The sequence below is a fragment of the Sphingomonas sp. 77B genome, assembly GCF_056497825.1.
Genome location: NZ_JBWMBY010000004.1, coordinates 1 through 56,461, shown reverse-complemented (window position 1 = coordinate 56,461; position 56,461 = coordinate 1). Strand labels below are relative to the sequence as shown.

Here is a 56,461-nt window from a genome sequence, read left to right as displayed (position 1 = left end):
TGCCCGGCACGATGATCCGGCGCCGGCGCAATTCATCGAGCAGCAGTCTCGACAATGCCACGCCGTTGGTCGTCGTCAGCGCAGGCGGCAGGAGCCACGCCTGAAGCTCCACCCGAACGGGCCGGGAGAAGGGCTGAAAGCCAAACACATCGCGCAGCGTGTCGAGCTGCTCGTAGCGGGTCGGACCACGCGCCGCGTAGTCGGCCAGTGCTTCCGGCGCGATTCCGAGTTGCTCGCCGACGAAGGCGAGCGGGGCGTGGCGGATGACCTCGCCCGGCCGGAGTAGCCGCCCCGGATATCGCAATCCACATAGCTGGATCGCGAAGCCGAGCCGGTTGTGCGGGCGCCTGCGGCTGACGATCACGCGTAGATCCTCGGCGCTTAGCGTCCAGTGCCGGACCAGCGTGGCTTCGTCCTCCGGCAAGGCGAGGAGGTCGGCGCGCTGCGCCTCGGTCAGGACGGAACGGCGTGGCAATTGGGATCAGGCCCTGGCGGGGGCGGTCCACCCGATCCTTGCCAGCGTATCGATCAGCGTCGAGCGGGCGACGCCGAAGTTGCGGCACACCGCCGCCTTGCTCGCGCCTCCGTCGAGCGCGGCGGTGATCGCCTCGATCTTCTCCGCGTCGATCATCGGCGGCCTGCCGCCCTGCCGCCCCCGGCGTTTCGCCGCGGCGAGTCCGGCCATCACCCGCTCGCGGGTCAGCGCACGCTCATACTGCGCCAGCGCGCCGAACATCGAGAACAGCAGCTCGCCGTGCGGCGTGGTCGTGTCCATCGCCTCTGTCAGCGAGCGGAAGGCGATGCCGCGCGTACGGAAGTCGGTGATGATCGACAGGAGGTGCGGCAGCGAGCGCCCGAGCCGGTCGAGCTTCCACACCACCAGTGTGTCGCCTTCCTTCAGCCAGGCGAGGCAGGCCTTGAGGCCTGGACGGTCGTCGCGCGCGCCGGACGCCTTGTCGGCATGGATGTGACGCTCATCCACCCCGGCCGCGATCAGCGCGTCACGCTGAAGGTCGACCGATTGCCGGTCGTCGGCCGACGACACCCGCATGTACCCCACCAGCATGTACGACAAACCCTCCCAGCCCGGTTTCCGCATAGTAGAACAAGACGACAGGGTTTGTCGTGCAAATTTGGCGTACTTTGGCTTCCGGTTATCATCAGCTCGGTCCGCCCAGCGGAAATCACCTGTTTGGCGACAGGTCATGGCGGTCGCCCGACCTGTCAGAAGACCTTCCGCAGATTGAAGCTGAACACGCGTCCGAGCGGGTCGAGATAGGCGGGCTGGTAGCTGAGCGGTGTCGCGCCGGCGCGGTCGCGCACCTGCGGGCGGGTATTAAACAGGTTGGTGACGCCGATGGTCGCGCGCGTGCCCTTCAGCCATGCGGGTGCAGCGGAACCGCCGAAGCGTTCGGCAAGGTTGGCGAACAGGCTGAGGTTCACTGTCGCGAAATCGCCGAAGCGCAGGTCGTCCGCGGCGTTGGCCAATCCACCGATCCCGGTTCCGCTCCGCCAGGTGGCCGTGACGCGGGCGCCGAGACCCCGCTTGAAGGCGCCGGCCTGGAACTCGACCTCGTGACGACGCCGGCCACCGCCGAAGTCGACTGCACCGCCGTCGAGCAGGTCGAGTGCGGGAAGACCACCGCGCAGGGTAATCGCGTCCTCCAGGTACCAGTTGTGGTACAGGCTGACGAACACCCGGCTCGTCAGGTTGGCGGCATTTCTGGACATCGCGCTCCCCGGCTCGGCGCGGGTGAAGACGGCATTCGGCAGCGCCCGCCGGGCTTCCGCCTCGCTCGCAAACACCCGCGTCCGGGCGTTCTGAATGCCTGGGGGAACCGGTCCCAACGGCCGGGTGAAGTTGATGCCCCAACGTACCTGCCCCTGACGAGACTCGGCGAAGTTGAGTGGACGTCCGTCGATCCGCTGAAGCCGCCCTTCGCCATCGCGCGTGAAGCGATCAGGGAAGGCGGCCTCGATCCGCGGCGTCACAATCGGAAAGGCGGCGATCGGATCGTCGATCCGCGTGGCGACATAATCGAGGCTGAGGGTCAGGTCGGTGCGGGCGAGGGGGCGGACGTTCAGCCCGATCCTGACGACGTGACGATCGTCGGGACGAAGGGCCGCATTGCCGCCCGATACTCGCGTGACGTCGACCACCTCGCCCCGGCCGATATCGAACGTCCGGACATTGGGGGTGACCAGCAACGGTCCGCCGAGCTGCTCCAGCGTCGGCGCGCCTTCCTCATTGGTGACGGAAGCGATGAAGCCGACCGCATCCACCGGTGACCAGGCAAAACCGTAGCCGAAGGTTCGCAAGGTTCCGGCATCGGACAATCGCTCGACCGCGAGGTTCACGTTGGCGGAAAGGTTGCCGATCGGGGACGCTATCCTGCCGGCACGGCTGAGAAGTGGAAGGTCGAGACTGACCTGCGCCGACGCCCGGTCGCGGGAAAGGTCGGATCGGCCATCAGGGCCGCCACGTGACGATCGGCCCTCGAAGTCGCGAACATCGACACCGCCGCGCACGCTCGCCGACACCGGTCCTGCGGGCAGTTCCAGAACCGGGCCGGTCAGGAGAAGGTCGGCATTGGCAAGCGTGTCGATCGACCGTGCCTCGTCGCGCATGACGATCGTATCGGAGACATCCGTGAGCACCTTGGTGCTGGTACGGTCGTAGTTGCCGGTGAACGTCCACAGCCACCGCCCGGTCCTGCCGCCCAGCGTGGTGCCGAGGTGCCCGACGCGACGGTCGCTGTCACGCCGCAGCGGGCCATCCACGCCGAGCCCGAACAGGCTCGCGCTGCTGTTCGCCTCGAAACGGGCGTTCAACGTCGCCGACACGTCGCCCAGGACATGACCGCCGACCAGCACGTTGACGGAACCCTGCTCGCTTGACGGCAAGAGCGTTCGGAACCGGCCGAGCTCCGGCGATCCGGAAAACTGCTGCACATCCCGGTCGCTCTCCAGCAGCGACGCGGCGCGGTTGTACGTCGCGCCCAGGCCGATGCGGGTATCCCCGCGGAGCCTGAGATAGTCGACATTGCCGACGCCGTTGTCGCGCCCTCCGTCGGTCGGCGCAATATAGCTGACTTGGCCGACGCGAGAGATGAAGCGCTCGTACGTCACCACGTTCACGACCTTCTGATCGGCTCGATAGCCGTATCTAAGCGCCAGTTCTTCGGGAAACACCTCCATCCGCTCGATCGCTTCGGTGGGTATCCGGGCGATCTCGGAAAAGTCCGACACGCGCCGGCCGTTGAGCAACGTGACGGGGCCGCCGTCCCCGCGCCCTCGGTTGCTCGCCACCTGCGGACCGATCGCCTCCAGCAGCGCGCCGATATTGTCGGCACCGAACGCCCTGATGTCGAGCTGGTTGAACGTGCGTTCGGCCGGAAGGTCGCCGACCACCGCACCACGTGGCCGCTGTCCGGTCACGACGATGTCGCTTCCGTTCGCGCCTGCACCGGGCTCACCCGTCACCCTCGTAAGCGCTGACGGATCCTTGCGGAACCGCTCTTCCAGCTGACGCTGAATCTCGGGGGGCAGAGGCTTCCCATCGGCACCGCGAAACTCCATCCGGGGTACGGTGCCTTCGGCAGGGATCGGCGTGTCGGCGGGCACATCCGCCCGGCCCGGCGATGTCGGAACCTGGATCGGCGGAGTGGAAGCGGCAGTCCCTGACGTCTGCTGTGCGTGAAGCCCGCTCGACGCCACCCCCGCCAGCAACCCCGCCACGAATTTGTGTCTCACCTTCATGCCATTTTCCCCTGACCGTTCGTCCGGGTGGCGTTCAAGCGGAGCAGGGTAGCGTGGTGATGGCCGTTCGGTAGCGAGCCATGATACGCAAATGCTACATGACCTTGGTAGAACCACGTCATGAAAGCCGAGATTATCGCAGCGAGCACGATCCTCATCGTCGACGACGATGCCAGCATCCGCGATGCGCTCGCAGACTTCCTCGGCGGGCACGGCTATGCGGTCCGTACCGCCGGCAACGCCGCGACGTGCGAACGCGAACTGGCCGAGGCATCCGTCGATCTGATCGTGCTCGACGTGATGATGCCGGGAGAGGACGGGCTGTCGCTGTGCCGCCGGCTCGCCCCCGCCGGTACGCCGATCCTGATGCTCAGCGCGCTGGACGCCGTGACAGACCGGATCGTCGGGCTGGAAGTCGGCGCATGGGACTATCTGACCAAGCCGTTCGAGCCGCGCGAGTTGCTGGCGCGGGTGCGGGCGCTGCTGCGAAGGCCGGGGGCGGAGCGTCCCGCTGCCGGCCGCGCATCCGGCGGAGTGGTGTTCGCCAGTTGGTGGCTCGATATGGCCGAGCGACGTCTGCGCGATCCCAACGGACGCGTGCTATCGTTGAGCGAGGGCGAACACGCATTGCTCGCAGCCTTCGTCAGCCGCCCGGGCCGTATCCTCACGCGCGACGCGCTGCTCGATCTCGCGCGCGGGCTGGACGCAGTGTCCTATGACCGGGCGATCGACATCGCCGTCAGCCGCCTGCGTCGCAAGCTGGCCGAGGCGCATCCGGACCCCCTGATCGAGACGGTGCGCGGTGTCGGTTACCGCTTCCTGCCAACGGTCCATCCGGCATGAGGCGCGCACCCAGCGCGCTCGTGGCGATCGGCGGCTTCGGCGTCGCCGTCGCCACACTGAGCGTCGCGACCACCGCCGCGATCGTCATCCTCGCGCCTCAGCCGCCCGTGCTGCGCGTCAGCGCAGGCGAAGCCATCGCGGCGTTGCACAGGCCGGTTCCCGGATTCGAACGCCATCTCGTTGCCGAGCCGCCCCAAGGTGCGCGCCTGAAGATGCTGGAAGGACTGATCGCCGCTGAGTTGGGCCGGTCTGCGCGCGACGTGCGGGTGACATGGCCGGACGGTACGGCGCGGATGGGCATGCATGTCCAGAAGGCGACGATCAAGATGGCGCGCAGCCCCGGTGCCGCTGCGCTGCCGCCGGCGTTCGTCCTCGTGCAGCGGGCGCAGGGCCGGTTCGATATGGTCGCGCCAGGTGCCGCAGGCGGCGTGGCCCGCGCCGCACTGATCAGCCTGCCGATGACCGCCTTCACGACGAGCGTACGACAGCCGGACGGTCGCTGGCTCAGCGTGGAGCCTGCGCGGCCGTTCCTCGGCGGATGGCAACGCAACATTCTGATCGCCTTGGCCATCAGCCTCCTGCTGCTTGCTCCCATCGCATGGATTTTCGCGCGGCGGCTGACCCGCCCTTTTCGTGCCCTCGCCGGGGCGCTCGACGACGATCGCGCATCTCCGCTTCCGCACGAAGGACCGCGTGAACTGCGCGAAGCGGCCGCGGCGATCGCCGCGATGCGGGACCGGCTCGCCATCGAGGCGGCAGAGCGCGCGCGGATGCTGACGGCGATCGCCCACGACCTGCGCACGCCGCTGACCGGCCTTCGCCTGCGGATCGAGGCCGCGCCCGAGCCGCAGCGTGCCCGCATGGTCGCCGATGTCGAACGAATGCAGGCGATGATCGGCGAGGTTCTGGCCTTCGCCCGCGACGCCGCCGCGCCGGCCGAAGTGGTGGATGTCCGGCCTCTGCTCACTGCAATCGTTGAGGATATGGGTCAGCGCAGCGCGATCGTCCGGCTCCTGCCCGGTGACGAAGCGCGCGTTTCAGTGCCCGAACTCACCTTCCGGCGCGCAGTCGAGAATCTCCTGCGTAACGCGATCGATTATGCAGGGGGCGGCAGGCTTACCCTGCGACAAGCCGACACCAATGTGTGTATATCGATAATCGACGACGGCCCCGGTATTCCGGCCGGCGATCGGGAGCGCGTGCTGCGTCCGTTCGAACGCGGCGACGCCTCTCGCAATCGCGACACGGGCGGCGCAGGCCTTGGCCTCAGCATCGTCCGCGACTTCGCGGCCGGACACGGCGGTGACTTCACCTTGGCCGATGCCCCGAACGGCGGAACCATCGCGACGCTTAAGTTGCCTTCTGCGTAACGGCCCGCACCGTCCGTCGGCCTTGCCCAGGCGCTAGCGTATATCTGTGCCCGTTCTATGTGACGCCCCCGGACCCGACATGGTCAGGGCTGCTGCTAACACCCAAACGACTCCGTTCACCACTTCTCTCCTGCCGCTGCCGAGGCGATCTGACCCTCCCGGCGGAATCAGATCAAGTGAACAATGGCCTCAAGAAGTTACGCGGAGATGTCCGCAATGGGCGGGAGTGGACATTCCGACCCATTCCGAAAACGAACATATTACGGCAAGCCTAGCGGCTAGTAAGGACCAGATAGGCGTCGGTATTGTCAGCGAAGGTCACCCGGAGACCTCCATGCTCAAGTGACCAGGTTTTTGCCGTATTCATAAGCTGCCAGAAGCGATCGGCCGTTCGGACCGCCGATGTGTTTCCACACTTTGCTGTCGTGATTATGCCGGCTCCTGCTCCACCCGTATCGATTGTTCCGTGCGATCCAGGCGGCAGACGGGTCCACCGAAGTTTGCTCGGACCAAGCGTGTTACACGCCAATGTTCCGGTGACCGCACCGTCATAATCGAGCCGTAGCGTCGCGATCCGCTGGCCTGATAGCCGCTCGCCTTGTAGCGTCCGCAAGGTCCAAACCCGATTCACAACTTCGGAGCGGGACAAGCCGGTTGCCCCGGGGACAGACGCGCAACCGGCCAATGCGGCCGTCACTAGCATCAACAGGCGCATCGTGCTTCGTTCCTATCCATTTGCTCTGAAGCACCATGAGGGGCCAAAGTGACCGGGTGTTGACGGATGTGAAGTGCGGACCTTCCAAAAACGAACGGTCTTCAAGACAGCCAAAGCCGTCTCGTTTGGGATGGTATTCCGGGATAGGAGCGTTCTCCCAGGTACCCCTCGCCTGCGGAAATCAGGAACTAAGCCGATCAATCTCTGACAGCACGTATCGAGGGTCAAAAGGTTTGGCGACGAAGAAAGAGTGTTCCGGCAGGTCAGCTTGTGAAGGACGGACGTTACCGGAAACAACCGCGATCAGCACTGGCGGGTACCTATCACGAACGTAGCGTGCAAGTCGCAGACCATCCATCGATCCCTTCATCTGGATGTCTGTCAGGACAATTCCAATCTCGGGATGATCGGCTATGATCTTGATCGCTTCGTCGCCGTCCTCAGCTTCAAACGCGATAAAACCACGGTCGCTGAAAAAATCCATCAGATCGTGACGTATAAACACCTCATCTTCAACGATGAGGATTGCCCGTGGCGGAATTGCCTGACCCATTACGCGGTTACCAATTCGCCTGCACCGACTAACGGCGCTTTGATCCGAAATTCGACACCTTCAGGCGGGTAGCTCAACACCGTCTCGCCCCTGAAGTACGATCGCAGCGAACGTTCGATTAGCCGCGTTCCAAAGCCCCTGCGTGTGGGGGGCGAGACGGTCGGACCGTCGCGCTCCTGCCATAGCAAGGTGAACTCTGGGTTTGCGTCATATCCACTCACCTCCCACGTCAACGTCACGGTGCCGGTATGGTTGCTCAGGGCACCGTATTTCAGCGCGTTGGTGACCAGCTCGTGGATTGCGAGCGTGAGGGCGAGTGCCGACTGCGGATTGAGACGCACCGCGGGGCCATTGATCGCGATCCGGTCCCGCTTATCGGCAACGGCCGCCAAGCCGGCTTCCAAGACCGTATCAAGGTCCGACGCTTCCCACGATGTCGCGGTCAGCACATCCGTCGCCCGGCCCAAGGATGCCAGACGTGATGAGAAGGCAGCAGAGGCATCCTCCAGTGTCACCGCATCACGCAGCGTCTGGTTGGCAATCGACTGGATGATGGACAAGACGTTTTTCAATCGATGGCTCAATTCGCCATTGAGCAGGAGCTGCTGCTCACGCGCCTCCTGCAAAGTCGTGTGATCACGCGATACGGACAGGATGCGCACCACCTCGCCGTTCTCGCCGAAGATGGGCGAAACCGACACCGACCAGAATTTCGGGGTGCCCAGGAATGTGTCAGCTGCGATCTCGAAATGGGCCGATCGACCCGCTCTTGCCGCTGCAAGCGCCTCTTTGCCCAGACCAACGCCGTCATTCTTCAGAAAACTCGGCCAGAAGCAGCCTTTGACCGCGTTGAAGTCGCTGATCTCCATCACCTTCATGCCGCCATCGCTCATGAAGGTGAGATCGCCGTTAAGGTCGAGCACCTTGATACAATCGGTCGAGGCAGCAAGAACGCTGCGCATAAAGCTTTCGCTTTCGCGCAGGTCCTGTTCTGCCCGGCGGCGCTCAATCGCAACCCGGATACGACTGGCCGCCTCTGCGACGAATGCCACCTGCTGCGTCGTCCATTGGCGCGGAACGTTATCGTTCACGAAGAAGATCGCGACGGTTCGACCATTCCCCACCACCGGAAGATTGATCATCGTTCGAACGGCGAGGCTTTCGAAAATGTCCGCTCGAGGCGATGTTCGTGGATCATACCGCACATCGGGAATGACGACGGGACGACCAGCCCGGAGGTCGATAGCGTAGTCACCATAATCATCGACGCGGTACTGACCGACAAGCCGGGGACAGCCATCCGCCGTCCAGTGCTCCGGCACGGTAATCATTTCCCCGTCTGCATCCAGCGTACCGTACCCAGCCCGAACCACGCCGAGCGTCTTGGCCACGATCTCCGTCGCCTGATCGATCGCATGTTCCATATCGGATGACTCCGACAGAACGTGCCCGATGTCGGTGAGCGCCTCGCGCTTTTTCTCGGCGCGGATGCGATCCGTCACTTCGAGGAAAATGACGGTGAACCGATCCTCCCCAATGGGTTGGCACACCCCGTCATACCAACGATCCAGCCCTCCGAACTGACGGGTAAAGCGCTTGGCTTCGCCGGTATCGACAACCTCGGCGAACTCGTTGACCCATACGTCCTCAATTCCCGGGAAGAGGTCGCGTATCGTCTTTCCGATCGCCGTGCCCCGCTCGATACCGACCAGGCTATACCAGGCGTCGTTCACTTCCTCATACCGCCAGTCAGAGATCCTGCCGCCTGCATCGCGCACGACTTTGGCGAGGATGAAACCCTCTTCGAGCGTCCTGAACAGGGTGCACCATTTCTCCTCATTGGCCTGCAACCTGTCGGTGGCGCGGGCTTCCACCTCCCGCAGCGCTTCACCCGCGGCATGTGCTTCAGTGCGATCACGCAGCACCTTCACATAGCCGACATGTTGGCCGTGCTGGTCCAGCAATGGGGACGTCACATCGACGGCCAATATGCGTCGCCCGTCTTTGCGAACCATCCAATGCTCAAGAGACGCGCGGCCTTCGCGGTGGGCTTGCGCTAGATCCAATGCCAGCCTGCCGGCGCTGATATCTACGTCAGTGAACAGGACCGACGCACTTTTGCCGATCATTTCGCCCCTCGACCAGCCAAGCACATTTTTAGCGCCGGAAGTCCACTCGACGATATGGCCATCGAGATCGGTCGTGACGATCGCGAAATCCTGAGCGCTGTCCATGATGGCGCGCTGCCGCGCCTCGGATGCGGCGACCTGCCGTGCCGCAAGACGTTGTTCGAGTTGCGCCATGACCTGTCGAGCCAGGACGCGGATCGAGCGTATCTGTACGTCCGACAATTGCCTCGGCTGGTAGTCGAGCACACACAGCGTCCCGATTGGAAGTCCGTCGTCCGTCTTTAGCAGTGCACCGGCATAGAAGCGGATGTGAGGCTCGCCGGTAACCAGGGGGTTGCACGCAAACCGCGGATCGGCCGTCGCGTCGGGAACAAGGAGGAAATCCTGCTCCAAAAGCGCGTGCGCGCAGAACGACGTATCCAGCGGCGTTTCGCGAACCCCCAGACCCACCTCTGCCTTAAAGAACTGGCGGCACTCCCCGATCAGATTCACGACCCCGATCGGCGCCTCGCAAATCGCGGCGACCAGCTCGGCCAGCTCGTCGAAAGCCGACTCTCGCGGGGTGTCCATTACCTCGAATTTTGCGAGCGCCGTCAAACGCCGCTGCTCACGCGCTCCAAGATCAGTCATTGTTTACCACGATTGGCCCTTCCGCGGCACGCTAGCATCCAGATCGGCGCCTCGCCACTATCGAGAACATCATAGAAACACCCTCCAGTTCTGTAGATTGAAATGCTGGCGCGAGGAGCCAGCGAAACGGCACCGTCTCGTTTGGGAAGGTCAGCTTACACGACGGCGGGCCGATCAGCGCGCGACAGTCTCACAGGGAGCCATTTTCCCGAAATATGTTCCCGATTGCCTTTTCCCGAAATGCGGCATCGGAGACGGAGTTTCGGGAAAGCTCGAGCGTTCAAAAAATGGCGTGACCGAGCCCGCTGCTGGCGCAGCGGGTCCGGGGTCAGGAGCCGAAAGGTGATCGCATCAGCGGGGGCAGCGCTGCGCTGTTTTGATGGCTCCACGCTGCCCCCGCTGCTACCAGATGGTGTCATTTCTATCTGGCGACGATTATGTCTTCTCTAAATCGCAGGAACAGAGGAACCGCGTTGCCGATACAGCTTTGCGGGCGCCTTAGAGGCGCTTACAGCAGTATGATTACTGGCGCGTCTGGTCGCGATCGAGCCCTTTGTCGAAAGGACCGAACAGCTTCGGGAGCTTGTAGGTGACAAGACCGATCAGAAAGAAAAGGCCGCTGCCGAGAAAGTTCTGAGGTAGCCGGTAAGGGAACATTCCTTCCCACATCAGGCCGGTATAAACGCAGGCGAGCCCGATCAGGTAGACGACAGCGGCGAAACCCGAAGCTGCTACCATACCGTAACCGACGCTTGCGACGGCCTGGTCGTCAATCTGCCCTGAAACCCGCCTCATCATCGCGAGGAGCAGGACAAACATCATCACCACCATCGGCGTCCCGGCGACGATCTGAAGCCATTCGATGGCAACCATCTCTCCGAAGGGGCCGGATCCAAGCATGGTAATTCTCCCTCAATCTGTCCTTACGTCTTTCACCCTCCCCTCTCAATCGCGCGTCGCTCCCGTTCGTGGCGCAGGCGGTCAACCGTCGCGACGTCTGCGTGAGATTGGATCAGCCGATCGAGTGCGTCGTCAGGAAGGTATCCCGGATCGAGCTTTGGTCCCTTGGCCTTGGGCGCATCGCGCCCGAGGGCGATCAGATGACGGCGGTTGCGCACCTCGACCAGCAGCGTTCCGCGTTCCGCTCGGTTGAAGGCCCGATCGAGACCGTAAAGCCACCCGGCCGAGGCCTCGACTAGCATCGCCTCGCAGCGCTGGAGATCGTCATCGTGACGGCATTCACGGATTCGGTCGACCGTCAGGGCGCGTGCCGTCTCGCGGGTTCGCCGGTAATGATCGCTGTTTGGGCCTTCGAGCGCGAACAGCCGGTGCATATGGCGGACCCATGCTCCCATGCTCTCCCATGCAAACGGCTTCGGCGCGCTACGCGGTTCTGCACGATAGGTTTTCATCGGGGCGAGCGACCGCGGCGGCTTTTTGTCGCCGTAGAAGAGGTCGGGCTCCCGCCAGCTCATCGGACCGGCTCCAGGTCTCGGAGCTCTGCCATCTCGATCTTGGCCGTGCGCTCGGCTCCAACGGGATCGAAGAAGACATAGCAGTGGTCTGCGAATGGGGCTCCGCATAGGCGCCACACCACGCCCGCTCGCCCGAGAAAGCGTTGGATACCGAATGCCGGATCAACGGATCCCGGTGCGTCGACCAGTCGGACGCGTTGGCGCACTGCGAGCCAGTTTCCGGCCTTGCGGACGATCGCGGCGCGTTCGTCCGGCGACAGGGTAGACCGCCGATCCGATCGTGGCGGACCGAACGTCGCAAACGGGTCGGGCCTGTTGAAAAATGCCGGACATGCCGGGTTGCTCCTTCGTTTTGACCCTACTCAGAGGAGCAGCGCCATGATGGGACCAACCTGTCGCGGTGGGCGGGAAGGGGCGTCCTGCCGCACCATAGAAGCCATGTTGCCCGCAGACCACCTGTTGCGTCGCATAGACCGATGTCTCGACACGAGCGAACTGAGGGGAGCGCTCGCCGCTCACTACAGCGCACGGGGACGACCGTCGATCGATCCCGAGCTCCTCATCCGCATGACCCTGATCGGCCGCATCTATGCCATTACGTCCGAGCGGCGCCTGTGCGAGGAGCTGCGCTACAATCTGGCTTACCGCTGGTTCTGCCGTCTCGCACCGGGAGACACGGTTCCGCACCACTCGACTTTCAGCAAGAACCGACACGGTCGCTTCCGCGACGCTGGCGTGTTTCGGACCCTGTTCGAGAGCACGGTTCGACGCTGCATCGGCGAAGGTCTTGTTGGCGGGAAGGATGCCGCGATCGACGCCTCGTTCATCGAGGCTGACGCATGCTGGCAGCGCAAGACCATTCCCGGCTACTTGCCTTACGTGGCCAACGCAGGTCGCCCGGTCCGTGAGTGGCTGAGCGATCAGAGCAGTGTTGTGACGAAGCCGGGCGGCTCCAAAAATTTTGACGGCGTATCGCGAACCGACCCGGCCGCAGCCTGGTCGGCGCGACCGGGCCGCGCGCGGTTCGGCTATGCCCTGAACGCGCTGGTCGACACCCCGAGCGGGGTAGCGCTCGATATCGAGGCCACGCCCGCTCGCTTTGCGGAAGAGGTCAATGCCGGCCGCGTCATGCTCGGGCGGTCGGCCGATCGTTTCGATTACCACCCCAAGCGGGTTGCTGCCGACAAGGCCTATGGCAGCGCTGTCTTTCTCGGCTTCGTGCGGGATCACGGTGCGATTCCTCACATCCCCGTGATCGACCGTACGCAGCAGACCAAGGGCAAGCTGCCGCGCACGGCCTTCAGCTATGATCGTAACACCGACAGCTTTATCTGCCCGACCGGCAAGCCGCTCCCGCACCACGCCTTCCATCCGTCCACTGGCGTGCATCGCTATGCCGCCGATGCCCGAGACTGCGAGACGTGCGTGCTTCGGAAGAAATGCACAACGGCGCGGCGTCGTACTCTGGTCCGTCTGGATGATGAGGACGTCCGCGATCTTGCCAGAGCCGAGGTAGAAACCGGCCTCTACAAGCGGTCGATGCGGTTGCGGCGCGGGGTCGAACGGTTCTTCGCTGACGCCAAGGGCAAGCACGGCATGAGGCGGCTTCACCTGCGCGGCATCCGCGGAGCGGAAGAAGAGTTCCTGATCGGCGCGGCGGTGATGAACCTTATGATTCTGGCGCGTCCACACCGGCTGACGGGCAAGCCACGCCGGGGTGCCTGCGTTCCCGCGGCCCTGACCCCGGCTGCAATCTCGGCCCGATCGATCGAACATGACGTGATCGTCTTGCCCGCTCGGCGATATGCCTGATCGCTGAAGCGCGGCGTGCTTCATCACGCGGCGCGCAGTCGTTCTTTGCGGTACGGCACACCGTCGAGCAGTGCCTGGCCCGGCGCCTTGGCCGTGCCGTCACCGTTCACATACATATAGAGTGTCGTCGTCGTCATCCCAAGACGCCGTGCGACATCGGCTGCGATCGCATTGCGATCGGACATGGCGGCCATTGCCATCGCCAGCGTCGCCTTATCCATCTTGCGGGGTCGTCCACCCATCCGCCCCCGGGCACGCGCCGCGGCAAGGCCGGCCTGTGTGCGCTCGGCGATCAACTCACGTTCGAACTCTGCAAAAGCGGCGAAGATGCCGAAAGCGAGCCGACCGTTGGCGGTGGTGGTGTCGATCTGCGCGCCAGCGCCCGTCAGCACCTTCAACCCGATGCCACGTTCGCGTAGCGCCTCTGCGGTGATGACCAGATGCCGGAGGTCGCGGCCGAGCCGATCCAGTTTCCAGAGGACCAGTGTATTACCGGGCTGCAACGCTTTGAGGCAGGCAGTCAGGCCGGGCCGGGCATCGTGGCGACCCGAAGCGAGATCCTCATAAATACGCGACGCATCGACACCGGCGGCGAGCAGCGCATCGCGCTGCGGCGCCAGCGTCTGCGATCCGTCAGCCTTGGACACCCGCACATATCCGATGAGCATCATTACCCCGCCAGAAAAGATATATACCACCCTGCAATGTGCCGGTGGTTTCCGCAACGAGTTTTCCGATCTCTACAGGGCGTCGTCGTGGCAAAAACCGCTACCGCCAGAAAACCGGTCGTTTTTCTTGTTGCCCAGTGACAATCACGATGAGCGCCTGCGCGTCATTGCAATGCGCGGTTGGGGTCTGCTTCGGGAGTGCGTACCCGGACCGGAAGCAGCCCCCAACCGCTTCGGCTTCATCTGCGGGTTGCCCTACTGCCATCCTGCCGTGGCACCGTGGACGAGGCAGACCCTGAACGTGAGTGACAAGTTGTCATATCCTGTCGGCCCTTCAGGCCGGGGACGTTCGGCGTCAGTTTCTCACAAGTGCGGCAAACACTTCACGCATCTGGGTCGAGGGAGAGGGATCGTGCACTTCTTGAAGGATCGAACCGGACCACTGCGAGAGAAGGATGCGCGCCAGTTGGATGCTCGGCATCGCCGGCGTCAGGCCGGTACGCCTCAACAGATGGGAGGTGACGTCGGCGAAGGCGGCCTCGTACGCGACCTTGACCGGTTCGAAGCGCGTGCGGAATGGCGCATTGCGTCGTGCGTGAAGGTGAAGCTCAACCATCAGTACGGAATGACGCGCATCAACGGACAGGGCATCCAGGCTGCGCCCGATCGTATCCAAGATGGATTCTGCGGTTTGATGACGGGTATCCGCCACCAACGTGTCGAGCTTTCGGGCCATGCTCGCCATGTGCTCTTCGACCAGCGTGAAGAGAAGATCGTCCTTGCTGGCGAAATACGAATAGAATGCGCCCTGCGAGAAGCCAGCGCGTTCGCAGATGCCGCGGATCGAGGCGGCTGCGACCCCGCTCGCGACGATCAGCCCGATCGCGGCGTCTAGCAGTCGCGCCCGCGTCTCCATCCGCATCTCGGGACGCTTCCTGCGGCCTGGCATCCCCCGCGTCGTTAGTGTTGCCTCGTATTCCACCAGACCGGAATGCAATCTGTTAGGTCCGAGGGCAACAGCCGCGCCGGCATTGCAACTAATATATCAGGTGATATGTTAAAGGCATTCTCGTCTAGGAAAGCTGCCACGCGTGATACCCAGCCGCCCCATTGCCTATCGCGACGATCTTGAGGTCGAGCAGCCGGACGAGGCTGCGCTGACGCGAGAGATCGTGGCTCAGATGGCGGCGACGCAGGCTGCCCATGCGGAGCGGCATCGCCATGCGCATCGGGATGCACATGCGAAGAGCCATGCAATCCTGAAAGGGCAGATGACGGTTCATCCGGACCTCCCGGCCGAACTGGCCCAAGGCATCTTCGCCCACCCTTGCGAACATGAGATCGTGGCCCGGCTGTCATCGTCACCGGGCGATATTCACAGCGATGCAGTGCCGGCCCCGCGCGGCTTTGCGGTCAAGGTCATCGGCGTTGGGGGCGAGCGCCTGTCACCCACCCTCGGGGGGGCCAATCAGGATTTCCTGATGGTCAATTTTCCAACGCTCGCCTTTGGTACGATCGCCAAATACAAGGTCATGCTGGGTCTGCTTGAAAAGAACGCGGACGCGGCTGAGGCGGCGCAGCGGCTGATCGCCGCTGCCGCGCGTGGCGTGAAGGGCGCTGTGGAGGCGCTAGGCGGCAGCCCTAATGCCACGCTTGACGGACTGGCGCGCGACCATGCGAACATGCTGGGCGAGACATTTTATACGCAGGCGGCAATCCGCTACGGCGATCATGTTGCGAAACTGTCGCTGGCGCCGGTCGGGGGGGTGGCCGAACTGACCGGACGGCAGGTCGAGGCGGGCTTCTCGACCATGCGTGACGCGGTAGTCGACCATTTCCGGCACGCCGGCGCCACCTACGAATTACGCGCGCAGCTATGCGTCGACCCGGATACAATGCCGGTCGAGGACGCGGCGGTCCTGTGGGATCCTGCCCTTTCACCGCATCGCGCGATCGCAACGCTGACGTTCCCTCCCCAGGATGCCTATGCCCCGGCGAGACAGGTGCATGGCGACGACCATCTCGCCTTCAACCCGTGGAACGGGGTCGCGGCGCATCGGCCGCTCGGCGGCATCATGCGAATCCGCAAGGCAGCGTATGAATCGTCCTCCAGCCAGCGGCACAGGCTGAATGCCGTGGCTCGGCGCGAACCACGCTCGCTTGATGAAATTCCGGACTGATCCGAACCAGAAGGAGCCGTTCATGGCCGACAGTAAAGATCCCAGGCTTGATGACGAAACCCGTCTGCAAGAGTTCCGTCGCCTCGCCGCAGAAATCGCCGCCGATGCCCCCACGCTGGCCAGGATCGCGATCGAAGGCTTGATCCGCAACCACAACCCTCTGTTCAAGGGCACCGCCGGGTCGGCGGGCCGGGCCGGCCGGCAATCGGGCAATGTGTCCGAACTGACTGCAATCGCCAAACTCAAGCCTGGCGGCGGCGACCGGCTGCGTCGCATCTTCAACCTGACCGGCGGCAATTTCGACGGCGCCCAGAAAGTTTCGACGCTGCATGACATGCGTTTCGTCCTGTTCGACGACGACACGCGCATCCTGTTCGCTACGGCGTACGACGGTGACTGGGATACCTATATCAACGACTTCGCGACCAAGATCCCTGACCTGATGGATCTCTTGTTCGCCAATGTCGAAGGGTGGCCGGGGATTGCCTCGCCTGACGTGAAGGATTTCATCGCCGATCACCAGATCGACGCGGCCGGTTGGTTCGTCGCCAACCCGCAGGTGACGGTTGTGGACGTGCGGCGGCTGCAGCGGATGGAGACGGCGCTCGATGCCTTCCTCGATACAATGGCCGGCAACACCGCTGTGGACCCCGCGACACGGGACGCGCTGGCCCTGCTGTCCAGGCAGGTGTCGGTGCCGCACGGAGTGGATTACTGATGGGTATCCTCCAGCACCTCAAGGACCGCTTCCGCCCTGACCGCGTGACGCTGCAGCTGGACGACATTCAGGCGTTGATCCTGCGCGCGCGGCCTGAACCGTATGTCGGCATTCACGCAATGCTTCACGTCGACGACGCCGCGGGTGGCCGCGATCTCCTGCGAAGGCTCGCGCCGCATATCCCTGCCGCAGCAGACTGGACCGAAGAGCTGACGGCATGGACCGGCGTGGCGATCAGTCACGCGGGTCTGAAGGCGCTTGGGGTGCCCGAAGGCTCGCTCGCCAGCTTTCCTCTGTCGTTTCGTCAGGGAATGGCGGCGCGCGCCGAGCAGCTGCGTGACGCGGGAGAGAATGCTCCCGAGCAATGGGAGGAGGCGTATCGCGACAATCGCTGCCACATCGCGCTCACCATCTTCGCTTCGGATCAGGCCCGGCTTGACGAAGCCACCGACCGGGCAATGTCCGAATATCATGCATCGAGCGGCGTGACGCTGATCGGAACACATCGTTTCGGAGCCGATGCGGATGCCAAGAACCCGTTCGGCTTTCGTGACTCGGTGTCGCAGCCGACCGTCGCGGGTGCCGGGGTCGATCCACAGCCGGGGCAGGAGCGCGCGATCGCGCCGGGCGAGTTCATCCTGGGCGAGGACAGCGAAACGGGAGCGCCGCTGGAGATACCGCAGCCTGACGCGCTGGGGCGGAACGGTTCCTATGTCGTGCTGCGCAAGTATGACAGTCGACCGGGCGCATTCAACGATTTCGTGCGCGGCCAGGCAAACGATGAGGCGGCGCAGGAGCTGCTGGCCGCCAAGATGTTCGGCCGCTGGCGATCGGGGGCACCGCTGATCCTGTCGCCGACCCGCGACGACGAAGAGCTGGGCGCCGATCCGGCCCGGCGCAACGACTTTGATTTCTCGGGCGACAAGGCGGGAATTGTCTGTCCGCATGGCGCGCACATGCGCCGCCTCAATCCGCGCGGTGAGCGACTGACGATCCTGACCGACGAAAACATCCACCGGATCATCCGCCGCTCTTCCACCTTCGGTCCGAAATGGTCGGCCGACCTGACTGCTGCCGACGATGGCGAGGACGATCGCGGCATCTTCTTCATCTTCATCTCGGCACGTGCGTTCGACACGATCGAGTTTCTGCAGCAGGAATGGATCAATCGCGGTAATTTCATCGACCTGGGGAAGGAGCGTGATCCTGTGGTCGGCCTGCATGAGGAACCCGGACGCTTCACCGTGCCTGCCGAGCCGGTTCGTCGCCGTATAGACGGTGTCACCACGTACAACCGGCTGCGTGGCGGCGAATATATGTTCATGCCTTCGCTCACCGCTTTGCGATGGATCGCGGCAGGATCGTGGAACTGAGATGCCTGACCATGGTCCGGGCCGCTACGTTGAATATCGGCATCCGATCAGGGTCGGTCCGGGAGCGATCGACGATCTCGATCATGTGAACAACGCCATCTATCTCATGTGGATGCAAGAAGCGGTCAACGCCTATTGGCGCAAGACCGCGCCGCCAGAACAGGTAGAGACGCTCGCCTGGATCGCGCACCGTCATGACGTGGTCTATCACAGGCCCGCCGTGCTGCACGATCTGATCGTCGCCGTAGTGCGCGTCATTGGTCATCAAGGATGTCGTGCCCACTTTGAAACTCGCTTCGAGCGAAACGGCGAAGACGTTGCCATAGTTGAGTCTACGCTGGTGTGCATCGATCGCGGGTCCAGGCAACTTGTGCGTATTCGTCCCGATCTTGCTCAGCATTTCTATCTTCGTGACACTGAAGCAACTACGGCTAGTGGAGCCATGCGATGACCAGACAGATCCTCCGCGCCGTTACGATAGCCGCAATGGCGTTTGTCAGTGGATGTACCACGGTGGAGCGCGTGCCGTTCACCGGGGCGCAAAGTGCCGCGGCCGCTATTGCCGGTGCGCCGGAGGTCCGTTTCTGGGCGGATCTGCCGGATGCCGCGCAGCGGATGCGACCCGATGTGCCGGCCGGGCAGCCGGTAACGATGCTGGCTCTTTCGGGTGGTGCTGACGAGGGTGCCTATGGCGCCGGTGTGCTCAACGGCTGGACGCAGAGCGGCACGCGTCCGGAGTTCAGCGTTGTCACCGGGGTCAGCACCGGGGCATTGATCGCTCCCTTTGCCTTTCTGGGCAAGGAAGGCGATGCATCGATCGCCCGGTTTTACACCAGCGTATCCGCAAGGGACATCTTCCATCCCCGCTTCCCACTTGCGATACCGGGATCGACCAGTGTCGCCTCCACCGCACCGCTTGCGAAACTGATCGCACGTGAGGTGACACCGGAACTTGTCGCGCGCATCGCCGAGGAGCAGGCGAAGGGCCGACGCCTGTTTGTCGCTACGGCCAATCTCGACGCGCAACGCAGCGTAATCTGGGACATGGGGGCCATTGCCGCCAGCGCGCTGCCAAACAAGCTGGCGCTGTTCCGCCGGGTATTGCTTGCCTCATCGTCCATCCCGGTCGTGTTCCCGCCGGTGGTGATTGACGCGTCCGCAGGTGGCGCACCCGTGCACGAGCTTCACGCCGACGGCGGGACCACCGCAGGCATTCTCGCGATCCCGCCGCACCTTGCGGTAAGCGATGTACCCATCGACGATGCCGCCCGCATGCATGTCTACCTGCTAATGAACAGCCGGCTCGGTGGCGATTTTCAGATGGTGAAGCCCCGGCTCGTCCCGATCCTGAAACGCGCCTTCGCGCTCAACCAGCAGGCGGCGCTGCTGACGCTGGCGGATACCAGCTACGTCTATGCGCATCGCCATGGCATCGACTGGAACGTGACGTTCATCGGGAACGACGTCGCGCCAAGCGACAAGTTATTCGAGAGGGGGTACATGCGCCGCCTGTATGCTTATGGGGTGGAGCGAGGACGCGCCGGCACGTGGCTGAAAGCACCGCCCACAACGGCCGATCTTCTCATCGCAGATCATCCCGATCATCGCTAGCGGCATCATGGCGGTATGGGTCGTCCGTCTGAAGCAGTGTACGATCGAGATCGCAGGCGTGGAGGTAATCGGCAAATAGGCTCCGCCCCGCGAAGGACGCACTGCTGCTAAAAAGGGCTTACATTCACCGCTGATCACGCTCTCCGCAAGGCTTCCGCGGAAGAAGTGTAAACGCCTTGGTGCCTGATGCTTTACCTACCTTCTTTTCACATGGCTGCTGGAGGTACAATCACGCATGCAGTGCATCCCTCGCCTTCCAGCTATCCGACGGTTCGAGCCACGCGACCTTCCCGTCGCGATGATCCTTCAAACGGATACCTATCCAGCGTTTCTGCGCGAGGACGCCGAAGCGTTCGCCAGTCGCCTCAGGCTAAGCGCATCCTACTGCCTCGTGGCTGAGCGCAACGGTGTGGTCATCGCGTACCTTCTGGCTCATGGTTGGATTCCCCAGTCACCCCCGCCGGTTGGAAGTGTTCTCGCCGATACGGCTGGCGAGGTGCTGTTCGTCCACGACCTCGCAGTCTCGGTCGCCGGCCGGGGCTTGAACATCGGGCGACCCCTTGTCTCGCACGCGTTCGCATCTGCGGGTCGCGACGGACTTCTTCAGGCGGAATTGATTGCCGTAGAGAAGGCTGCTGGGTATTGGCGCGCTCTCGGGTTTGCAGAAGAACCCGTCTCGCCCGATCTCGCCGTCAAGATTGCCACCTATGGTCCCGAGGCGCGCTGGATGACCCGCAGCATCTCAGACTTCTTCCCGAAGCATGACGAAAATCTCGCGAGTTGATCCGGTTCCAGTTGCCCCGCCTTACTCTCGCACTCTCCCGTGGCGCCTTCGGAGGTACCCGAGTGTTCCGCTGGTTGAGGCGCCCGATATCGACCCGCACGCGCGCCGCGTGACATTGCGGTCCTGTGATCACGGGCACTCCCTTCCTGATAGTGGTCGCGGACCGACCAATGCACCTACTTCCGCCGTGCGCCGTGTGGCGAGGTCCTCAGCAGTGACAAGTCGAGTCCGGCCACAGATGCATGGATCGCGACCTGCGCCTCATTCGCTTGCGCCAGCGGATAGTCGCTCTGTAGCCGCGCGCTCCAATAGAGCGTTGCCCCGCGCAGCTCCATCTGCCCGGTACTCTCGCAGGCACGCCGGATCGCCATCATCTCGGCATGCGCCGTGGCGTCCAGCAGCTCGTGCGTCTGGTTGCGCTCGGCCGCGATCACCTTGCCGTCGAGCACGATCACGCATCCGAGCGGCGATGTCGACGGATCGGAGCCTTTCGACGTCGCGACCTCGATCGCTCTTCGCATCCACTGCTCATCGGCGCCAGCGCACATTACGTTTTCTCCTTGTCGACGCGAGCAACGCTTAAGACGAACACTTGGCAGCCAACGTGACTGAACCTGATGCTCATTCCTCGTTTAGTGTCCCGTTAACCTAAGGCATTCTACCTTGTTAGCGCGGCGAGAAAGGGCGCAACAGATGTTCGACGCCTTCTTCTGTCTGACCCATCAGCATAACAAGTGGCTGGTCGCGCTCGCGGCCCTGGTCTGCATCGCGGCGACCGGCAGCGTCGTGTTCCTTCTGCGCCATCTTGGCGCCGCGCCGGCGCGCGAGCGGTCCCGCTGGCTGCTCGGCGCGGCCTTCGCGTCGGGGACGGGTATCTGGGCGACCCACTTCATCGCGATGCTCGGCTACGATCCCGGCATCGTGGTCGGCTACCTGCCGGGACGTACCCTGGCGTCGCTGGCCATCGCCATCGTCATGACCTGGGCCGGGCTGCGGACGTGCGTCCTCAGGCACGACCGCATCGGCTATGTCGCCGGTGCGGCGATGGTCGGCACGGGCATCTCGGCCATGCACTATCTGGGCATGAGCGCCGTCCTGTTTCCGGGCACCTTCCGCGTCTCGTCCGTCCTGGTCGTCGCCTCGGTCTTCCTCGCGGTGCTGCCGGTCGCCCCGGCGCTGTACCTCGCCATCGCTCGCCGCGGCGCCGCCACGGGAACTGCCGCTGCCGCCTTGTTGACGCTAGCGATCCTGCTGCTGCATTTCACCGGCATGGCCGCGATCAGCGCCGTGATCTCCGGGTCTGCGGCCGGCACGGGCGGGATCGTGCTGGCGCCCGACCTCATGGCGCCGCTCATCGCTGTTGCAGCGCTGGCGGTCCTGGTCGTGACGGTCGGCGCCGCCAAGGCGCGCGCCGTGCTCGCCTTGCGGGCGCGCGGGACAACGGATGCGGGTTGGGCGGCGCTGGTCCGCTCCAGCCTCGTTGCCGAGTTCGACCTCGACGGCACCGTCCGCTGGGCGAACGAACGCTTCCTCGATACGCTGGGCTACCGGCTGGACGAAATTGCAGGGCTCCCCGACCGCTCGCACGAAACAAGTGGCACCGCATCGAGATCGAGCGATCCGGCGTTCTGGGCAAAACTCGCTGCCGGCGAGCACCAGACGGGTGAGTACCGGCGCATCGCGAAGGACGGGCGTGTGGTCTGGCTGCAATCGACCTACACCCCGGTGCTCGATGAGAAGGGGCGGCCGATCCGGGTTCTGGAGGTCGCGACCGACGTGACCGTGAGCAAGCTGGCGGCTGCCGATTCCGCGGCGAGGCTCGCGGCGCTCGATCGCAGCCAGGCGGTGATCGAGTTCGCGACCGACGGCATCATCCTCGACGCCAACGACGTCTTTCTTCGCCTGACGGGCTATACGCGCGACGAGGTGGTCGGGCGGCACCACCGGATGTTCTGCGACCCCGCTTACGCCGGCACAGCCGACTATGCCGCCTTCTGGGCGAAGCTCGGCCGCGGCGAGTTCGATGCCGGGACCTACCGCCGCGTCGGCAAGGATGCCCGCGAGCTGTGGCTCCGCGCCACCTACAATCCGGTGCTCGACCCGGATGGTTGCCCGGTGCGGATCGTAAAGTTCGCGTCCGACGTGACGGAGAGCCGACAGCGCAATGCCGAGTTCGAAGCGCTCACGCTGGCGATGCGGCGCTCGGCCCTGACGATCGAGCTTGCCCCTGAAGGCATCATCCTCGCGACCAGTAACGGCTATCTCAAGGCACTGGGCTATGCACCGGAGGATGTCGCGGGCGAGCACCACAGGATTTTGTGTCCTCCCGAACTCGCCTCGAGTGACGTCTATGCGGCAGCCTGGGAGACGCTTGGCCGCGGCGAGCATATGACGGGCATCTTCAAGCGGCGCGACCGTGAGGGCCGCGACCTGTGGTTCCAAGCAACCTACAACCCGGTTCTCGATCCGGACGGACGGGTCGTGAAGATCGTCGGCTTCGCCACCGACGTGACGGACGCGAAGCTGCGCAGCGCCGAGTTTGAGGCGCGCTCAAAGGCGATGGACCGCAGCCAGGCGGTCGTCGAGCTTGGGCTCGACGGGACGATCCTGGAGGCCAACCAGAACTTCCTCAACGCGCTGGGCTATAGCCGGGCCGAGGTCATAGGCCGTCACCATCGCCTCCTGTGCGACCCTGACTATGCGCGCTCGCCCGACTATGCCGCGTTCTGGCGCAAGCTGGCCGGCGGTGCCTTCGACGCAGGTCTATACCGCCGGATCAGCAAGGACGGCCGCGACGTGTGGCTGCAGGCGACCTACAATCCCATTCTCGATCCGGACGGACGGCCGCTGAAGATCGTCAAGTTCGCGACCAACATTACCGAGGCGCGTGAGCGCGATGCGGAGTTCAGCGGCCGCGATGCGGCCGTCGATCGCAGCCAGGCCGTGATCGAGTTCGATCTGAACGGGCTGATCCTGTCCGCCAACCGGAACGCGCAGATCATGCTGGGTTATGGCAGCGAGGCGCTCGTGGGCCAGCACCACCGCATGTTGTGCGACGCTGCCGAAGCGCGCTCGACCGATTACACGAGGCTTTGGGAGCGGCTGTCGCGGGGTGAGTTTGATGCGGGACGGTATCGCCGGATCGGGCATGACGGCCGCGAGATCTGGATCCAGGCCTCCTACAACCCGATCCTCGATGCCGATGGACGGCCGAGAAAGGTTGTTAAGATCGCCGCCGACATCACGCGCCAGGTGCTGCTGGAGCGGGAAGCCGAGCACCGCCTTGCCGAAAGCGAGGCGCTGCAGCGATCGCTCGACCTGCGCCGACAGGCATTGCAGGACACGGTGGCCGAGCTGGACACGATCGTGACCGCGATCGGCGGCATCGCTGCACAAACCAACCTGCTCGCGCTCAACGCAACGATCGAGGCGGCGCGGGCGGGCGAGGCAGGCCGGGGGTTCACGGTGGTCGCGTCGGAGGTCAAGAAGCTGGCCAACGACACGCGCGCGGCGACCGAGCGTGCGACGGCCATGATCGGCGCGCGGCGCGCCAGCAACGACGGCTAGTAAGAGGATGGCGAGCAGGACGAGATGATGATGCCAGATGATAGCAGGCGCGCCCATGAGGCGATCCGCGCCGCTGCCTACGCGCTTCGCGACTGCGTCAAGGCTGGACCTCCGCTTACCGACCTCGGCCGGCTACGCATGAACCTGGCCAATGCGGTACGGGAGTATCTGCCTACACAGCAGGGCTGGAACAAGGAGGCCCGAGGCTATTTCGCCGATCGGATGCCGACTTACGAGCGGATCATGGAAGAGGATCGCGAGCTTCGACTGCGCTACTCCGACCACATACGGCGTTGGAGCAGCAACGCGATCGCTTCGGACGTCCCGACCTATGCTGCGGACGTCGCAGCGCTGGTCGACCGCCTCGACCGGTACCTGCGCTCGCTCGAGCACGAGCTATACAAGCCGATGTTCGAGGCGTGATTGGTGGTCAGTTGCCCCGGTAGGTGGAGTAGCCGTAGGGGCTGACCACGACGGGGACATGGTAGTGCGCGGCAGGGTCGATGACGCGGAACACGAGATCGATCTCGGGGAAGAATGGCGCCGCTTTCGCGTCCGGGTAGCCCGACATGTCGAACTGCAGCTTGTAGATGCCCGGCGCGAACCGCGACGGCTACCTACCCGAGGCCGATCTCTCGGTCGAGATCGGGCAAACCTGTAGTCCTGCATGACGATCTGGCATCTTGCATCACCGCGAGCAGCTATCGAAACCGGGCTCGATCACCTATCGTTCCTCAAGGCAGGGTTGTTGGTCCTGCGAAACCGATGGTGGGGGTGCCGTTGCGACCTGTGTCAGCTGCGATCTGTGTTCCGGTCCGCAACGAGGAGACTGCGTTACCGAAGTTGCTGGAGGCGATCGGGCGACTGGACTTGGGCGACGTCGAGGCTGCCGTGTTCTTCCTCCTCGATAATTGCTCGGATGCGAGCGAGCAGGTGATACGCGAGCATGCTGGTCGCATGGCCCTTCCGTTCACGGTGGCTCAGGGAGACCCGTCCCCTGATGCCAATGCCGGTCGTGCACGCCGGGCCGCCATCGCCCTCGGCCTGCATCATGCGACGAGCACGCCCCACGGTATTCTCCTGACGACCGACGCCGACAGCCAGCCCCGTGCCGATTGGGTCAGGGCGGCACTGCAGGGCCTGGCCTCGGCCGACCTTGTCGCCGGGCGAATCGTCCGGATCGCAGCGGAGCGGGATCCGGTGCAGGGGAGGGTCGAGCGCTACCTCGATCGGCTTCACGCCTACCGACGATCGGTCGACCCCGTTCCGTGGGACAGTCCGACCGGCTCCCACTGCTCGGGAGGCGCCAACATGGCCTTCCGACCCGGAGCCTATCAGGCGCTGGGCGGCTTCCAGCCGGCGCCATGCGGCGAGGACGCCGCCCTGCTCGACGATGCCGGGCGCGCCGGGTTTCGCGTGCGCCGCGATCCCGGCATGGTGGTTGCGACCTCCTCACGGCGGCTCGGCCGGGCGCCGGGCGGCATGGCCGCTGCGCTCAGTGCCATCGACCATCATGGGGCACCCTCAATGCCGCATCCGCGAGGGGCGGCATGGCAATACCGACAGCAGGCGGAGGCGCGCCGCATCTGGGCCGGGCTCCCCGATTCCTTTGTCGCAGCTCGCTTCGGCGACCGTATCGGATTGACCGGTGACCATGTGATCGGCGTCGCGCGCGACTGCCCCAACGCAGAGGCGTTCGCCATGCGTGTCGTGCCGGCACTGCCCGATATACCCGACGTCACCCTCGCCGAGGCCGAGCATGCCCTGGCAACGCTCGAGCACCAGCTTTGCGAGCAGGCGGTATGACGACGGCCGGAGCTCTGCGCCATGCGATCGTCGCGGCGGGGTGGGCGACCGACCCCGCCGGCGATCCGACGACGCCCAAGGCATATCTGGACCTGCTCCGCCCTCTTTACGCTGCGGGACGCCGGGATCTCCCCATCGGGCGCCTGCTGGAGGGGCATGTCGATGCGGTGCAGATCGTGTTTCGATACGGCACGTCGTCCCAGGTCGCTGCGTTGCGGGCGCGGATCGCTGCGGGAGCGATGCTGGGTGTGTGGAATGCGGGCCTGCCGGGTGAGCCGCTGGTGCTTACCGGCGGACGGCTGACCGGCGGCAAGGGCTATGCATCGGGGGCGGGGATACTGACTCACGCGCTGGTGACCGCGGATAGCGATCGCGGGCCGCAGCTGCTCCTGCTCGACCTTGAGGCCGATCCGCCTGCCATCGATCGGGAGTGGTGGCAGACGATCGGCATGCAGCGGTCGGAGACACATCTGGTACGCTGGTCCCGCGCCGCGATCGGTGAAGATGACCCGATCGGCGAGCCCGGCAGCTACGCGCGGGAGCCGTTCTTCAGCGGAGGCGCGCTGCGCTTCGCCGCGGTTCATGCCGGCGGTATCGCGGGTCTGCTGGACGCGGTGCGTGACCACCTGACCACCCACGAGCGCGCTTCCGATCCGTTCCAGGCATCACGGCTCGCCGACCTGTTCCTGCTTGCCCAGGGTGCAGCGGCGAGCATCCGCGACACGGCGGGCGCCTGGTTCAGCGGGACGGATGCGGAACGCCTCGCCCGGGTGTCCGCTGCGCGGCTATCGATCGCCGGTTTTGCCGAGCGCGCCCTGACGATCGCGCAGGAGGCGGTCGGGCTGCAGGGGTTGTTCCTGTCGCATCCGCTGGCGGCAAAGATCGCCGATCTCATGGTGTACCTGCGCCAGCCGGCGCCTGACGCGCATCGCCTTCGCGTCGGCCAGGCTGTCGCCGAGCACATCCTCGACCCCATCCTGTGAGGATCGCGCTGCGAAACGTGCGTGTCGCGCTGGTGATCGCCCCGCACCCGGATGACGAGGTCATCGGCGCGGCAGGCCTCATTGCGCGGCTTCGCCGCCATGGAGCTCGGGTCCGGGTTGCGGTCGTGACCGATGGTGCCGCATCTCACCGGGGCAGCCGAAAATGGCCGAGGACGCGACTGGTCGCGGCTCGCCAGCGTGAGAGCCTTCATGCGCTACGTCGTCTCGGCATCGTTGCTGGCGACGTCTCGTTCCTCAATTTGCCCGATGGCCAGTTGCCCTCGATCCCGGGGCGCTGTTATCGCGCGCTGCGCCGCCAGGTCGCACGATGCCGGGATCTCGATCTCATCGTCGGACCGGCCTGCAATGACGACCATCCCGATCACCGCGCCGTAGCCGCGGCCGTCGCCCGGTGTCCGGGTGGCGACGGTCGGCTGACCTACCGCGTGTGGCCGCCTCGCCCGGACCGGTCCGGACCGGCATGGCGCATCGCTGTGCCTGGAGGAGTTCCGGTTAAGCGGTCGCTGATCCGCGTCTACCGGACGCAGCTCGGCGCCGTTTCCGATGATCCAGCAGGCTTCACGATCGCGAGACACGAGCTTGCGGCCTTTGCTCGTCCGGTCGAGCGCTACCGGCCGGGTTCGAGGTGACGAACCCGATCGATCTTGCGGGGTTCGCCGCCAAGTTCGCCGGCGACGACGATCCCTGGCGCACCTTCACCGCCCGTGACGAGGCGGTGAAGCGTACCGCGATCCTGCACGCAATAGGTGACCGACCGGTCGGACGGGTGCTGGAGCTGGCCAGCGGCAACGGCTCCAACAGTGTCGGGATCGCGAGGAAGGCGTTGCGCCTCGATGCGACCGAGGGCACGAGGGAAGGGGTCGACCTGACGGCACGCGCCGTCGCTGCCTGGCCTCGTGCGTGCGCATCGCTGCTCGTGCTCCCCGGTCGACCGCCACGTCCCGTCTATGACGTGATCGTGATTGCCGAGATCCTGTATTACCTCTCAGCGCGAGACATGGCCCGGGTTGCGCGTGAGATGGCCGCCCGCCTGACGCCAGGCGGCACCATCGTGCTCGCGCACCACAGGATCGACTTCTACGACTTCGCCCAGCACGCGGCAGGGATCCACGCCCGGTTCCTCGCAGAGACCGGGCGTTGTTGGACGGTTCGCACCGCGCGCCGCACCGGCCGCTGGGTCGTTACCGCGGCCCGCGCCGATGGTATGACCCGATCCCGTTGAACGCGAGCGAGGCAGCACGTCCCACGTCCGTGCGATATGAGGCTTGCCGTTAAGTGGAGCGGCAGGACGTCCACGTGCCGCTCCCGCCAGGGTCGTCAGGCCGCCGCGTCGAGATCGACCTTCATCTCCCGAGCCCAGAACCTGAGGTCACGACAGGTCGTGACGAACGCCTTGACGTCCTTGCTCTTGCTTAGGGCTACGAAGCCATCGTCAAGCTCCGGCACCCGGGCAGCGTCGAGCAACGTGGCGGCTGCAGCGGTGTAGCCGATGAACTTGCAGTGGCCGAACGCGTCCGCCACGAAGTCCTTGGAGGCCGCATCCTTGGCGAGCATCGCAGCCCCCTCCTCGGACGGGAGCACCGCGACGGCATCGAACAGGACCGAAGGTCCGCCGTCGATCTTCTGCTTGGCCGCGACCTTGGTGCCGTCGTCGAGCGTGACCCCGCCGATCTTCGGCGCGACCACCTCCCAGACCGCGCCTTCGGCTTCCAGCGCCTTGGTCAGCGCATTGAACAGCTCGGCGCTCGACCCATCGGTCAGCAGCAGGCCCATCTTTCGCCCGGCGAAATTCGCCGGGCCGTTGGCGACGATCGAGAGCGCCGACGATGTCGGCAGGTCTAGCGTCGGCTTGGCCGCCTTGGCGGCGTCCGGTAGGTCGAGGCCGAGCCCGTCCGCGACGGTAGCGGCGAGGTCCTCGTCGATGTTGCGCAGGTGGCTGACCGCCCGGGCCCGGATGTCGACACGCTCTACCTTCGACAGCTCGAACACCAGCGCGTCGCCGATGTGCTTCTGCTCGATCGGCTGCTGGCTGAGATAGAACTGCCGTGCCTGGCTGTAATGATCGGCAAAGGTTTCGGACCGAATCCGCTGCTTGGTCCCCTGAACCTCGGCGGGGAAGCTGGTGAAGCCGATCTCCGGGTTCTCGCGCGGACCGCCTTCCGCGCCCCAGCTGTTCGGCTCATAGTTCACGCGCCCCTTCGGATTGCGCATCGCCATGTGGCCGTCCTGCTGGAAGTTCATCACCGGACAGCGCGGGGCATTGATCGGCAGGTGGGTGAAGTTCGGGCTGCCGAGCCGCTTCAGCTGGGTATCGAGATAGGAGAAGTTGCGGCCGTGCAGCAGCGGGTCGTCACTGAAGTCGATGCCCGGCACGATGTTCTGCGTGCAGTAGGCGACCTGCTCGGTTTCGGCGAAGAAGTTGTCGACGTTGCGATTGAGCGTGAGCGTACCGACGATGCGGACCGGCACGTCCTCCTCGGGGATGAGCTTGGTCGAGTCGAGATGGTCGAAGGGAAGCTTGTCGGCGGTTTCCTGATCGAACAGCTGGACGCCGAGATCCCATTGCGGGAAGTCACCGCTCTCGATCGCCTCCCAGAGATCGCGGCGATGATAGTCGGGATCGGCGCCGCTGATCTTGACCGCCTCGTTCCACAGCACCGACTGGAGCCCCTGGCGCGGCTTCCAGTGGAACTTGACGAAGGTCGACCTGCCTTCCGCGTTCACCAGGCGGAAGCTGTGGACGCCGAAGCCTTCCATCGTGCGGAAGGAGCGGGGGATCGTGCGATCGGACATGATCCACATGATCATGTGCCAGGCTTCCGGGGTGAGGCTGGCGAAATCCCAGAAATTGTCGTGTGCGGTTTGCGCCTGGGGGAACGCCCGGTCGGGCTCCTGCTTGGCCGCATGGACCAGATCGGGGAACTTGATGGCATCCTGGATGAAGAACACCGGGATGTTGTTGCCGACGATGTCCCAGTTGCCCTGCTTCGTGTACATCTTGACGGCGAAGCCGCGCACGTCGCGCGCCAGATCGCGCGAGCCCTTGTTGCCCGCTACCGTTGAGAAGCGGACGAACACCTCCGTCTGCTGCCCGACCGTGCTCAGCACGTCGGCGCGGGTGTAGTCGGCCAGACTGTCGGTCAGTTCGAACACGCCGTGCGCGCCATAGCCGCGTGCGTGGACGACGCGCTCCGGGATGCGCTCGTGATCGAAATGGAAGATCTTTTCGCGGAGGATGAAGTCTTCGAGCAGCGTGGGGCCCCGCAGACCCGCCTTGAGACTGTTCTGGGCATCCGCGATCGGGATGCCCTGCTGCGTGGTCATGGTAAGTGCCGCGTCCGAGGTCGTCTGGCGGGTTTCGCCGCCATGGCCCTGCTGCTCGGCATAGTTCGTCGGCTGGTCGGCACCCGCCGGCAGCGGCGGTGCCTTCCTGGCCGTCTCGCCCTTGAGTTTCACCGCGTCGCTTTTGATGCTCTTGCGTGCCATGGACGTAATCCTCCGATCACGCCCTTAATGCCACCAGCGCCACGGCGGTGCGAGGCATAAATCTTTGTAGCGACTGGGAACCGACCCGGAGGAGCGAAAATCAAGTTCTGTCAGTCGAGCATGGTTGCCGGTTCGGACGACAGGCGCGGGCTCGGCAACGTAAGTGCTCATGGCTGCGCAGAACCCGACTGCGGCTTCCTTGGTCCTGGATCACAGCCAGGGAAAGCCGATATGAACCGGTTGAGGATGTCGTAATGCCTTGCCGTTAGCCGAGCATGATGTACTCCCAGGTCGTACAGGTTTTCGACTGCGTCCGGCACGACCACGATCCGTAGTTGGTGCTGCTCGCGGGCCTGGTTTGCCTCTGCGGTATCTATGCGTCCTTTGCCCTGGCCGACCATGCCGTACGCTCAGGGCGGAAGACGCGCAGCCTGTGAGAACCTGTCACCATCGTGTCGGCCGGCTGCACGGCCTGGGCGACCCACTTCATTATCTTGCTGGCTTTCAAGCCGGGCATGCCGTCTGCGTTCAACCCGCTGGCCGTACGGCCGTTTTACGGCCGCTCGTTGATGTAAACGAATCAAATGGACAGGGACCCATGCCGCGGCTCAAGGCGTTGAGCGTCATAGACATGGCCCTGACGACAGGGACATCCACTCAGATGAGGAAACGACATGCGCGCACTATGCTGGCACGGTAAAGGCGATGTCCGCGTCGACACCGTTGCGGATCCCGAGATCAAGCACCCGCGCGATGCGATCATCAAAGTAACCGCCTGCGCGATCTGCGGGTCGGACCTTCACCTGCTGGATGGCTACCAGCCCACCATGGAGGCCGGCGACATCCTCGGCCACGAGAACATGGGCGAGGTCGTGGCGCTCGGGTCCGAGGTCACCAACCTCAAGATCGGGGACCGGGTGGTGGTGCCGTTCACGATCAGCTGCGGCGATTGCTGGTTCTGCAAAAAGGGTCTGTTTGCGGCCTGTGATCAAACCAATCCGAACGCCGAGATGGCCGCCAAGGCGATGGGCCATTCGCCCGCCGGGCTGTTCGGCTTCAGCCACATGCTGGGCGGCTACTGCGGGGGCCAGGCGGAGTATCTTCGCGTGCCGATGGCGGATGTCGGTCCGATCAAGATTCCCGACAACGTTACCGATGAGCAGGCCCTCTTCCTATCGGATATCTTCCCGACCGGCTACATGGCCGCCGAGAATGCGCAAATCGAGCATGGCGACACCGTCGCGATCTGGGGCTGCGGTCCGGTCGGCCAGTTCGCCATCCGCTCCGCGCTGATGATGGGCGCCGGCCGCGTGATCGCGATCGACGAGGTGCCCGAGCGACTCGCCATGGCGGAGGCCGGTGGCGCTGAGACGATTAACTTCGCCGAAACCGATGTCTATGACGAGCTGCAGGCGCGAACCAAGGGCCGGGGCCCCGACAGCTGCATCGATGCTGTCGGCTGCGAGGCGGCCGCGCACGGGGCGGCGGACGCGGTCATGGACAAGGTGAAGGCAAGCATGATGCTCGCCACTGATCGCGTCCACGTCCTGCGGCAGGCGATCATGAGCTGCCGCAAGGGCGGCACGGTGTCCGTGCCCGGCGTCTACGTCGGGATGGGTGACAAGCTTCCGATCGGTGCAGCGATGAACAAGGGGCTGACGATCAAGCTTGGGCAGACCCACGTGCAACGTTACACCAAGCCGCTACTGGATAAGATCGTCGCGGGCGAGATCGATCCCAGCTTTGTGATTACGCATCCGGCCAGTCTTGAGGACGCGCCCGAGATGTACGCCAAGTTCCGTGACAAGCAGGAAGGTGTAATCAAGGTTGTCATGCGGCCGCACGGCTGATTAGCGGAACAACCGGGAACAGGACGCTTATCGACGCCGATCGCCACCGCCGCTGTGCATTATGTTCAGCGGCGGTGTCGATCAGCTTGCGCCAAGTATGTCGGCAGATCTAGGTGTCAGTCAGGCTGCGACGGATGTTTCTTGCGGAGAGGCAACGAGCCATAGCCGCAGCGCTTCTTCCTCCATCGGACGGGCAAAATAGTAACCCTGCGCCTCCTCACATTCCAACTCGGCCAGGATCGCCGCGGCTGCGGCGGTCTCGACGCCCTCGGCAACGACCCGGTAGCCGAGATCGTGCGACAACGTGATCATCGACTGGACAAGCGCCCGTCCACGCTCGTCATCGGCCAGATCGCGAACGAACGATCGATCGGGCCGGTGCCCACCATTGCGGTCGCACCGATCGGACATACCGCGACGTTGCTGACCGTGGTGTCCATGGCGGCGCTCGGGGTCGATATCCGCACCGTCGCCAACGCTGGCGGACGGGTCACGCTGGCGGTGGTGATGTCGCTCTTCTGCTTGGGCGGAATCAGCCTGATGCTGATTTGCATGTTGAAGCTGTCGTGAGGGGCGGCGCGAAGGGCCTGAAGCTTGGCTTTTGGCGTTTGCCCGCTTACACCTCACCCGATCAACACCTACTCTCTCGAAGGTGGTGGTAGGACGCGCTTGAGGCACTTGCACGCTGCCAAGGTCCGTCTGCGAAAAGGGGATGCCGGCGTATTTCGGCAATTGGTACCGCTCCGTCACCTGTGTTTCGTGGCGGGGCGGTATCCGAACTCATCGGCTGTGTAACAACATGCAACCGATCAGCCCGCCGCATCGCTGGTCGGATCCTCGCGTCCGGCATGCGCTCGACCGAAGCACCAGATCGCCCCGTATCCGATCATCAGCCCGACCAGGACCAGCAGCGGGGTAGAGGCTTCAGCGATCGAGGCACCCATCTGGTTGAAGCGGATGAACAGGTGCATGGCGGCCGTAGCCGGTGAGAACCAGGCGATCGTCGCCAACCAGCCCGGCATCTGGTCGAGCGGCCATGCAAACCCGGCCAGGAAGACGAGCGGCACCGAGGTCGGCATCAGGAGCTTCAACGCGTCGTCGCCGCTGCGGAACAGGCTTCCCGCGACCAGTCCGAGAGCCGCTACCGTGGCCGCGAACACAGGAAGGGCGAGCAGCAGGCCGGGCACATTGCCGGTGCGTGGCACGTCCTGCACCCAGAACGCGAACCCGAACACGAACAGGCCGGCAAAGATGCCGATCAGTGTCATCGCTATCCAGGTGCCGAGGGCAGTTGCCCGGTCGCGCTGCCAATCACCACGCCGACGTCGTTCAGCGATCAGCCGCGCCGACGCGAAGAGCAACGTTTGCTGAAGTATGATGTTGGCGATCGCCGGGAACACGTAGTCGCGATAACCACCGGTGGTGTTGAACAGCGGCTGCATAACGATTGTCGCGCCGGACCGACTGCGACGAGCGGTGAGGGCCCCAGTCACTTCAACCGCCTGCTCTCTCACGACATCGCTTAGCGCGCGGGCGATCCCTTCAGCACGCACGAAGTACGTCCCGTTGAGGATCAAGGCCGCCCCCGCCCCGGGCCGCCCCTTCAGTGCCGCTCCGCCGAGACCTTTCGACAGGTAGAGAATGCCGTCGGCACGCCGTTGGCGCACTTCTTCACGCGCCGCCATGATGTCGGGCACCAGCGCGACGATCCGAACGGTGGGCGTCTCCCCCAGATGCCGGATCACGGCCCGGGAGAGCGGTGTTCGGTCGCGGTCGACAACGACCATCGGCAGGGCCAGCGCCTGCTGCTGCGAATAGGGTGCAGGGTAGTAGAAGGCGTAGAACAGCACGGAAATGATCGCCAGCGACACGAGCTCGCGCGCTTGCAGAACCTCGAACCACGTGGCTTCGAAGGCGTGGAGCAGACGGGTCATCATGGACGCCGCTCACGGCTCATCAGGAACAGGGCGAGCAGACCGGGGCCGAGCGGATAAACCAACAGCCAACCCGCCTCTACGACCGCGGGGCGGAGTGCCGCTCCCATCGCCTCGTCCATCTGCAGGCGCAGATAGTGGGTGAGCGGCAGAACCGCATTCCAGGCCTGCGCGACCCAGGGCGCGCCATTGATCGGAAGCGATGCGCCCGAATAGGCCAGTGCCGATCCGGCGATGATGACCGCACCCGAAAGCGCCGTGGCTGTCTCCCGTGTGACGGCCAACAGACACAGGCCGATCGCAACCGTCGCCACGAACAGCAGGAACAGACCTAAGAGGACCACCCACAAGCTACCCTCGAGCCGATACCCGCGTGCGAGAGTCAGCCAGAGGAACCAGGCAGTTCCCCACAAGGTGCCTACGGCGACGTGCGGGATCATTCGGCCGGTAATCCACATAGCCGGCGCGGCCGTCCTGCCTGCGAAGGTCTCGAACGACTTGTTCTCCAGCAAGAGGCCAGCCGAACCGATCACGGTGACGGCGATTAGCAGGTGAAGCACGCCGGGGCCGAGCAGCAGTCCCAGATACCATTCCAGACTGAGCGTCGGGTTGCCGAGCAGGCGCACGTGGATACCGGGCGCCAGACGCGGTATCCGGTCAAGCCCGGCAAGATGCGTCGCGCTTGTGGCATTCGTGCCGAGCGCCGCGGCCGTCGCCAGCTCCAGGTCGGTCGAGGCAAGCGAGCCCGCAGCAAGGAACTGTGTCTGATAGAGGATTTCGATCGGCTGGTGTTCTGTGCCAGCTGTGCCGATGCCCGATGGAATCACCAGGACCGCTTGCGCCTGTTCGCGGCGAATCGCCGAAAGCGCGACGCCGATCTGTGGCGTTACCCCGGCCAGCTTGAGCCTTGGGGAGGCTTCGATCGTGCGCACGATCGCGCGTGCGAGTGTGCCACCATCGCGATCGACGACGACGACCTTGAGGCTATGAAGCGAACCTGGAAAGATCATCGCTGCCATCGACGCGAGCAGAACCGCCGGCAGCAGCGTGAGCAGCGCCAGATCGAGACGGGAGCGCGCCAGTCGGCCGATCTCGACGCGCAAGCCGGCGGACAGGCTCATTGCGGCCAGTCGAACAGGACGCTCATCCCCGGCCGTAAGGCTGGCACCGGCTGCACGGGTTCGAGCCTCACCTCAAACGCGCGCACGTCGTAGCCGCGCGACTGGCGATCGGCCCTGAACGTCGCGAACTCTCCTTGCGGGGCGATGTGCTGAACACGGAAGGCAACCGAGCGATCGAGCGCGGGAACGCGGCCCGTCAACCGCCGTCCGACTGCCATGCCGTTGTACTGGCTTTCCGGGAGGTTGATCGTGACATACGGGTGATCGACATCGATGACCTGAAAGGCTGGCAGTACCGGACTGACCAGCTCGCCCGGCTCGACAAGACGGCGCGCGACCTCGCCAGCGATCGGCGAGACGAGCCGGGTTTCTTGCCCGAGTGCGTCGGCCGTTGCCGCGCCAGCAGCGGCGATGCGGACCTGCGCGGCCGCGACTTCCCGGGTCGCCGGACGAACACCGGCCGCGGCCTTCAGATATTGTGCTTTCGCCGCCTCGGCCGTTTTCGCGCTGCTTTGACGCGCGGCATGCGCCTCATCGCGCCGCTGCGCGGCGATGACGCCCTCGGCGTAGAGATGGTCCGCGCGCATGCTGGTCTTGGCGGCGAGATCGGCTGCTGCCTGGGCTGCCTGCCACGTTGCCTTGAGGGAGGTCAGATCCTCGGGTCGCACGCCTTCATCGGCAAGCGTCTGCGCCGCCCGCGCGCTGTCCAGCGCCGCCTCCGCCTGCTGTTGTCCATTCGCGATTTCAGGGCTGGACAGCGTTGCGAGCACCGCGCCGGCGCGGACCCGGTCGCCTTCGCGGACGCGAACCGTTTCCAGCCGTGCGAGCGCCTTGGTCGCAACATTGACCGAAGCCGCATCGACCTCGCCCTGAAGTGGCGGGGCCGCGGGTTGCGCCGCGAGCCATAAGCCGACCGCCAGAAGCACGGAGACGAGCGCCAGGCCCATGTACAGAAGGATGCGCTTACGCCGGCGCGAATGTTCCGGTTGCACAGCCGGCTCGCTCATCGGGATTGCTCCGGCATGACGTGGATATCAGCTTGCCTCAGATAGTCGGAGAAGCGGTCGAGCTCGCCTGCCGAGGCAAGCAGACCGGCGAGCGCGAGATCATATTCATACGCGGCTGCGATCCGCTGGGTGCGGGCGGTCGAAAGCGCTGCCTCTGCACCGAGTACCACCGTCATGGTGGCTTCACCTTCCGCGAACGCTACCCGCTGCACCCGCAGGTTCTCGCTAGCCGCTGCTATCGAGCTGTCGAGCAGCAGGAACGAGCGTCGTGCGCTTTCCGCCAGGTCCCAGGCGCGACGCGTGACGTTCGTTGCCGTCTTGCGCGCCTCCCGGGCGGCATCTGTCGCTGCCGCCTGATTGGCACGTGCCGCCGCCAGCGTGTGTCCACGATCGACGTTGGACAGCAGCGTGATGCGTGCTCCAATCCCGACCACCCAATCGGGTTCAGTGGGCAGCGCGTCGCTGCGGTTGAGGTTGTACTCTCCGAAGGCGAAGACCTGCGGCCTGTATCGCGCCCGCGCGAGGTCGACACCCGATGCGGCCACTTCGCCGGCCGCATCGGCCTCGCGCGACGAGGGAAGGCGATCTTGATGGCCGAGAAAGGCCGAGACAGGCGCCAGCGGTTGGGAGCGCACGAACAGAGGGGTGGTGGGCTGCACCGCGTTGACATCGAGTGTGTCAGCCAGTTCCTCGCGTGCGGTCTGATGTGCCAACACCGCGCGGTCGAGCGCGCGCTCCGCCGTGTCTCGCGCAACCTGGGCTTCGAGCGTCCGCGCATGCGCGATCACACCCTCGGCCTCGAACTTGCGCGCGTCGCTATAAAGGCTTGCAAGCGCATCACGGGACTGGCGCGCTGACGCTTCCAGCGCACGCGCCGCCAATTGGCCGAAATACACCCGGATGAGGTTGATGTGCGCTGCATCACGGATCTGATCCGACCTCGCTTCGGCGAGCGACACGCCTGCCGACGCGGCTCGCTGCACCGCCGGGATCGCCCCTCCCGTGTAGATCGGCAGAACCGCCTGCACGGTCGGGCGTACGACCGTGTCCCGGTAGCGATAGGAGAGACTGTCGGGGATGGCCGAGAACAGTTGCGGCAAGGCTCGCGACAACCTGCCGGTGATCGCCGCGGCGATGTCCTGAAAGCCAGGCGGCAGCGTCGAGGGGAAGTCGGCAAGGTATTGTTGCGTGTCACCGAGCGCGTCCTGTTTCGGGCCGGTGAGGTCGAGCGACAGGGTTTTCTGATATTCAAGGAGCTGTGCCGACGCGGTAACGATCGGGCGATGCAAGGCCCGAACGGCCGCCTCCGTCTCGCGCGCTGCCCGCGTTGCATGATTGGCACCGCTCAGAGCCGACGATCGGCCATCGAACCGCGCGGAAGCGGCAGGGAAATCGAGCGGCACAGCTTGCTCGCCGCCTGGCTCCTGCCCGAAAGCCGGGCCACAAGGCGTGAGAACCCAGATGGCTGAGATAGCCATCGACAATTTCCGGGGTAATTGGCGACGATCAGCCATCCACGTCGACATCGGACGTCGCTGACAACTTTCGATGCGATCGTTGGCCTGCTAGAGGCTGACTGTCAGGATCGGTAGACAGAACAGGTAACAATATGGTTCCCTTCGAACGTTTTTTGGTCGCGGCAGCGGTACTGGTCCTGGCATCTTGTGAGCGAACCCCGGCTCAGGATCAACACGGTGCGACCAACGCTCAGCAAACGGCTAATGCCTCGGTCACGGGCGACCAGCACGCTGACCTCGACGTCGCCTGGGCATCGCTTGGCCCGAAGGTTGGTCAGTATCCGTCGCAGATCGGTCTTTTCACCAAGAGCGCGGTCGTCGATGATCTCCGCGCCTTGCTGGGGGAAGCGAGGTTGCAGACCTTGCAGCAGAATTTCGAGACGGCTTCGCCGCTCCAGCGCGATGGAACGGTGCTGTTCACCTCGGGCAACCGGGCGCATGAGGGAGGGTCTGAAGCTGCCTATCTCCTGCTCGACCAGGCGCACAAAGCAATTGAAGTGGGACTTTGGACCAACGGCATTCTGTCGGTCTACACGACGCCGGGATCGCACATTCGAAAACCTGCCGACATCCAGACGATGATTGCGAACAGCGCCGCGCCAATATCGACTGCCTCTTTGCCGATGGAGACGCCGCTCGCGCGCAAGGCGATCGAGAAGCTGTTCGAAGGCAATCACGTGACCTACGATGCGGCCTTCGTCGACCTGGACGAAGACGGTAAGCAGGACATCGTCGCCTATGCGTCGGGCCCTGAATATTGCGGCAGCGGTGGATGTTCGATGGGCGTCCTAAGGGCGACAGGGAAGGGTTACGATACTATTGGGCGTGCGACTGTGACCCAGTTGCCGATCAGATTATTGCCCTCGCGAAGCCACGGCCTGCACGACCTGGGCGTAGCAGTGTCCGGTGGTGGCGCTTCGGAGCACGCTGTTCGATTGCGCTTCGACGGCCGACGCTACCCCTTGAACCCCTCAAGCTTGCCCAATACCGCAACAACGAGCAGCGACGTAGGCCGCGTCCTGATCCCGTCCGCTCGGTAGGAACGGTACGGGCAACCATCCCAAGCATGCTATGACGCTCTGATCGTTTGGCCGTCGCAGTCAAGTGGCCAGCTCAGGATATGACTGACGTTAGGGGAGCAACCAGGGTCCAAACGGCCCCTGTCGCAGGGAAGTCCAACATCGCGCTTCCCTGCAGGCTACGACCCGTGGCCGTGCAGATCAGCCGTGTCCCGAACCCCTGTCGCTCGGGCCTCGTGACCGGCGGTCCGCCACGCTCGATCCATTGGAGCAGCAGCTCAGCATCGTCACCTGCCCCGCGCACCTGGCAGCATAGTTCGACGGTGCCTGTTTCGTTGGAAAGCGCTCCGTACTTGATCGCATTGGTCGCCAGTTCGTGGAAGGCGAGCGTCAAGGTCATCGCTGCCCTCGGACCGATTTCAACCGTTTCGCCGAGGAAACTGAGTCGCTCGGTGTAGAAGGAGAGGTGAGCCAAGGCTTGATCCGCCAGGGCCGGAAGCGGCGCTGCCTTCCAGTCCGATGACAGGAGCTGCTCCACGGCACCACCCAACGACGCCAGTCGCTCATCGATCACGTCGCGTGCATCTTCGATCGAAGATGCCGCCCCCAGGCTCTGACTGACGATAGCACGCACGATGGTGAGGATGTTCTTGAACCGATGCTCCAGTTCCCGCACCACCAACTCATCTCGATCCGCCACGCGCCCCCCCCTGCGTCCTGTTTCATTCAATGGCGATTTGGTAGCAAGCCAAATGTCGTTCCAAGATTGCGCGCGCTTCCGGAGTTTCGAGCAACACCTCCGCTTGTTCAACTGTTTGTGGCCGGGGAGCTCCTGTCAATTCATTGATAGCCTGCTGCAGATAGGCCGCTGCTCCTGTCTCATTAACTGAGTCAAGCTGCTGGAGCGCTCCTTCCATGAGGCTAATCGCGGAGTCTATCGCCTGCGCTCGGTTCATAAGAGTGCTCCTTCGTGAAGGCGGCAACGCCGCGGTAAGCAGTTGACAACTATCCAAGTTCAACGGGATGCATATTGGTACGTAGCACTACCAGAGCTTAAAGTTATCCGTAGACATTGGCCGCCCCACTGAGGCCACCTGATCTCACTTATGCGCAAGCACAGCTGAGGGTTCCCCGGTTTCTCGTCCAGGCTGCGGGTGAGTTTCCGGCGTTCATTCGGCCGCCTCGGCATCATACTCGACCGGCGTCATTCAGCCAAGCAATGTGTGATGACGGCCCTCATTATAGTCCTTTCGCCACGCCTAGATCATGGCGCGAGCGTCGGCCAGCCACAGGAACCAGCGGACGTTCAAGCACTCATCGCGCAGGCTATCGTTGAACGTCTCCCCGAGGGCATTGTCGGTCGGCTTGCCCGGCCGGCTAACGTCGAGCGTCACGCCGTTCTCGTACGCCCAGCTGTCCAGTGCCTTCGAAGTGCCTTCAAGATGAACTCCGGTCCGTAGCACATCGGGAAGGGCTTGTTCGGGAGTAGCTATGGCCCTGATCCAGACAGTCCACGTCGGCAGCTTAGACTTTTTCAACAGCCACGAGCGGTTATGACACCGGCACTGCCACAAGATCAGCTGCAATTTGGCGGGAGCAGATGCGCCTGAACCTGCCCCGATAGAACCGGATCCAGCTTGTCGGCTTCCCGGTCGGCCCATTGACGCCACTCGGTGAACTGGTCCGCAGAAATGTCCAATCGTCCGTCCATGACGGCCTCGCCCACGCGGGCTACCAAGCTTCGCAGGTTCTCGGCTTCCGCCAGTAGACGACCGCTTTCGACTAGCGCAACGACCCGATCCGCGTTGGCCTTCCGCAGGCGTTCCTGGCGACGCCGTTCCGCTTCAATCCGCTCGCGTTCCGCCTGCTCCTCAAGTTCGCGCAAGTGCGTCCGATAGGATCGTTCACCTTCGACGATCAGGCCGGCCACAATGTCGGCGATTTGTCCTTCCAGCTTCCCCGAGGCATCGTCCTGCCAAGTCGATGATCCCGCCGTCAGTCTGAGCGAAACGGAAGCCGGGCGCTTCGGGTCAGGCCGAGGCGCAGTGTAGCGGTTGTAAGTAGGGGTCTTTCTGCCGGCCTCATCGAGATGCAGCGACACTCTGGTGTCGCCAATGATGGCGTAAAAGCTCGTATGGTAACTGTCTCGGTCGGATGTACCTCCGTGACCCATACGGCTCAGCGTCAGAAATACGGCATTGAGAATGCGCAGACGCCGCTTCTCGAACGGGCTGTCGTAGAGGGTGATGGCCGTATGCCAGCGGCTCTTCTCCGCTTTCTCCCGTTCCTTCTCGTCTCCCGCCAGTAACTTACCAATTGCCGGATGCGTTACCGTGATCTTCGTGGCAGAGGCAGGGCGGCCGACCGCCTTCAACGCCTGCGTGCGCAGCTCCTCCAGGTTCTCGGGCACCTTGGCTGACGCGAACGGCCCGGCCGATGACGGGAGCGGCGCTTCGGGCAGATCGACGAAGCGTCCGTCTACGTGGATATAGGGCTTCTCGCCTGGTCTCCGGGCCGGTGCCGCGGGTGGTTCGGAGACGGGCCGCCCCGCGTGCACCCGGTTCCAGTGCCCTTGCGGTGGCCCCGACACGCCATGGGCCCGCAACAGCTTCTTCAAACCCACGTCAGACATCTGCATGCGCGTCGCAAGGTCGCGCATCGGCGCCGACCAGGCGAATGCGATCAGGTCGGCAAGCGCGACGCGGCGATGACCCCAACCGTACATAGGCGATACGTGCCAGAGCAGTTCGATGCGGGAAAGCGGCTAGCTGCCATGCTGCCGGTGCAGCCTGCAAATTACCGAGGATCACATTTCCATACCGTAGTCCCGATCGCGGCTGCCGCCACTCATGCCGGGGCCATCGAGGCGTAGCTGCCGCTCGGGAATGCGGGCGTCGAGCGCCTTCTCCAGCGTCGGCTGCCGCGCCATACGGTCCTCGAGCCGCTCGAGGCGACGCTCCGCCCGGTCTTCGATCCGCAGCGTTTCGCCCGCCCCCCGGTCACCCGACGCCGAGCGCCAGTCGGCCACGAACCGGTCGGCATAGGCGCGAGGATCGGCGCGCGCCTGCCCCTCCTCCGCCCAGACCTGCCGCAACTCTCCCGGAGCAATATGCTCCAGACTACGTATCGGGTCAGCGCTGCGGTCCAGCACAATCCGCAGATCCTCGGTCGCATAGGGCCGGACCCGGTCGAGCGCCGCCGAGGCCGCGTCCAGTTCGCGCACCTGGGACAGCGACAGCTCCCGTCCATCCTCGCGCGTCCGCTCGGCCGCCAGGAACAACTGAGCGTAACGCTCCAACGCTTGGTCGAGCAGGGAGCCCGCATCCGGCAGCTGGATGGTATCGGTTGCCTGGCCACGCTCGACCACATCAAGCGCCGAAGTCTTGTCGCCGGTGTTGCGGGTAACGTGCCGTTCGACCTTCTGCCCGTCGTCGACCACCAGCGCCACCTTGTCCGCCACGCGGGTGAGCGCGACCAGAAACGAGCGCTCGGTCAGCAGCTTTCGCTCCGACGACCGCATCGCCACGATGCCGTGCTCGGTAGTGACCCCCTGCGCGACATGGACGTTGATCGCATAGGCGAGGTCCAGTCGCTCGGCCATGCGATCGCCCGACCCGATCTCGTGCACGGTGCCGTCGATGCGCGAGGACACCACCAGCCTGCCTGGGCTCACCTCCTCGACCCGCGCCATCGCACTGTTATCGAGCCCGCGGGTTCGATCATTGTCGCTCCAGCGGATCTGGTCGCCCACGTGCAGCTCGACCTGCTTCAATGCGAAGATCGACACGGCATCGCGGTCGAGATTTTTGGCCAATCGACCGGGGCGGAACAGCTTTTCGGTCCCGTCCGCCATACCGAGCCGCACCCGGCCGCCCTCGATACCGGTCACGACACCACGATCGCCGCGGACCAGGCCTTGGCTCGGCAGGTTCGTGCGGACCTCGACCACATGGCCAGGCCGGTAGGCGCGCATCAGCCGCACCCCCTCCCTAGTGGCGTTGACCCGGTCGAGCACGGTAAACGCCGTGCCCGTGGCAGCGATCTCGCCGCTCGCCTTCAGCTCGGCCTGCACCGCCTGGTTGGCCTCGCTGCGCATGGCGCGGCCGGCGGTGAGCAGAAGGGTGGCGTCGCGCTGATCTTGCGGCAGCGCTGCCCAATGCGCCGCGGCCGTAGTCGCCACCGCGTTCCCCGGCACCTCGGTCGTGGCGGGCTTAAGTATCTCGAACGTACCCGACACGTCGCCGCGGTCGAGCGCAGCGGTGACCGCCTTCATCTGATCGGACCGGGAACGCAGGTTCTCGGTGATATGGGCCGTAGCGACGCCGGCCTTCTGGCTCGCCTCGAACGGCTTGCCGGCCGCGATCGCGGTCAGCTGGCGGGTGTCGCCGGTCTGTACGACGCGCGCGACGCCGGTGATGTTGGCAAGCCGCACGATCCGCTCCATGTCGCGCGTCCCGAGCTGTCCGGCCTCCTCGACCATGACGATCGCGCCCGACAGCTCCGCTTTCACGCGCGCGACCTGTTCCGGTCGGGCTATGCCGTCGATCACGCGAGCATGACGCGCCAGGAAGCGGGCAACCGTGCTCACGTCGGCGCCGGTGTCGCGGCCGAACTCACTCGCCTTCACGCTGGCGATGGCGAGGCCGATCACTGGCCGGCCTTCCGCCTTCGCTACCGCCGTCACCGGCGCCATCGCGGTGGACTTGCCGCGTCCCGACCCGCCCTGCACGTTCACCACCCGGTCGGACGAGGACAGCATCAGCACGGCCGCAGCTTCTTGACCCGGGTTAAGGCGATGAAGCCCCAACTCGCGCGCCGCCTCCTGCACCCGGATTGCGGCATCGACCGGCGGAACGATCGGGGCAGACTGCCCCTTCCCCGCATCGACAGTGGCAAGGTACGCCTGCTCGAGCCGCATGGCGCCCTGCGTCGTCACCATCCGATCTCCGTCGCCGAGCAACAAGCCTTTCGCCTGCAGCAGCGCCAACCGGGCCTCGATATCGGCAACCGTCACCGGTCCGCCGCGCGACAAGCCTTCGCGGATGAGCTCGAGCCGGTCGAACGCCGCCTCCCGCTCGCCCAGGTCGCGCACCGCCGAAGCGACCGCCTGCGCCGCGGCATAGGCGCGCGGCTCCAGTCGTCCCAGTCGCTCAGGAACCAGCGGATCGCCGTTGCGCGGGGTCAGCCCCATGCGGCCGGCGATAGCAAGACCGCGCTCGCCTATCCCGCGCACACCCCTGACTGTGCGCGTCCACACATCATGCCCCCGTCCCGCCTCCGCCAGCGCACCTTTCACCAACGCTGCCGGATCCAGCCCCTTCTCCGCGGCCAGCCGCCGCCACCTCTCCGCGCGCTGCTCCGGCACGAGATCGGTTGATTTGGGGTCGCGGGTCGCCAGCGCCGCATATTCGCGCGTCTGCGAAGTGTTCTCCAATCCGCGCGCCTTGATGTACGCATCGATCTCGGCCGAGCGGCCGGAGAATGCTTCCACCACCGCACGCGACACGCCGGCGATCTCGAAGGCGCCGTTGCGGCCGTCGTGCCGGGGGATGGTGGCGAAGCCGAGCGTCTCGACCCGGCTGCGGAGCGCAGACAGGAACACCGCGTCCATGACATGCTGGCGCTCGTACAGCTGGTCCGCGTGCAGCGCCCGCCACTTGCCGTCGGCGGTACGGGTCGCGTTGGCGATGACGTTGTGGACGTGGAGCTGCGGCTCACCGCTGCGGTTCACGTCGTGAAGGAAAGTTGCGGCGACGAACCGGCCGGTCACCTCGGGCACCTGGCCCCTGCCGTTCCAGACCCGCCCTTCCGCAATGTTGCGCTCCGTCCAGGCGAGGGTCGCCGCAGCCGCTTCGCGCACTGCGACCACCAACCGCGTGTCACCGCCCACCAGCGCCAGGATCGACACCGACTTGGGCACCGACATGGTGACGTCCCATCCCGCCCGGTGCTCACCCCGTTTGGCGTCGAGTACGACGCCGTTAGGCAGTTCGCCGGCGAGCACCTGTTCGAACCGGTCGGTGTCGACCGGACCGGACAGGCCCAGCTCGACCGCTCCCTCGCCTGCCCAGGCACTGGCACCTTCTGCCTGATCGGCGGTGTAGTAATTGTCCCGGGCGTAATAGGCGGCTGCGTCGGAGGCCGAACCGACTGCAGCAACCGAGATCACGGTCGGCCCTGCGGGGCGCCGGACCTCGCCCGCACCACAACCTTGCCCGGTCGACCGGCGAACTGCGTCCGACAACTATCGGTCGCCAGCCGGTAGTTCACCAGCGCGCAGACCGCCTGATCCCCGCCACCCAGCAGGAAATTGGCCGAGCGGACGGCGACCCACGATAGCGGCAGCGCCATCGCCGCAAGGAAGTAGCTGCCGACGCAGAGTAACCAGACGACCGACAGCGCCGCACCGACCTTGCGACCCGACCAGTCCCTGTCCCAGACGGTGTAGCTGACCTTCGTCCGGGGCTGCTGCTCGAGGCTCCTGATGGCGGCGGTGTTCTCCCGCAACGCCTCGGTGTGATCGCGCTGCCGTTCGTCGATGGCGTCTAGGCGAGGCTGCCTGTCGATCCGCTCGGCAAGCAGTCGCATCTCCGCTCTGATCGGATTGAAGCTGGCGGTGATGCGCTCCGGCAAGCCCTTGATGAACTCGGTCCGGGCCCGCGTCAGCGCCAGCTGGTCCTCGCGCTCGAGCCTGTGCATGTCGCTCTCATGCGCCGCCCAGCTTTGGGCGATGCGGTCGATCTCCATGACCGCCTTGTCCAGCCTGGTGCCGAAGGCGACGACGTCACCGGGGCCCAGTGGCTCGGGCCGGTCGAATACGGCCCGCCCCTCCCGCCACGCATCGAGACATTCCCGAACAAACGATTTGGCGAGTGTCGTGCGCTCGACGCCGCGCTCGGCCGCGCAACGGGTGAGATCCGCATCGTCGTCGTCCCCGAGCCGCACATTGACCTGACCGCCCATGAAATCCCTGCCCCTGTCCGGCGTAATGCTGGTCGCCGGCACCGCTCCCGTGCCATGATAGCATAGTGGCACGATTGCGCCATAGTGAGCAGGATAATGCAATAGGCCATGATGACGTGAGCGGAGCATCCACCATCGGCGAACGGATCAAGGCGGTACGGCTCAGGACCGGGTTGGGTCAGGACGCGTTCGCAAGGGCGCTGGGCTATTCGAAGCGCGCACTGGTCAGCTGGGAGCTGGGCGGGGCCGAGCCGCCGGTGGCCCTGATGGCGAAGCTCCGGCGGGATTACGACGTCGATCCCGAATGGATAATCCTGGGCGAGGACACCGTGCCTCGGAGCTACTACGGCCCGGTCGACTGGGACCGGCTCGATCGCCTGCATAGCGACGTTGACGCCGTCTGCGGGGACGTCGGGCTGGATCTGCCTGACGAACGCAGTCAGGCGCTCGCGCGCGTGCTATACGACGGAGGCGCGGACGCGGGCGCCGCCAACCGCAAGCAGCTGCGCGGCACGCTGCTCGCCTTATCGCTGGGGGACTGAGATGAGCGGACCTTCGAAGGAGCAGCTTGCGGCCTGGACGGCCGAGACGCGGCGGGTCGGGTTCAAGCGACGCAACTGGCCGGTCGTGCGCCGATTGGCGGCGCTGTGTGCAGGACTGCTGCTGGCAGGCCTAGCGGCCCGTCTGCTGGGCTATGCCCCTGCCCTCGCGGCTGCCTGCTGGATCGCCGCAGCTGTCACCGGCGCGGTCATGCTGATCTGGTTCTTCGACTCGCGCCGCTTTCACACACGGCCGCCCGGTACGTTCTGACCGCGGAAGCAAGCGCGCGCAGCCGGGTTCGACATCCGCTGCTGCTGGCGCATCGGTCTTGTCCATGACGCCCGTCAGGAGATGGGCCGTGCTTCCGAGGGGTCGGCGCACGGGTCGCATGCTTGCGACCCTCATGGCGCTGCGCAGCCCGGTAAATCACGGCATCCGTAGCTCTGTAGCACCCTTGTAGCACGTCACGGGGCAGCTTTCGCGGAACCCGCAGCACAGCCGATATCCTGCTACATCAATGATAAATCACGATTTTATGCTCTGAACACGGCCGCTATCCATAGCGTGGTGTGTGCGCTCCTTCCCTGCACAAATCAGACGCTGCGGTATCGATGCCGCGGTGTTCTGGCATTCATTCCGGCTTCCGACGGGGCACCCAGGCCGGCGTGTCAGCCGGCCTGCAAGCGAACTGTTGTTCTGCCCGGATCGCCTTTTCAGCGGTGCGGCAGCGAGTTCAGCGCGAGCTGCGGGACATATCGCCTGTCACCGGCGCTGCCGCTGCCAGAATCTTCTCAGCGGCACGACGCTCGCGGGCCTGGGCGCGTTGCTCTTCGGCGATCCGGGGATCGATGGCTTCCGCCTCCAAACCAGAGGCAGGATCCGGTTCCTCCATCACCCGGATCCCCTCGGCACGTTGGGTCACGTCCTTGCGCCTTGCACGCTCCTGCTGGACCGCGCTGGTCATGTCGGATCTCAGAAGGACGTAACCCTGTTCGTACCGATGCTGGCGCATCAACTCGGCGAGCGCGTGAACGGCCAGGTCGTCACCGACCGCGGCATGAACCGCGCGCAGCCAGCGCGACGAGGCGTAGCGATGCCGGAGCGTCCAGATCCCCCGCGCCATCTCGGTCACAAACAGGGCCACCCAGAGGACGAGCATGCCTCGTCCGACGACGACCGGTCTAGCGCCGATCGCCTTTGCGATACCGATCGTCACGATCAGCATCGGCAGGAAGGTCATGACGCTGATCGCATAAGGAACGATGTTCAGCCGGCTCACCTCCCATCTTGCGATCAGCCGGTCAGCCACCGGGACGCGCTCAGTCACGCCACGGGTCATGGCTGCTGGCCGACCAGCTGTCGTGATGCTGGAAATGGTCATGAGCACCGCTGTCCCAGCGATCGTGGCGCTGCCAGTCGGACTCGTAATCGTGCGACCGGATAGAACCGTAGGGATTGCCGGCGACGTCGGAGGTCCCCACTCCAGCGATCGTCGGCAATCCGGTTGTCGGATTGATATCCGTTCCGTCGCTGCCAATTCCCGAGTGGCCCGGGAGCGTCCAGTCGTCGAACCAGGTGGCGATGCGCTCGAACAGTCTCATGTCAGCACTCCCGATCGGACGCCTAGACCATATACGTTTTCCGTATATCGCTCAAGCCGGTCTAGATGCTCCGGGGTGCCTGCCCCTCCTGTCCCATCAGACCTGCATGCTCGCATCGTCGCTGCACTGACCGTGGCACGGCGGGACGCCAGGCTTCGTCAGGTCGACCTCGCGACGCGGCTCGGATGGCAGCAGGCCTATGTATCGCGCTAAGAAACCGGCGAGCGTCAGTTGAGCGTGGATGAATATGTCGCAGTCGCCTTGGCGATCGGGGTCGATCCGGTGGCTTTGCTCAGCGAGCTTCTCTCTCAAAACTGCTCGTAATCGAGGCGATGTCACGGCGCATCTGCCAACGATAACGCCCACCCGATTAACGTCGCGAACATTCGTTACTATGCCGAACGGGAGTTCGCCGGCCCCTACCGTTCTGCGTGATCGCACACACCGGCGAAACCGACGATCGGTTCGGGGGATCTCCCTGCCCTACCGTTTCAACGAGCGTAACGCTGACACGTACACACCGCCGGACCGGCCTGGCTTCTCCGGGAAGCTTGCGGCCGTTAGGCCGCTCCTGTGACGGCGATAGCCGGCACGCAACCAAGGCCCATTGCCCTAATGGGCAATTCTGCATCTCCTTTCCGTCCGCTCGATCAGTGCTGTGAGGTTAAGTGATTCTGTTAAATAGGAATCGTTAAGAAGGTTAAGGGGTTCAAAAAGCAGAATTCTCGCTGCGTTCTCAGTACTATACGGGAATGTCCGGTGGGTGAAACCCCGTGATTCGGTGGGCGAAACCCCGATAGTGCGGTGGGTGAAACCCCGAAGCAATGGTGGGTGAAACCCCGAGTCAGACGCCCCCGAAAACCGCGTGCTCGGATCGGTTATCCACGGACTAAAGGGCTGTTCGCCATCAGAAGCGGTGCGCCAGCGACTGCTGGAAGACTGTGCTGGGTGGGTGAAACCCCGATAGCCGGGTCAGCGGTGGGTGAAACCCCGATAGTCAGCGTCGGCCCGCGAGCTGGTCCATCCGGGCATCTACCTCCTCGGTGCGCCGGCGATCGGCGTCGAAGCGCGCACGCCGCTCCTCCTCCGCCCGCATCCTCTCTGCCAGCGCCAGCGCCTCGGCCTCACCGCGGCGTCTGAACTGGACGGCCGGACTCCTGTCGGTCGTCTCCGCCAGCTCCATCGCATAGTCGGGGAGCTGATCGGCCTCGATCACGCGCCGGAGCATCCGGTTAAATTCTTTGGGCTGAGCGTCGCTGCCGGTCTTGTCGCGCAACACCTCGACCCGGCACAACCACCCACCCTGCTGCGAGCCGACATGCTTGCGCGCGATGCGATACAGCGCCCGCTCCAGCCCTCCGGACAGGAGGAAATAATCGGGGTGCATGGTCAGCAGCGACTTCTCGTTGACGATGCCCTCGTAAACCCAGTCGGAGAGGGTCAGCGTCATCCCGCGGGGCTGTTCGGTGTCGGCGTCGGTATCGAACGTCCAGCTATCGAGCCAGTTGAAGCCCGCCTTCTGTCTGCGCTTCGTCGCCCGGATCGAGGTCGTGATGGATGTGGTCTGAAGCCGGAGCAGCGCGGCTTGCAGCTCCTGATAGTCCCTGCCCCCGGTGCTGCGCTTAATCGCCCGCAACAGATCGTAGGGCGTCGTCGTCAGCGTACGCGGCAGGTCATTCAAGCCTTGCTGCTTCATGCGGTTGAGCGTGGACGCCGCCCAGATTAGGATATCGGCGTCCCAGATCGTCGCCATGCCATAGTCGGGGATCGCCTGGACGCGCACCCATGCCTCGCCGTCCGGGCTTTTATATTCGATCGGCTTCAACCGTTTGCGCTTCTGGAGCGAGAAGAATGGCCGCTCCATGACCTCGCGCTGGTCGCGGAGCGGAAGGTCGCCCAGCGCCGGGATGAACAGGTCGAACTCGGGGTTGGGATCGCGCCGCTTGCTCATGGCGCGAACCTGGTGTGCCCTCGCTTGACCAGATACTGGCGGAGCAGGCGTTCGGTGATGACGGTAAGCGGTTCCCCGCCCTCCTCGACGCTGAGTTGACGTAATGCACGGTGCATGTCCTCGGGAATATGGATTAGCACCGGCTTCTTGCCGGGATGGCTGCTGCGCTTGGCCGGCGCTGCCGACGTCGGCGTGCCAGCGTCGCGGCGCGATCGACGTGCGGGTGGAGACTGCTGAGGCGTGGGGACAGGCTCGACGGCGGGTGCCGGTGCCTGTTCTTCGGGCTGGTCATCGAAGATGCCGGCAAGCGCGGAAGGCTTCCTTGCCATCATGCCACCTCGCTTACTTGCTTAGTCGTATAGCCGCTTAATCGCTTAGCCTCTTCATAGGCCCTCCGCAACTCGGCTGCAGCTTTGCTGTCCGGCTCCGTCTCGGCCGCTGTCCGACCGAGTGGCGTCGCCTTGTAATAGTCCTTGCGAAAATGGAGACGGCTGTCGAACAGCGTCACGCCCTTCGCCGCGAAACCGGCGTGAGCCTCCTGACCCTCCCCGCCCTGGTGTGGCACTTGGGTCAGAATGACCGCGAATGGCGTGCCCGCCTGCTGGACCTGCTTCACAGTCTGCAACACCGAATGAACGTCTAGCCCGCGCGGCGCGACGGGAATGATGACGAAATCCGCCTGCTCAGCCGCGAGCATGGCGATGTCTTTCGAGTTCGCCGGCGTGTCGATGATGATGAGGTCGATCTTGCCGCTGCTTCGCCCCCGTGAGACGTGGAGCGGCAGGCCGGCGACGCTGCTGTCCTTTACCATCACGTCGTCCATGTCGCGACGTTCCGACCAGTAGAGCGCCGACCCTTGCCGATCGTCAGCATCAAGGATCACGACGGCCCCCCCCTCGCGCGCTGCCTCGACGGCGAAGCCGGTAGAGAGGGTCGTCTTGGATTGACCGCCCTTCTGCGCGATCACGGCCCATACCTGCATGACTGCTACTCCCACTAAGCGGCTAAGCGACTTATACCGCTTAGCCGCTTAGTCGTAAAGGTAATTAGTCGCTTTGCCACCGTCGCCCGTTCAGCGTCTTTGTCATCGTTGAGCGAATGGTGACACATCGGCCCATGATCAATGACGGGCAAAGCGGCCCGCCGAAATGCCTGTCGCCGCTGGACCGATTGTCCAGCACGCGCCGATCGCCTCGCCCTGGCACCGCGCCTGATGAAGCCGATCGCGACGCACATGGGGAGGGCAGGAGAGCATCCAGCGCTTCGAACAGTGGGTCATGCCGGTCGCCATCCGGGTCGGCCAGCTCTCGCGATTGTCCTTCTCAAAATCTTCTCCCGTCAAATCGCCCTTGGGCGATGGCCAGGCCATCGGCCCTGCCTCGTGGCGATCAGCGGGGGGTGAGGGGGCAGCGGTATCTGCCGGGATGGTGCCGGCGCAGCGCAGGAGCAGAGGCCCGGCTGATTGCCGTTGTTGGGAGAGGGAGCCGTGCCCACTCTCCTCATAAAACGACGTTGCCGGCTCGCTGGCGTCGTTAGGACGCGCGTGCGCCCCGCACGAGTGATCGTCACCCGCTAGGGGCGAGCGGCCGATCGACGACTCGATCGGAGCGCAGCGGAGATAGAGCGCAATCCTACACGGGACACGCCATACCATCCTGAGCGATTCGGCAATTAAGCGATTAAGCGATTAGGCGATTAAGCTAGGTTGGCTTCCCACTGGGAACCTGTCGCCAAAGTGCTAAGTTTCGCGACAATCGCGTGATGGCTACTCTCACCAGAGACGGCACTGTCGCAAAAGTCGGTTGCTAAAACACCTAATTTAGATGCATATTTGCGACATGCTTATTGGTTATGCGCGTGTCTCCACTGACGATCAGGATTTGCGGCTGCAACGCGCTGCGTTGAAGGAAGCCGGATGCAAGCGGGCGTTCGAGGAGAAGATCTCGGGTGCGAAGCGTGACCGGCCCGAGCTGGCCAAGATGATTGAGCAGCTGCGCGACGATGACACGGTGATGGTGACGCGACTCGATCGGCTCGCGCGATCGACTAGGGACCTGCTAGACATCGCCGAAAAGCTGAATGAGGCTGGGGCAGGGCTCCGATCGCTGGCGGAACCCTGGGCGGATACGACCTCGCCAGCAGGTCGCATGGTGTTGACCGTGTTCGCCGGCATTGCCGAGTTTGAGCGCGAGCTGATCCAACAACGCACCAGCAGCGGGCGGGTAGCCGCGAGGGCGAGGGGAGTGCGCTTCGGCCGTCCGCCCAAGCTCACCTCCGATCAGATCGCGCTCGGCGAACGGCTGGTAAGCGAAGGTACATCGGTGCGCGAAGCCGCCAAGCTGCTCAAGTGCCACCATGCCACGCTCTACCGAGCACTGACCGCCGCGGCATTGGCCCCGTGATGCCGGCCACTCCGCAACCCGACGTGCCGCAGGGGGAGGCTTGATGCCGATCCGTCCCGAGCATGTGTTCCTATACCCGATCGACTGGCCGCAGCTCTCGCACTATGTGCGCTTCGTGCGAGCAGGGGGCTGCTGCGAGCATTGCGGACGCCCCCATGGGCAAAAAGTATTCCATCTGCGAGATGGACGATGGTGGGACCGGAACCAGCGCTGCTGGCGCAATGGTCAGGGCCGGCGCGTGCGACGACCGACCGAAAACATTCTGGCGCACGGTGCCTGGACGCCGGTGGTACTGGCCTGCGCGCACCTCAACCATGACCCCAGTGATAGTGCGCTCCACCAGCTCGCGGCGTTGTGCCAGCGCTGCCACATGATCCACGACGGCCCGGAGCATCGGCGCCGGCGTTGGATGAACGCGCACTACCGACGCGCACTCGGCGACCTGTTCTACGGCCCTTACCCGATCCTGGGAGCCGACTGGATCACGCCTACATTCAAGAATTTTAACGTCTTACGATAACGATCGCATCGATCTGCAATCAAGCATCATCCGAAGCGGAAATTGACGAGTACGTATATACGTTGTCATTCTACTCGGTAGTCACCTTGCTTAATTTTCCTTTTCTACCCGTTTGAAAGTGCATTCATAAACCGCAGCCTTAAGGTCTATCTCGTCAAAAGGTGGCCGGAGCTCGCAGCAGCTCGGAGTTGCGCGTATGTTCGCTACGCGCATTAAGACATAGCTGCCCTGATTCACTTTCGATGTGTCATATTCATTGGCACTTAGAAAAAAGCGAGTTGATAACGGGCCTTCGGTGCCCTTCACCTCTACGAAGCGATCACTCCCATCGGCCTCGTAGGATCTGATATCGTAGCCGAGCGTATCGTCTTCGAGGGACACCTGCTGGACCTTTCCAGCGAGCTTCGGATGATCCTTTAGCCGCCAGCGCTCGTAGGCTAGAGCGAACTCCTCGCACAAACGGCCGACCTCCCCGTTGCGCTCCTGCCGACGCTTGTAGTCCGTCTTCTTCGAACCGCCTTTGTTTTTTGTGCCCTTACCTTTGATCGGCCGCGGCACAGGCTTAAGTGTCGACGCGAAGTCGACCTCGGCCAACTTTTGATCCGCGGCTGCAACCGCCGGAGTGGTGGCGTTTGAAGCTTTGGCTGCAGCCGTCACTGGTGCCACGTCGAAGGAGGCTGCGATCTGGAGCAGTTGCGCGCGCCTCGGGTCGTCTAACTGCTCCCATTGCCTTGGCCGAAGTGGGATGCCGAAGCGCGTCAGCAGCGCCGCACGATCCGGCGGTGCCCGCAGCAGCAACTCCATTGCTAAGCAGGCGGTAGCTCTGGCGCGACCTCGGGGTACTTTACCCTGGATACCCCTCGCTACCTGTCCTGCGCCCTTGCGAGCACGATCGCCCGCCGCTGCATCGGCGGCAAAGTCGTCAAGATCATATTCGATCTCGGCAACCGGGATTGCCTCATCCCTGTACGCATCGCCGGGCGCGAAGCTATCGATACGATGATCCAAGTAGTTCAGTGTGAACAGTGCATCCCAGCTGTCGATAAGCGCCTCGGCGTCAAAGACAGCCCTAAGTTCCGACCAGTATGCGAAAAACTCAATGTATGGAGAGACTCGCAACTGCCGGCCGATGCCGTAGGCAATCAGCGTGCGCGCCGTCTCGTCGAGCTTTTCCGCATTCGCCACGCCGCGCGCACGCCAGCCGACCAGCACAGCTTGTCCGAGCGCCGTGAGCCTCGCTGGGCCATCCAGCGTCTCTACTAGCGCTGCTGAACGCAGATCGGCCACGCGTTGCGTGGGGTCGGTATGCACGATGGTGAGGTTGCGCCCGGCCCTGTCAAGGTTCGCCGCAACATCATCAAAATCGCGCATCGAGGTCGCGAACGGATCAAGCCGCCTCTCCCGCGTCGCCGTTCGCTTGCCGGTCTCATCCAGCCAGCGCAGGACGTCCGACGTTAGCCCAATGCTGTCCCAATCCACTGCGAAGCACCATCCCTTTGACCCTGTCGTAGACGACTAGCCTTGCGGGCGGTGAAAAGAAACTCGCTAACGGTCTTCGCTTTGTGCCCACCGTAGCTTTGATAGTTGAGCCGGTCGACCGGCAGGCAGGCTACCGTATTGGGTTCGAACAGGTCTGAAGACAAAAAATTTTCTAACACAACGCGCCCCTCACTATCGGCCTGATCCGATTTGAAGGAGCCCCAGTGGTTACGGCCGTCAAAGTAGCTAATTACAACATATTCAGCGTCGGCGCGTTCAACAATCGTGCGCAATGAAGAAACGAACTTTCCTTTGCTACAGAATGTCGACTTAAAATCATCGGCCATGTTCTGCCCCCGAACAAATTCTAATTTTCTAAAGAAAGTATCGAGGTCTTCAATCTCTGCATGTTTGGATAACAGGTTTAGCATGAAGTAGTATGACGTGTATTGGCGAAAATTATAGGGCGGATCTAGATATAGAACCTTATGTCGCGGCGCTCTCTTAACAAATTCCAATGAGTCTTCCTCGCGTCCGATAAGTGGCGAAGCAGGACCGATAAATATTTCGTCGGGCGGAACTTCAATAGAAAGCGGGCGAAGCGCCCGCGAGTCAGTCAAATCGCGGGGAAAGTCATGGTAAGTGCCTTGGGTATTACTTACCCTTTCTACCGCAACGATAAGCATCGCGCCCAACACGCATCTAGTGCGATCATCGACGCGACCGCTACGCCACCACTGGCGCAGCCGCGACAAAGCGCGGTCGATCGTCGCAGCATTGGCGGCGCTGAAGAAGCGGCGACGACCCGTGGTGCCCCGCGCGCTGTGGAAGGCGCTCTTGCGACCCTGCTCGCAGTAGTGATCGTGGATGTCCGTGCGGAACAGGACATCGTCGTCGTCTTTGACCGCCCCAACGGCGCCGATGAGGTCGCGACCAAGCAGTGCCCACTGCAACCGTCGCTCGCCTGCATCCGCCCAACGGCCATTCGGCGCGAACGGCTGACTGCCTCCCATGAACGCATTGGCAAACAGCCACGAGAAATGGTTGATGTCGTTAGAAACGACGCTCAACCCCGCCCGCCGCATTGCAAAGCCTGCGGCCAGGGAGCCGCCGAACGCGTCGACGACGACGTCGCCTGGTTCGGTAAGCCCGCGCACAACTGATACGATCTCGTCGGCAATAGAAGACTTATTGCCTAGGTACCTTTGGATCAGGCCGACTTGCACAGCACCAATACCTCCCTGTCATCCCGCCCCTTGTTCGCGTTGCCAGCATTATTAAATTGCCGGTAGCGGTGCTCTAGGGGAAGTAGCTCGACCTTTCGGCGGCCAAACGCGTCATGGCAGGCGGCCATGAGCTCGTCTAAGTTCAGCATGCGAGCGTTCCCGTCCGATCCCCGTTCGGACACAGAGTAGCTGATTATGGCGGTGGCCCCCAACCCGGCGATGTCTCGCAATAGCCGCCGGAACGCGATGGGAGCCCGGCTCCTTGACGAGAACGCCGACTTGTATCGATCAGCGGGGTAAAGGCCGGAGCTCGGAATAGAGCCGGCCGGCAACGAAGGTAGCACTCCCGTCACGATCGTCTCTAGCACATGGTAAAAGCGAGAATACTGCTGCGCAGTGTAGGGCGGATCGAGATAATAAACGTCGCTTCGGCTGCCGGCTGCGACCCAACGTTCCGCCTCCTCCTGCACAGCCATATGCCCCTCATGGATGCTTGGCGCTGTCAGCTCAATGTGATCGCAGGCCGAACGGAAAGCAGCCTCCACACTCAGCGATCGATCCGACAGCAGCCTACCATTGAGGAACGATGCGTTGGCTGCTCGCTCTTTGAGCGGCTGTGCGAAGTGCTTGCCAGCGGAATGCACGACCATGGAGGTAGCATGCATTAAGGCGGTTAGCGCGGCCGCCCGCGTCCAGGGTTGCAATGCTCGCTCACCAGCGAGCACTTGGTGCCGGATTGCGTCAAGCGTCAAGGACTGTCGCACGCCGAAATAGGTTCCGGCGTAGAATGAAGTTAAAGGGACTTCTTCGTCGGCTTGGTCATACCCTGAGCGCCAAGCCAGCGGCAG

General features: G+C 64.1%; 52 protein-coding genes and 3 pseudogenes (1 of these 55 cut by a window edge). 22 read left to right on the top strand and 33 right to left on the bottom strand.

Annotation, left to right across the window (positions count from 1 at the left end; translation table 11 throughout):
- The 3 genes from AC1GI4_RS19305 to AC1GI4_RS19295 all read right to left on the bottom strand — a co-directional run.
- Positions 1-475: the start of a Tn3 family transposase gene (locus tag AC1GI4_RS19305; RefSeq protein WP_308815720.1), read on the bottom strand. It extends 2,492 nt beyond the left edge of the window; only the first 475 of its 2,967 coding nucleotides appear in the window; its start codon is at positions 473-475; its stop codon lies beyond the left edge, outside the window.
- Positions 476-481: 6 nt separating this feature from the next.
- A complete protein-coding gene (locus AC1GI4_RS19300; protein ID WP_285139558.1) occupies positions 482-1,066 on the bottom strand; it encodes a recombinase family protein in 585 nt (194 codons plus the stop codon).
- 158 nt (positions 1,067-1,224) lie between these two features.
- Complete coding sequence (locus AC1GI4_RS19295; RefSeq protein WP_479630643.1) at positions 1,225-3,624, bottom strand: TonB-dependent receptor; 2,400 nt, start codon at positions 3,622-3,624, stop codon at positions 1,225-1,227.
- Between the two features lie 255 nt (positions 3,625-3,879).
- On the opposite strand from AC1GI4_RS19295, the gene AC1GI4_RS19290 reads away from it, so the two are divergent.
- Both AC1GI4_RS19290 and AC1GI4_RS19285 read left to right on the top strand, forming a co-directional pair.
- Positions 3,880-4,602, top strand: coding sequence for a response regulator (locus AC1GI4_RS19290; RefSeq protein WP_308815722.1), 723 nt, complete (start codon positions 3,880-3,882; stop codon positions 4,600-4,602).
- Positions 4,599-5,972 (top strand): sensor histidine kinase, encoded by a 1,374-nt coding sequence (locus AC1GI4_RS19285; RefSeq protein WP_285139561.1) that lies wholly within the window; start codon positions 4,599-4,601, stop codon positions 5,970-5,972. The genes AC1GI4_RS19290 and AC1GI4_RS19285 overlap by 4 nt, the downstream gene beginning before the upstream one ends.
- A 271-nt stretch (positions 5,973-6,243) precedes the next feature.
- On the opposite strand, the gene AC1GI4_RS19280 is transcribed toward AC1GI4_RS19285, so the two are convergent.
- From AC1GI4_RS19280 to AC1GI4_RS19260, 5 genes are all read right to left on the bottom strand, one after another.
- A complete protein-coding gene (locus AC1GI4_RS19280) occupies positions 6,244-6,675 on the bottom strand; it encodes an META domain-containing protein (RefSeq protein WP_241762959.1) in 432 nt (143 codons plus the stop codon).
- A 193-nt stretch (positions 6,676-6,868) separates the two neighbouring features.
- A complete protein-coding gene (locus AC1GI4_RS19275) occupies positions 6,869-7,240 on the bottom strand; it encodes a response regulator (RefSeq protein ID WP_479630642.1) in 372 nt (123 codons plus the stop codon).
- Complete coding sequence (locus AC1GI4_RS19270; protein ID WP_479630641.1) at positions 7,240-9,999, bottom strand: GAF domain-containing protein; 2,760 nt, start codon at positions 9,997-9,999, stop codon at positions 7,240-7,242. The genes AC1GI4_RS19275 and AC1GI4_RS19270 overlap by 1 nt, the downstream gene beginning before the upstream one ends.
- A gap of 522 nt (positions 10,000-10,521) precedes the next feature.
- On the bottom strand, positions 10,522-10,899 hold the full coding sequence (locus tag AC1GI4_RS19265; protein ID WP_479630640.1) for a hypothetical protein: 378 nt from the start codon (positions 10,897-10,899) through the stop codon (positions 10,522-10,524).
- 32 nt (positions 10,900-10,931) lie between these two features.
- Complete coding sequence (locus tag AC1GI4_RS19260; RefSeq protein ID WP_479630639.1) at positions 10,932-11,474, bottom strand: hypothetical protein; 543 nt, start codon at positions 11,472-11,474, stop codon at positions 10,932-10,934.
- A 378-nt stretch (positions 11,475-11,852) separates the two neighbouring features.
- Between AC1GI4_RS19260 and AC1GI4_RS19255 the strand changes: the two genes are divergently transcribed.
- On the top strand, positions 11,853-13,286 hold the full coding sequence (locus tag AC1GI4_RS19255; protein WP_479630638.1) for a transposase: 1,434 nt from the start codon (positions 11,853-11,855) through the stop codon (positions 13,284-13,286).
- Positions 13,287-13,309: 23 nt separating this feature from the next.
- Here the strand turns inward: AC1GI4_RS19255 and AC1GI4_RS19250 are convergent, their stop codons facing one another.
- Positions 13,310-13,954 carry a recombinase family protein gene (locus AC1GI4_RS19250; protein WP_479630655.1) on the bottom strand — a complete coding sequence of 215 codons (645 nt, stop codon included), beginning with the start codon at positions 13,952-13,954 and terminating at the stop codon, positions 13,310-13,312.
- A 355-nt stretch (positions 13,955-14,309) separates the two neighbouring features.
- The gene (locus AC1GI4_RS19245; protein WP_479630637.1) at positions 14,310-14,876 is read right to left on the bottom strand and encodes a TetR/AcrR family transcriptional regulator; all 567 of its coding nucleotides are present in this window, start codon (positions 14,874-14,876) and stop codon (positions 14,310-14,312) included.
- A gap of 169 nt (positions 14,877-15,045) precedes the next feature.
- Here AC1GI4_RS19245 and AC1GI4_RS19240 point away from each other — a divergent pair, with 169 nt between their 5' ends.
- The 6 genes from AC1GI4_RS19240 to AC1GI4_RS19215 all read left to right on the top strand — a co-directional run bounded on the left by AC1GI4_RS19240 (position 15,046) and on the right by AC1GI4_RS19215 (position 20,620).
- Positions 15,046-16,134, top strand: coding sequence for a catalase family protein (locus AC1GI4_RS19240; protein ID WP_479630636.1), 1,089 nt, complete (start codon positions 15,046-15,048; stop codon positions 16,132-16,134).
- Positions 16,135-16,156: 22 nt separating this feature from the next.
- Positions 16,157-16,852, top strand: coding sequence for a hypothetical protein (locus AC1GI4_RS19235; RefSeq protein ID WP_066693438.1), 696 nt, complete (start codon positions 16,157-16,159; stop codon positions 16,850-16,852).
- The gene (locus AC1GI4_RS19230) at positions 16,852-18,225 is read left to right on the top strand and encodes a Dyp-type peroxidase (protein WP_066693436.1); all 1,374 of its coding nucleotides are present in this window, start codon (positions 16,852-16,854) and stop codon (positions 18,223-18,225) included. Before AC1GI4_RS19235 ends, AC1GI4_RS19230 begins: the two co-directional genes overlap by 1 nt.
- 1 nt (position 18,226) lies before the next feature.
- Entirely contained in the window at positions 18,227-18,676 is a 450-nt protein-coding gene (locus AC1GI4_RS19225) for an acyl-CoA thioesterase (protein WP_069319930.1), read from the top strand.
- Positions 18,673-19,836 (top strand): patatin-like phospholipase family protein, encoded by a 1,164-nt coding sequence (locus AC1GI4_RS19220; RefSeq protein ID WP_479630635.1) that lies wholly within the window; start codon positions 18,673-18,675, stop codon positions 19,834-19,836. The genes AC1GI4_RS19225 and AC1GI4_RS19220 overlap by 4 nt, the downstream gene beginning before the upstream one ends.
- Positions 19,837-20,134: 298 nt before the next feature.
- Complete coding sequence (locus tag AC1GI4_RS19215; protein WP_479630634.1) at positions 20,135-20,620, top strand: GNAT family N-acetyltransferase; 486 nt, start codon at positions 20,135-20,137, stop codon at positions 20,618-20,620.
- 308 nt (positions 20,621-20,928) lie between these two features.
- Here the strand turns inward: AC1GI4_RS19215 and AC1GI4_RS19210 are convergent.
- Positions 20,929-21,168: pseudogene (locus AC1GI4_RS19210) on the bottom strand (deaminase); the annotation flags it as partial.
- Between the two features lie 145 nt (positions 21,169-21,313).
- Here AC1GI4_RS19210 and AC1GI4_RS19205 point away from each other — a divergent pair.
- Together AC1GI4_RS19205 and AC1GI4_RS19200 are read left to right on the top strand one after the other, a co-directional pair.
- The gene (locus AC1GI4_RS19205; RefSeq protein ID WP_479630633.1) at positions 21,314-24,187 is read left to right on the top strand and encodes a PAS domain S-box protein; all 2,874 of its coding nucleotides are present in this window, start codon (positions 21,314-21,316) and stop codon (positions 24,185-24,187) included.
- Positions 24,188-24,211: 24 nt separating this feature from the next.
- Entirely contained in the window at positions 24,212-24,610 is a 399-nt protein-coding gene (locus tag AC1GI4_RS19200; protein WP_479630632.1) for a hypothetical protein, read from the top strand.
- A 7-nt stretch (positions 24,611-24,617) separates the two neighbouring features.
- On the opposite strand, the pseudogene AC1GI4_RS19195 reads toward AC1GI4_RS19200, so the two are convergent.
- A pseudogene (locus AC1GI4_RS19195) lies at positions 24,618-24,782 on the bottom strand (hydroxyisourate hydrolase); the annotation flags it as partial.
- A 248-nt stretch (positions 24,783-25,030) separates the two neighbouring features.
- On the opposite strand from AC1GI4_RS19195, the gene AC1GI4_RS19190 reads away from it, so the two are divergent.
- From AC1GI4_RS19190 to AC1GI4_RS19175, 4 genes are read left to right on the top strand one after another with little or no spacing between them, the layout of a single operon-like run.
- Positions 25,031-25,993 (top strand): glycosyltransferase family 2 protein, encoded by a 963-nt coding sequence (locus AC1GI4_RS19190; protein WP_479630631.1) that lies wholly within the window; start codon positions 25,031-25,033, stop codon positions 25,991-25,993.
- On the top strand, positions 25,990-26,976 hold the full coding sequence (locus AC1GI4_RS19185; RefSeq protein WP_458597110.1) for an acyl-CoA dehydrogenase: 987 nt from the start codon (positions 25,990-25,992) through the stop codon (positions 26,974-26,976). Before AC1GI4_RS19190 ends, AC1GI4_RS19185 begins: the two co-directional genes overlap by 4 nt.
- A complete protein-coding gene (locus AC1GI4_RS19180) occupies positions 26,973-27,626 on the top strand; it encodes a PIG-L deacetylase family protein (protein WP_479630630.1) in 654 nt (217 codons plus the stop codon). Before AC1GI4_RS19185 ends, AC1GI4_RS19180 begins: the two co-directional genes overlap by 4 nt.
- Positions 27,623-28,219: a class I SAM-dependent methyltransferase gene (locus tag AC1GI4_RS19175; RefSeq protein ID WP_479630629.1), complete on the top strand. Its 597-nt coding sequence runs from the start codon at positions 27,623-27,625 to the stop codon at positions 28,217-28,219. The genes AC1GI4_RS19180 and AC1GI4_RS19175 overlap by 4 nt, the downstream gene beginning before the upstream one ends.
- 95 nt (positions 28,220-28,314) lie before the next feature.
- Here the strand turns inward: AC1GI4_RS19175 and AC1GI4_RS19170 are convergent, their stop codons facing one another.
- A complete protein-coding gene (locus AC1GI4_RS19170) occupies positions 28,315-30,483 on the bottom strand; it encodes a catalase (protein ID WP_479630628.1) in 2,169 nt (722 codons plus the stop codon).
- A 674-nt stretch (positions 30,484-31,157) separates the two neighbouring features.
- On the opposite strand from AC1GI4_RS19170, the gene AC1GI4_RS19165 reads away from it, so the two are divergent.
- The gene (locus AC1GI4_RS19165; protein ID WP_147036811.1) at positions 31,158-32,333 is read left to right on the top strand and encodes a zinc-dependent alcohol dehydrogenase; all 1,176 of its coding nucleotides are present in this window, start codon (positions 31,158-31,160) and stop codon (positions 32,331-32,333) included.
- A gap of 120 nt (positions 32,334-32,453) precedes the next feature.
- Here the strand turns inward: AC1GI4_RS19165 and AC1GI4_RS19160 are convergent, their stop codons facing one another.
- A complete protein-coding gene (locus tag AC1GI4_RS19160; RefSeq protein WP_479630627.1) occupies positions 32,454-32,744 on the bottom strand; it encodes an EAL domain-containing protein in 291 nt (96 codons plus the stop codon).
- On the opposite strand from AC1GI4_RS19160, the gene AC1GI4_RS19155 reads away from it, so the two are divergent.
- On the top strand, positions 32,628-32,903 hold the full coding sequence (locus AC1GI4_RS19155) for a hypothetical protein (RefSeq protein WP_277286506.1): 276 nt from the start codon (positions 32,628-32,630) through the stop codon (positions 32,901-32,903). The genes AC1GI4_RS19160 and AC1GI4_RS19155 overlap by 117 nt on opposite strands.
- Positions 32,904-33,142: 239 nt before the next feature.
- Here the strand turns inward: AC1GI4_RS19155 and AC1GI4_RS19150 are convergent, their stop codons facing one another.
- From AC1GI4_RS19150 to AC1GI4_RS19135, 4 genes are read right to left on the bottom strand one after another with little or no spacing between them, the layout of a single operon-like run.
- Positions 33,143-34,267, bottom strand: a complete 1,125-nt coding sequence (locus tag AC1GI4_RS19150; protein ID WP_479630626.1) for an ABC transporter permease — start codon at positions 34,265-34,267, stop codon at positions 33,143-33,145.
- Complete coding sequence (locus AC1GI4_RS19145; protein WP_479630625.1) at positions 34,267-35,388, bottom strand: ABC transporter permease; 1,122 nt, start codon at positions 35,386-35,388, stop codon at positions 34,267-34,269. The genes AC1GI4_RS19150 and AC1GI4_RS19145 overlap by 1 nt, the downstream gene beginning before the upstream one ends.
- On the bottom strand, positions 35,385-36,395 hold the full coding sequence (locus AC1GI4_RS19140) for an HlyD family secretion protein (protein ID WP_479630624.1): 1,011 nt from the start codon (positions 36,393-36,395) through the stop codon (positions 35,385-35,387). The genes AC1GI4_RS19145 and AC1GI4_RS19140 overlap by 4 nt, the downstream gene beginning before the upstream one ends.
- Positions 36,392-37,909 (bottom strand): TolC family protein, encoded by a 1,518-nt coding sequence (locus tag AC1GI4_RS19135; RefSeq protein ID WP_479630623.1) that lies wholly within the window; start codon positions 37,907-37,909, stop codon positions 36,392-36,394. Before AC1GI4_RS19135 ends, AC1GI4_RS19140 begins: the two co-directional genes overlap by 4 nt.
- A gap of 95 nt (positions 37,910-38,004) precedes the next feature.
- Here AC1GI4_RS19135 and AC1GI4_RS19130 point away from each other — a divergent pair, with 95 nt between their 5' ends.
- On the top strand, positions 38,005-38,952 hold the full coding sequence (locus tag AC1GI4_RS19130; RefSeq protein ID WP_479630622.1) for a hypothetical protein: 948 nt from the start codon (positions 38,005-38,007) through the stop codon (positions 38,950-38,952).
- 73 nt (positions 38,953-39,025) lie between these two features.
- Here the strand turns inward: AC1GI4_RS19130 and AC1GI4_RS19125 are convergent, their stop codons facing one another.
- From AC1GI4_RS19125 to AC1GI4_RS19100, 6 genes and pseudogenes are all read right to left on the bottom strand, one after another.
- Positions 39,026-39,631 (bottom strand): HWE histidine kinase domain-containing protein, encoded by a 606-nt coding sequence (locus tag AC1GI4_RS19125; protein WP_479630621.1) that lies wholly within the window; start codon positions 39,629-39,631, stop codon positions 39,026-39,028.
- 22 nt (positions 39,632-39,653) lie between these two features.
- A complete protein-coding gene (locus AC1GI4_RS19120; RefSeq protein WP_479630620.1) occupies positions 39,654-39,887 on the bottom strand; it encodes a hypothetical protein in 234 nt (77 codons plus the stop codon).
- Positions 39,888-40,193: 306 nt separating this feature from the next.
- Positions 40,194-40,370, bottom strand: a pseudogene (locus tag AC1GI4_RS19115) (integrase core domain-containing protein); the annotation flags it as partial.
- Positions 40,371-40,507: 137 nt separating this feature from the next.
- Positions 40,508-41,656: a hypothetical protein gene (locus AC1GI4_RS19110; protein WP_479630619.1), complete on the bottom strand. Its 1,149-nt coding sequence runs from the start codon at positions 41,654-41,656 to the stop codon at positions 40,508-40,510.
- An 81-nt stretch (positions 41,657-41,737) separates the two neighbouring features.
- Positions 41,738-45,100, bottom strand: a complete 3,363-nt coding sequence (mobF, locus tag AC1GI4_RS19105; protein ID WP_479630618.1) for a MobF family relaxase — start codon at positions 45,098-45,100, stop codon at positions 41,738-41,740.
- Positions 45,097-45,894 (bottom strand): hypothetical protein, encoded by a 798-nt coding sequence (locus tag AC1GI4_RS19100; RefSeq protein WP_479630617.1) that lies wholly within the window; start codon positions 45,892-45,894, stop codon positions 45,097-45,099. The genes mobF and AC1GI4_RS19100 overlap by 4 nt, the downstream gene beginning before the upstream one ends.
- Before the next feature lie 116 nt (positions 45,895-46,010).
- Here AC1GI4_RS19100 and AC1GI4_RS19095 point away from each other — a divergent pair, with 116 nt between their 5' ends.
- A complete protein-coding gene (locus AC1GI4_RS19095; protein WP_479630616.1) occupies positions 46,011-46,436 on the top strand; it encodes a helix-turn-helix domain-containing protein in 426 nt (141 codons plus the stop codon).
- A gap of 1 nt (position 46,437) precedes the next feature.
- Positions 46,438-46,704, top strand: a complete 267-nt coding sequence (locus tag AC1GI4_RS19090; protein WP_479630614.1) for a hypothetical protein — start codon at positions 46,438-46,440, stop codon at positions 46,702-46,704.
- Positions 46,705-47,167: 463 nt separating this feature from the next.
- On the opposite strand, the gene AC1GI4_RS19085 is transcribed toward AC1GI4_RS19090, so the two are convergent.
- From AC1GI4_RS19085 to AC1GI4_RS19060, 6 genes are all read right to left on the bottom strand, one after another.
- A complete protein-coding gene (locus AC1GI4_RS19085) occupies positions 47,168-47,773 on the bottom strand; it encodes a hypothetical protein (protein ID WP_479630613.1) in 606 nt (201 codons plus the stop codon).
- Positions 47,754-48,035: a hypothetical protein gene (locus AC1GI4_RS19080; protein WP_479630612.1), complete on the bottom strand. Its 282-nt coding sequence runs from the start codon at positions 48,033-48,035 to the stop codon at positions 47,754-47,756. Before AC1GI4_RS19080 ends, AC1GI4_RS19085 begins: the two co-directional genes overlap by 20 nt.
- 997 nt (positions 48,036-49,032) lie before the next feature.
- On the bottom strand, positions 49,033-49,986 hold the full coding sequence (locus AC1GI4_RS19075) for a replication initiator protein A (protein WP_126014629.1): 954 nt from the start codon (positions 49,984-49,986) through the stop codon (positions 49,033-49,035).
- Positions 49,983-50,318 (bottom strand): hypothetical protein, encoded by a 336-nt coding sequence (locus tag AC1GI4_RS19070; protein ID WP_479630611.1) that lies wholly within the window; start codon positions 50,316-50,318, stop codon positions 49,983-49,985. Before AC1GI4_RS19070 ends, AC1GI4_RS19075 begins: the two co-directional genes overlap by 4 nt.
- Positions 50,315-50,968, bottom strand: a complete 654-nt coding sequence (locus AC1GI4_RS19065) for a ParA family protein (protein ID WP_210359499.1) — start codon at positions 50,966-50,968, stop codon at positions 50,315-50,317. The genes AC1GI4_RS19070 and AC1GI4_RS19065 overlap by 4 nt, the downstream gene beginning before the upstream one ends.
- A 138-nt stretch (positions 50,969-51,106) precedes the next feature.
- Positions 51,107-51,355 carry a hypothetical protein gene (locus tag AC1GI4_RS19060; RefSeq protein ID WP_479630610.1) on the bottom strand — a complete coding sequence of 83 codons (249 nt, stop codon included), beginning with the start codon at positions 51,353-51,355 and terminating at the stop codon, positions 51,107-51,109.
- A gap of 469 nt (positions 51,356-51,824) precedes the next feature.
- On the opposite strand from AC1GI4_RS19060, the gene AC1GI4_RS19055 reads away from it, so the two are divergent.
- Positions 51,825-52,388: a recombinase family protein gene (locus tag AC1GI4_RS19055; protein WP_479630609.1), complete on the top strand. Its 564-nt coding sequence runs from the start codon at positions 51,825-51,827 to the stop codon at positions 52,386-52,388.
- A 43-nt stretch (positions 52,389-52,431) separates the two neighbouring features.
- On the top strand, positions 52,432-52,908 hold the full coding sequence (locus tag AC1GI4_RS19050) for a hypothetical protein (RefSeq protein ID WP_479630608.1): 477 nt from the start codon (positions 52,432-52,434) through the stop codon (positions 52,906-52,908).
- A 90-nt stretch (positions 52,909-52,998) separates the two neighbouring features.
- On the opposite strand, the gene AC1GI4_RS19045 is transcribed toward AC1GI4_RS19050, so the two are convergent.
- The 3 genes from AC1GI4_RS19045 to AC1GI4_RS19035 form a co-directional block, all read right to left on the bottom strand.
- Positions 52,999-54,387: a protein NO VEIN domain-containing protein gene (locus tag AC1GI4_RS19045; protein ID WP_479630607.1), complete on the bottom strand. Its 1,389-nt coding sequence runs from the start codon at positions 54,385-54,387 to the stop codon at positions 52,999-53,001.
- Positions 54,363-55,613 (bottom strand): DNA adenine methylase, encoded by a 1,251-nt coding sequence (locus tag AC1GI4_RS19040; protein WP_479630606.1) that lies wholly within the window; start codon positions 55,611-55,613, stop codon positions 54,363-54,365. The genes AC1GI4_RS19045 and AC1GI4_RS19040 overlap by 25 nt, the downstream gene beginning before the upstream one ends.
- A partial coding sequence (locus tag AC1GI4_RS19035; RefSeq protein ID WP_479630605.1) for a DNA adenine methylase occupies positions 55,598-56,461 on the bottom strand: 864 nt, incomplete at its 5' end. The genes AC1GI4_RS19040 and AC1GI4_RS19035, both read right to left, overlap by 16 nt.

What these genes read in the sequence shown, in the direction of transcription:
- AC1GI4_RS19300 (WP_285139558.1), bottom strand. Translation starts at nt 1,066, where the DNA reads ATGCTGGTGGGGTACATGCGGGTGTCGTCGGCCGACGACCGGCAATCG.
- AC1GI4_RS19290 (WP_308815722.1), top strand. Translation starts at nt 3,880, where the DNA reads ATGAAAGCCGAGATTATCGCAGCGAGCACGATCCTCATCGTCGACGAC.
- AC1GI4_RS19285 (WP_285139561.1), top strand. Translation starts at nt 4,599, where the DNA reads ATGAGGCGCGCACCCAGCGCGCTCGTGGCGATCGGCGGCTTCGGCGTC.
- AC1GI4_RS19280 (WP_241762959.1), bottom strand. Translation starts at nt 6,675, where the DNA reads ATGCTAGTGACGGCCGCATTGGCCGGTTGCGCGTCTGTCCCCGGGGCA.
- AC1GI4_RS19275 (WP_479630642.1), bottom strand. Translation starts at nt 7,240, where the DNA reads ATGGGTCAGGCAATTCCGCCACGGGCAATCCTCATCGTTGAAGATGAG.
- AC1GI4_RS19270 (WP_479630641.1), bottom strand. Translation starts at nt 9,999, where the DNA reads ATGACTGATCTTGGAGCGCGTGAGCAGCGGCGTTTGACGGCGCTCGCA.
- AC1GI4_RS19265 (WP_479630640.1), bottom strand. Translation starts at nt 10,899, where the DNA reads ATGCTTGGATCCGGCCCCTTCGGAGAGATGGTTGCCATCGAATGGCTT.
- AC1GI4_RS19260 (WP_479630639.1), bottom strand. Translation starts at nt 11,474, where the DNA reads ATGAGCTGGCGGGAGCCCGACCTCTTCTACGGCGACAAAAAGCCGCCG.
- AC1GI4_RS19255 (WP_479630638.1), top strand. Translation starts at nt 11,853, where the DNA reads ATGATGGGACCAACCTGTCGCGGTGGGCGGGAAGGGGCGTCCTGCCGC.
- AC1GI4_RS19250 (WP_479630655.1), bottom strand. Translation starts at nt 13,954, where the DNA reads ATGCTCATCGGATATGTGCGGGTGTCCAAGGCTGACGGATCGCAGACG.
- AC1GI4_RS19245 (WP_479630637.1), bottom strand. Translation starts at nt 14,876, where the DNA reads ATGCGGATGGAGACGCGGGCGCGACTGCTAGACGCCGCGATCGGGCTG.
- AC1GI4_RS19235 (WP_066693438.1), top strand. Translation starts at nt 16,157, where the DNA reads ATGGCCGACAGTAAAGATCCCAGGCTTGATGACGAAACCCGTCTGCAA.
- AC1GI4_RS19230 (WP_066693436.1), top strand. Translation starts at nt 16,852, where the DNA reads ATGGGTATCCTCCAGCACCTCAAGGACCGCTTCCGCCCTGACCGCGTG.
- AC1GI4_RS19225 (WP_069319930.1), top strand. Translation starts at nt 18,227, where the DNA reads ATGCCTGACCATGGTCCGGGCCGCTACGTTGAATATCGGCATCCGATC.
- AC1GI4_RS19220 (WP_479630635.1), top strand. Translation starts at nt 18,673, where the DNA reads ATGACCAGACAGATCCTCCGCGCCGTTACGATAGCCGCAATGGCGTTT.
- AC1GI4_RS19215 (WP_479630634.1), top strand. Translation starts at nt 20,135, where the DNA reads ATGATCCTTCAAACGGATACCTATCCAGCGTTTCTGCGCGAGGACGCC.
- AC1GI4_RS19205 (WP_479630633.1), top strand. Translation starts at nt 21,314, where the DNA reads ATGTTCGACGCCTTCTTCTGTCTGACCCATCAGCATAACAAGTGGCTG.
- AC1GI4_RS19200 (WP_479630632.1), top strand. Translation starts at nt 24,212, where the DNA reads ATGATGATGCCAGATGATAGCAGGCGCGCCCATGAGGCGATCCGCGCC.
- AC1GI4_RS19185 (WP_458597110.1), top strand. Translation starts at nt 25,990, where the DNA reads ATGACGACGGCCGGAGCTCTGCGCCATGCGATCGTCGCGGCGGGGTGG.
- AC1GI4_RS19170 (WP_479630628.1), bottom strand. Translation starts at nt 30,483, where the DNA reads ATGGCACGCAAGAGCATCAAAAGCGACGCGGTGAAACTCAAGGGCGAG.
- AC1GI4_RS19165 (WP_147036811.1), top strand. Translation starts at nt 31,158, where the DNA reads ATGCGCGCACTATGCTGGCACGGTAAAGGCGATGTCCGCGTCGACACC.
- AC1GI4_RS19160 (WP_479630627.1), bottom strand. Translation starts at nt 32,744, where the DNA reads ATGTCCGATCGGTGCGACCGCAATGGTGGGCACCGGCCCGATCGATCG.
- AC1GI4_RS19150 (WP_479630626.1), bottom strand. Translation starts at nt 34,267, where the DNA reads ATGACCCGTCTGCTCCACGCCTTCGAAGCCACGTGGTTCGAGGTTCTG.
- AC1GI4_RS19145 (WP_479630625.1), bottom strand. Translation starts at nt 35,388, where the DNA reads ATGAGCCTGTCCGCCGGCTTGCGCGTCGAGATCGGCCGACTGGCGCGC.
- AC1GI4_RS19140 (WP_479630624.1), bottom strand. Translation starts at nt 36,395, where the DNA reads ATGAGCGAGCCGGCTGTGCAACCGGAACATTCGCGCCGGCGTAAGCGC.
- AC1GI4_RS19135 (WP_479630623.1), bottom strand. Translation starts at nt 37,909, where the DNA reads ATGGCTGATCGTCGCCAATTACCCCGGAAATTGTCGATGGCTATCTCA.
- AC1GI4_RS19130 (WP_479630622.1), top strand. Translation starts at nt 38,005, where the DNA reads ATGGTTCCCTTCGAACGTTTTTTGGTCGCGGCAGCGGTACTGGTCCTG.
- AC1GI4_RS19120 (WP_479630620.1), bottom strand. Translation starts at nt 39,887, where the DNA reads ATGAACCGAGCGCAGGCGATAGACTCCGCGATTAGCCTCATGGAAGGA.
- AC1GI4_RS19110 (WP_479630619.1), bottom strand. Translation starts at nt 41,656, where the DNA reads ATGTACGGTTGGGGTCATCGCCGCGTCGCGCTTGCCGACCTGATCGCA.
- AC1GI4_RS19100 (WP_479630617.1), bottom strand. Translation starts at nt 45,894, where the DNA reads ATGGGCGGTCAGGTCAATGTGCGGCTCGGGGACGACGACGATGCGGAT.
- AC1GI4_RS19090 (WP_479630614.1), top strand. Translation starts at nt 46,438, where the DNA reads ATGAGCGGACCTTCGAAGGAGCAGCTTGCGGCCTGGACGGCCGAGACG.
- AC1GI4_RS19085 (WP_479630613.1), bottom strand. Translation starts at nt 47,773, where the DNA reads ATGACCCGTGGCGTGACTGAGCGCGTCCCGGTGGCTGACCGGCTGATC.
- AC1GI4_RS19080 (WP_479630612.1), bottom strand. Translation starts at nt 48,035, where the DNA reads ATGAGACTGTTCGAGCGCATCGCCACCTGGTTCGACGACTGGACGCTC.
- AC1GI4_RS19075 (WP_126014629.1), bottom strand. Translation starts at nt 49,986, where the DNA reads ATGAGCAAGCGGCGCGATCCCAACCCCGAGTTCGACCTGTTCATCCCG.
- AC1GI4_RS19070 (WP_479630611.1), bottom strand. Translation starts at nt 50,318, where the DNA reads ATGATGGCAAGGAAGCCTTCCGCGCTTGCCGGCATCTTCGATGACCAG.
- AC1GI4_RS19065 (WP_210359499.1), bottom strand. Translation starts at nt 50,968, where the DNA reads ATGCAGGTATGGGCCGTGATCGCGCAGAAGGGCGGTCAATCCAAGACG.
- AC1GI4_RS19060 (WP_479630610.1), bottom strand. Translation starts at nt 51,355, where the DNA reads ATGGCCTGGCCATCGCCCAAGGGCGATTTGACGGGAGAAGATTTTGAG.
- AC1GI4_RS19055 (WP_479630609.1), top strand. Translation starts at nt 51,825, where the DNA reads ATGCTTATTGGTTATGCGCGTGTCTCCACTGACGATCAGGATTTGCGG.
- AC1GI4_RS19050 (WP_479630608.1), top strand. Translation starts at nt 52,432, where the DNA reads ATGCCGATCCGTCCCGAGCATGTGTTCCTATACCCGATCGACTGGCCG.